The sequence below is a fragment of the Nocardioides sp. SLBN-35 genome (genome assembly GCF_006715725.1).
In the GTDB taxonomy this organism is placed as follows: domain Bacteria; phylum Actinomycetota; class Actinomycetes; order Propionibacteriales; family Nocardioidaceae; genus Nocardioides.
The window spans coordinates 669579-724973 of record NZ_VFNU01000001.1; the positions used below are offsets into that span (position 1 = coordinate 669579).

General features: G+C 72.5%; 56 protein-coding genes and 1 pseudogene (1 of these 57 cut by a window edge). 39 read left to right on the plus strand and 18 right to left on the minus strand.

The genetic code is table 11. From position 1 onward, the window contains the following. Nucleotides 1-63: 63 nt before the first annotated feature. The 4 genes from FBY23_RS03350 to kynA are packed head-to-tail and all read right to left on the minus strand — an operon-like array spanning nt 64 to nt 4417. Nucleotides 64-1419: an NAD(P)/FAD-dependent oxidoreductase gene (locus FBY23_RS03350; protein ID WP_141796849.1), complete on the minus strand. Its 1356-nt coding sequence runs from the start codon at nt 1417-1419 to the stop codon at nt 64-66. Beyond that, nucleotides 1412-2707 (minus strand): kynureninase, encoded by a 1296-nt coding sequence (kynU, locus tag FBY23_RS03355; RefSeq protein WP_141796850.1) that lies wholly within the window; start codon nt 2705-2707, stop codon nt 1412-1414. Before kynU ends, FBY23_RS03350 begins: the two co-directional genes overlap by 8 nt. After that, the gene (locus tag FBY23_RS03360) at nt 2704-3555 is read right to left on the minus strand and encodes a PaaX family transcriptional regulator C-terminal domain-containing protein (RefSeq protein WP_141796851.1); all 852 of its coding nucleotides are present in this window, start codon (nt 3553-3555) and stop codon (nt 2704-2706) included. The genes kynU and FBY23_RS03360 overlap by 4 nt, the downstream gene beginning before the upstream one ends. A 4-nt stretch (nt 3556-3559) precedes the next feature. Further along, nucleotides 3560-4417, minus strand: a complete 858-nt coding sequence (kynA, locus tag FBY23_RS03365) for a tryptophan 2,3-dioxygenase (protein ID WP_141796852.1) — start codon at nt 4415-4417, stop codon at nt 3560-3562. Between the two features lie 129 nt (nt 4418-4546). Between kynA and FBY23_RS03370 the strand changes: the two genes are divergently transcribed. From FBY23_RS03370 to FBY23_RS03395, 6 genes are read left to right on the plus strand one after another with little or no spacing between them, the layout of a single operon-like run. Beyond that, on the plus strand, nt 4547-5446 hold the full coding sequence (locus tag FBY23_RS03370; protein WP_160158141.1) for a S9 family peptidase: 900 nt from the start codon (nt 4547-4549) through the stop codon (nt 5444-5446). After that, nucleotides 5446-6924 (plus strand): 2-hydroxymuconic semialdehyde dehydrogenase, encoded by a 1479-nt coding sequence (locus FBY23_RS03375; protein WP_141796854.1) that lies wholly within the window; start codon nt 5446-5448, stop codon nt 6922-6924. Before FBY23_RS03370 ends, FBY23_RS03375 begins: the two co-directional genes overlap by 1 nt. 15 nt (nt 6925-6939) lie before the next feature. Next, nucleotides 6940-7731, plus strand: a complete 792-nt coding sequence (locus FBY23_RS03380; protein WP_141796855.1) for a 2-keto-4-pentenoate hydratase — start codon at nt 6940-6942, stop codon at nt 7729-7731. Next, nucleotides 7728-8183, plus strand: coding sequence for a RidA family protein (locus FBY23_RS03385; protein WP_141796856.1), 456 nt, complete (start codon nt 7728-7730; stop codon nt 8181-8183). The genes FBY23_RS03380 and FBY23_RS03385 overlap by 4 nt, the downstream gene beginning before the upstream one ends. Next, on the plus strand, nt 8180-8707 hold the full coding sequence (locus FBY23_RS03390) for a 3-hydroxyanthranilate 3,4-dioxygenase (RefSeq protein ID WP_141796857.1): 528 nt from the start codon (nt 8180-8182) through the stop codon (nt 8705-8707). The genes FBY23_RS03385 and FBY23_RS03390 overlap by 4 nt, the downstream gene beginning before the upstream one ends. 5 nt (nt 8708-8712) lie before the next feature. Further along, the gene (locus FBY23_RS03395) at nt 8713-9699 is read left to right on the plus strand and encodes an amidohydrolase family protein (protein ID WP_222117711.1); all 987 of its coding nucleotides are present in this window, start codon (nt 8713-8715) and stop codon (nt 9697-9699) included. Nucleotides 9700-9727: 28 nt separating this feature from the next. Here the strand turns inward: FBY23_RS03395 and FBY23_RS03400 are convergent, their stop codons facing one another. Genes FBY23_RS03400 through FBY23_RS03410 form a run of 3 tightly spaced genes read right to left on the minus strand, consistent with a single transcriptional unit; the run spans nt 9728 to nt 12038 of the window. Then, nucleotides 9728-10057, minus strand: coding sequence for a TIGR04076 family protein (locus FBY23_RS03400; RefSeq protein WP_141796858.1), 330 nt, complete (start codon nt 10055-10057; stop codon nt 9728-9730). After that, a complete protein-coding gene (locus tag FBY23_RS03405; protein ID WP_141796859.1) occupies nt 10054-11292 on the minus strand; it encodes an amidohydrolase family protein in 1239 nt (412 codons plus the stop codon). The genes FBY23_RS03400 and FBY23_RS03405 overlap by 4 nt, the downstream gene beginning before the upstream one ends. Nucleotides 11293-11339: 47 nt before the next feature. Further along, nucleotides 11340-12038 (minus strand): helix-turn-helix domain-containing protein, encoded by a 699-nt coding sequence (locus tag FBY23_RS03410; RefSeq protein ID WP_141796860.1) that lies wholly within the window; start codon nt 12036-12038, stop codon nt 11340-11342. 126 nt (nt 12039-12164) lie between these two features. Between FBY23_RS03410 and FBY23_RS03415 the strand changes: the two genes are divergently transcribed. The 10 genes and pseudogenes from FBY23_RS03415 to FBY23_RS03460 form a co-directional block, all read left to right on the plus strand. Beyond that, complete coding sequence (locus FBY23_RS03415) at nt 12165-13832, plus strand: DUF885 domain-containing protein (RefSeq protein WP_160158142.1); 1668 nt, start codon at nt 12165-12167, stop codon at nt 13830-13832. A gap of 97 nt (nt 13833-13929) precedes the next feature. Continuing rightward, nucleotides 13930-15525, plus strand: coding sequence for an ABC transporter substrate-binding protein (locus FBY23_RS03420; protein ID WP_141796862.1), 1596 nt, complete (start codon nt 13930-13932; stop codon nt 15523-15525). A 3-nt stretch (nt 15526-15528) separates the two neighbouring features. Then, nucleotides 15529-16629, plus strand: coding sequence for an ABC transporter permease (locus FBY23_RS03425; protein ID WP_260805718.1), 1101 nt, complete (start codon nt 15529-15531; stop codon nt 16627-16629). Beyond that, complete coding sequence (locus FBY23_RS03430; protein WP_141796863.1) at nt 16626-17573, plus strand: ABC transporter permease; 948 nt, start codon at nt 16626-16628, stop codon at nt 17571-17573. The genes FBY23_RS03425 and FBY23_RS03430 overlap by 4 nt, the downstream gene beginning before the upstream one ends. Continuing rightward, the gene (locus FBY23_RS03435) at nt 17570-18565 is read left to right on the plus strand and encodes an ABC transporter ATP-binding protein (protein WP_141796864.1); all 996 of its coding nucleotides are present in this window, start codon (nt 17570-17572) and stop codon (nt 18563-18565) included. The genes FBY23_RS03430 and FBY23_RS03435 overlap by 4 nt, the downstream gene beginning before the upstream one ends. Nucleotides 18566-18590: 25 nt before the next feature. Beyond that, on the plus strand, nt 18591-19547 hold the full coding sequence (locus FBY23_RS03440) for an ABC transporter ATP-binding protein (RefSeq protein WP_260805720.1): 957 nt from the start codon (nt 18591-18593) through the stop codon (nt 19545-19547). Continuing rightward, the gene (locus tag FBY23_RS03445) at nt 19544-20578 is read left to right on the plus strand and encodes an LLM class flavin-dependent oxidoreductase (RefSeq protein WP_141796866.1); all 1035 of its coding nucleotides are present in this window, start codon (nt 19544-19546) and stop codon (nt 20576-20578) included. The genes FBY23_RS03440 and FBY23_RS03445 overlap by 4 nt, the downstream gene beginning before the upstream one ends. After that, the gene (locus FBY23_RS03450) at nt 20575-22230 is read left to right on the plus strand and encodes a DUF885 domain-containing protein (RefSeq protein WP_141796867.1); all 1656 of its coding nucleotides are present in this window, start codon (nt 20575-20577) and stop codon (nt 22228-22230) included. The genes FBY23_RS03445 and FBY23_RS03450 overlap by 4 nt, the downstream gene beginning before the upstream one ends. Beyond that, complete coding sequence (locus FBY23_RS03455) at nt 22227-22637, plus strand: nuclear transport factor 2 family protein (protein ID WP_222117712.1); 411 nt, start codon at nt 22227-22229, stop codon at nt 22635-22637. Before FBY23_RS03450 ends, FBY23_RS03455 begins: the two co-directional genes overlap by 4 nt. Nucleotides 22638-22735: 98 nt before the next feature. Then, nucleotides 22736-23091, plus strand: a pseudogene (locus FBY23_RS03460) (glyceraldehyde 3-phosphate dehydrogenase NAD-binding domain-containing protein); the annotation flags it as partial. A gap of 190 nt (nt 23092-23281) precedes the next feature. On the opposite strand, the gene FBY23_RS03465 reads toward FBY23_RS03460, so the two are convergent. Next, entirely contained in the window at nt 23282-24223 is a 942-nt protein-coding gene (locus FBY23_RS03465) for a helix-turn-helix transcriptional regulator (RefSeq protein ID WP_160158143.1), read from the minus strand. Further along, a complete protein-coding gene (locus FBY23_RS03470; RefSeq protein ID WP_141796869.1) occupies nt 24213-24842 on the minus strand; it encodes an FGGY-family carbohydrate kinase in 630 nt (209 codons plus the stop codon). Before FBY23_RS03470 ends, FBY23_RS03465 begins: the two co-directional genes overlap by 11 nt. Between FBY23_RS03470 and FBY23_RS03475 the strand changes: the two genes are divergently transcribed. Next, complete coding sequence (locus FBY23_RS03475) at nt 24735-25157, plus strand: sugar phosphate isomerase/epimerase (protein WP_260805721.1); 423 nt, start codon at nt 24735-24737, stop codon at nt 25155-25157. The two genes, FBY23_RS03470 and FBY23_RS03475, sit on opposite strands and share 108 nt — an antisense overlap. A 90-nt stretch (nt 25158-25247) precedes the next feature. Here FBY23_RS03475 and FBY23_RS03480 read toward each other — a convergent pair whose 3' ends face one another. Beyond that, entirely contained in the window at nt 25248-26093 is an 846-nt protein-coding gene (locus tag FBY23_RS03480; protein WP_141796870.1) for a PaaX family transcriptional regulator C-terminal domain-containing protein, read from the minus strand. A 230-nt stretch (nt 26094-26323) separates the two neighbouring features. On the opposite strand from FBY23_RS03480, the gene FBY23_RS03485 reads away from it, so the two are divergent. The 13 genes from FBY23_RS03485 to FBY23_RS03545 all read left to right on the plus strand — a co-directional run bounded on the left by FBY23_RS03485 (nt 26324) and on the right by FBY23_RS03545 (nt 36112). Beyond that, nucleotides 26324-27187: a PaaX family transcriptional regulator C-terminal domain-containing protein gene (locus FBY23_RS03485; RefSeq protein ID WP_222117713.1), complete on the plus strand. Its 864-nt coding sequence runs from the start codon at nt 26324-26326 to the stop codon at nt 27185-27187. Next, nucleotides 27184-27693 carry a flavin reductase family protein gene (locus FBY23_RS03490; RefSeq protein ID WP_141796872.1) on the plus strand — a complete coding sequence of 170 codons (510 nt, stop codon included), beginning with the start codon at nt 27184-27186 and terminating at the stop codon, nt 27691-27693. The genes FBY23_RS03485 and FBY23_RS03490 overlap by 4 nt, the downstream gene beginning before the upstream one ends. After that, nucleotides 27693-28031: a hypothetical protein gene (locus FBY23_RS03495; RefSeq protein ID WP_141796873.1), complete on the plus strand. Its 339-nt coding sequence runs from the start codon at nt 27693-27695 to the stop codon at nt 28029-28031. Before FBY23_RS03490 ends, FBY23_RS03495 begins: the two co-directional genes overlap by 1 nt. A gap of 128 nt (nt 28032-28159) precedes the next feature. Then, complete coding sequence (locus FBY23_RS03500; RefSeq protein WP_141796874.1) at nt 28160-29089, plus strand: transporter substrate-binding domain-containing protein; 930 nt, start codon at nt 28160-28162, stop codon at nt 29087-29089. An 11-nt stretch (nt 29090-29100) separates the two neighbouring features. Beyond that, nucleotides 29101-29976 (plus strand): amino acid ABC transporter permease, encoded by an 876-nt coding sequence (locus FBY23_RS03505; protein WP_141796875.1) that lies wholly within the window; start codon nt 29101-29103, stop codon nt 29974-29976. Nucleotides 29977-30020: 44 nt separating this feature from the next. Further along, nucleotides 30021-30779, plus strand: a complete 759-nt coding sequence (locus tag FBY23_RS03510) for an amino acid ABC transporter ATP-binding protein (protein ID WP_141800837.1) — start codon at nt 30021-30023, stop codon at nt 30777-30779. After that, nucleotides 30776-31501: an SDR family NAD(P)-dependent oxidoreductase gene (locus tag FBY23_RS03515; protein WP_141796876.1), complete on the plus strand. Its 726-nt coding sequence runs from the start codon at nt 30776-30778 to the stop codon at nt 31499-31501. The genes FBY23_RS03510 and FBY23_RS03515 overlap by 4 nt, the downstream gene beginning before the upstream one ends. A 26-nt stretch (nt 31502-31527) precedes the next feature. After that, complete coding sequence (locus tag FBY23_RS03520; protein ID WP_141796877.1) at nt 31528-32787, plus strand: acyl-CoA dehydrogenase family protein; 1260 nt, start codon at nt 31528-31530, stop codon at nt 32785-32787. Further along, nucleotides 32784-33083, plus strand: a complete 300-nt coding sequence (locus FBY23_RS03525; RefSeq protein ID WP_141796878.1) for a TIGR04076 family protein — start codon at nt 32784-32786, stop codon at nt 33081-33083. Before FBY23_RS03520 ends, FBY23_RS03525 begins: the two co-directional genes overlap by 4 nt. After that, nucleotides 33080-33373, plus strand: coding sequence for a TIGR04076 family protein (locus tag FBY23_RS03530; protein WP_141796879.1), 294 nt, complete (start codon nt 33080-33082; stop codon nt 33371-33373). The genes FBY23_RS03525 and FBY23_RS03530 overlap by 4 nt, the downstream gene beginning before the upstream one ends. Then, on the plus strand, nt 33370-34389 hold the full coding sequence (locus FBY23_RS03535) for an LLM class flavin-dependent oxidoreductase (RefSeq protein ID WP_141796880.1): 1020 nt from the start codon (nt 33370-33372) through the stop codon (nt 34387-34389). The genes FBY23_RS03530 and FBY23_RS03535 overlap by 4 nt, the downstream gene beginning before the upstream one ends. Nucleotides 34390-34426: 37 nt before the next feature. Beyond that, nucleotides 34427-34714 (plus strand): putative quinol monooxygenase, encoded by a 288-nt coding sequence (locus tag FBY23_RS03540; protein ID WP_160158145.1) that lies wholly within the window; start codon nt 34427-34429, stop codon nt 34712-34714. Nucleotides 34715-35023: 309 nt separating this feature from the next. Further along, on the plus strand, nt 35024-36112 hold the full coding sequence (locus FBY23_RS03545; protein ID WP_141796882.1) for a DNA adenine methylase: 1089 nt from the start codon (nt 35024-35026) through the stop codon (nt 36110-36112). Here FBY23_RS03545 and FBY23_RS03550 read toward each other — a convergent pair. Both FBY23_RS03550 and FBY23_RS03555 read right to left on the minus strand, forming a co-directional pair. Next, entirely contained in the window at nt 36090-39623 is a 3534-nt protein-coding gene (locus tag FBY23_RS03550) for an indolepyruvate ferredoxin oxidoreductase family protein (protein ID WP_141796883.1), read from the minus strand. The genes FBY23_RS03545 and FBY23_RS03550 overlap by 23 nt on opposite strands. Further along, nucleotides 39620-40717 carry a Glu/Leu/Phe/Val dehydrogenase gene (locus FBY23_RS03555; RefSeq protein WP_141796884.1) on the minus strand — a complete coding sequence of 366 codons (1098 nt, stop codon included), beginning with the start codon at nt 40715-40717 and terminating at the stop codon, nt 39620-39622. Before FBY23_RS03555 ends, FBY23_RS03550 begins: the two co-directional genes overlap by 4 nt. Before the next feature lie 131 nt (nt 40718-40848). On the opposite strand from FBY23_RS03555, the gene FBY23_RS03560 reads away from it, so the two are divergent. Then, complete coding sequence (locus FBY23_RS03560; protein WP_141796885.1) at nt 40849-41298, plus strand: Lrp/AsnC family transcriptional regulator; 450 nt, start codon at nt 40849-40851, stop codon at nt 41296-41298. 209 nt (nt 41299-41507) lie between these two features. On the opposite strand, the gene FBY23_RS03565 is transcribed toward FBY23_RS03560, so the two are convergent. Both FBY23_RS03565 and FBY23_RS03570 read right to left on the minus strand, forming a co-directional pair. Then, the gene (locus FBY23_RS03565) at nt 41508-42329 is read right to left on the minus strand and encodes an SDR family NAD(P)-dependent oxidoreductase (protein WP_141796886.1); all 822 of its coding nucleotides are present in this window, start codon (nt 42327-42329) and stop codon (nt 41508-41510) included. Nucleotides 42330-42421: 92 nt separating this feature from the next. Then, entirely contained in the window at nt 42422-43006 is a 585-nt protein-coding gene (locus FBY23_RS03570) for a TetR/AcrR family transcriptional regulator (protein WP_141796887.1), read from the minus strand. Between the two features lie 290 nt (nt 43007-43296). Here FBY23_RS03570 and FBY23_RS03575 point away from each other — a divergent pair, with 290 nt between their 5' ends. Next, nucleotides 43297-44718 (plus strand): APC family permease, encoded by a 1422-nt coding sequence (locus FBY23_RS03575; RefSeq protein WP_141796888.1) that lies wholly within the window; start codon nt 43297-43299, stop codon nt 44716-44718. A gap of 1 nt (nt 44719) precedes the next feature. Next, nucleotides 44720-46075, plus strand: a complete 1356-nt coding sequence (locus FBY23_RS03580; protein ID WP_141796889.1) for an NAD(P)/FAD-dependent oxidoreductase — start codon at nt 44720-44722, stop codon at nt 46073-46075. A gap of 4 nt (nt 46076-46079) precedes the next feature. On the opposite strand, the gene FBY23_RS03585 is transcribed toward FBY23_RS03580, so the two are convergent. From FBY23_RS03585 to FBY23_RS03595, 3 genes are read right to left on the minus strand one after another with little or no spacing between them, the layout of a single operon-like run. Next, the gene (locus FBY23_RS03585) at nt 46080-46895 is read right to left on the minus strand and encodes an arylamine N-acetyltransferase (RefSeq protein WP_141796890.1); all 816 of its coding nucleotides are present in this window, start codon (nt 46893-46895) and stop codon (nt 46080-46082) included. 21 nt (nt 46896-46916) lie between these two features. Then, nucleotides 46917-47687: an SDR family oxidoreductase gene (locus FBY23_RS03590; RefSeq protein WP_141796891.1), complete on the minus strand. Its 771-nt coding sequence runs from the start codon at nt 47685-47687 to the stop codon at nt 46917-46919. Further along, nucleotides 47684-48250, minus strand: coding sequence for a nuclear transport factor 2 family protein (locus FBY23_RS03595; RefSeq protein ID WP_141796892.1), 567 nt, complete (start codon nt 48248-48250; stop codon nt 47684-47686). The genes FBY23_RS03590 and FBY23_RS03595 overlap by 4 nt, the downstream gene beginning before the upstream one ends. A gap of 87 nt (nt 48251-48337) precedes the next feature. Between FBY23_RS03595 and FBY23_RS03600 the strand changes: the two genes are divergently transcribed. The 4 genes from FBY23_RS03600 to FBY23_RS26590 all read left to right on the plus strand — a co-directional run bounded on the left by FBY23_RS03600 (nt 48338) and on the right by FBY23_RS26590 (nt 51960). Next, complete coding sequence (locus FBY23_RS03600; RefSeq protein WP_160158146.1) at nt 48338-49300, plus strand: SDR family NAD(P)-dependent oxidoreductase; 963 nt, start codon at nt 48338-48340, stop codon at nt 49298-49300. A 4-nt stretch (nt 49301-49304) separates the two neighbouring features. Next, nucleotides 49305-50873 carry a long-chain-fatty-acid--CoA ligase gene (locus FBY23_RS03605; protein WP_141796894.1) on the plus strand — a complete coding sequence of 523 codons (1569 nt, stop codon included), beginning with the start codon at nt 49305-49307 and terminating at the stop codon, nt 50871-50873. Beyond that, nucleotides 50870-51571, plus strand: a complete 702-nt coding sequence (locus FBY23_RS03610) for a VOC family protein (RefSeq protein ID WP_141796895.1) — start codon at nt 50870-50872, stop codon at nt 51569-51571. Before FBY23_RS03605 ends, FBY23_RS03610 begins: the two co-directional genes overlap by 4 nt. Nucleotides 51572-51738: 167 nt before the next feature. Further along, the gene (locus FBY23_RS26590; protein WP_260805723.1) at nt 51739-51960 is read left to right on the plus strand and encodes a hypothetical protein; all 222 of its coding nucleotides are present in this window, start codon (nt 51739-51741) and stop codon (nt 51958-51960) included. Nucleotides 51961-51967: 7 nt separating this feature from the next. Here FBY23_RS26590 and FBY23_RS03620 read toward each other — a convergent pair whose 3' ends face one another. Then, a complete protein-coding gene (locus FBY23_RS03620) occupies nt 51968-52945 on the minus strand; it encodes a helix-turn-helix domain-containing protein (RefSeq protein ID WP_222117714.1) in 978 nt (325 codons plus the stop codon). A 119-nt stretch (nt 52946-53064) separates the two neighbouring features. Between FBY23_RS03620 and FBY23_RS03625 the strand changes: the two genes are divergently transcribed. Together FBY23_RS03625 and FBY23_RS03630 are read left to right on the plus strand one after the other, a co-directional pair. Next, a complete protein-coding gene (locus tag FBY23_RS03625; protein WP_260805724.1) occupies nt 53065-54792 on the plus strand; it encodes a class I adenylate-forming enzyme family protein in 1728 nt (575 codons plus the stop codon). Beyond that, nucleotides 54789-55395: the 5' portion of an acetyl-CoA C-acyltransferase gene (locus FBY23_RS03630; RefSeq protein ID WP_141796896.1), read on the plus strand. The gene runs 581 nt beyond the window's last position; only the first 607 of its 1188 coding nucleotides appear in the window; it begins with the start codon at nt 54789-54791; the stop codon falls past the right edge of the window. Before FBY23_RS03625 ends, FBY23_RS03630 begins: the two co-directional genes overlap by 4 nt.

The window sequence follows — 55395 nt, forward strand, 5'->3', positions numbered from 1 at the left end:
GTCCTGACGGATCACACCTGCAGGTGCGCAAATGTGATCAGCGGTCGTCTCGGCCGCTGCCCCTCACTCCCGCCGGCGCAGCGCGCGTGCGGCGAGCGCGGCTCCACCGACCGCGGCGGCGGCGACCGCGCCGGCGATCATGTCCTGACGCCGGATCCGGCCATTGACCTGGGCGTACGGCGTCGTCGTGAACGACACCAGCTCGTAGCGCGAGACGTACCTCTCGGGCAGTCGCCGCTCGAGGAAGTGGCGGGTGCTGGTGATGGCTTGGAAGACCTTCGAGTTGACCTTGTCGCTCATCTCCACGAAGTTCTCCAGCGCCATCTCCGCGATCGCGTCGGCGTTGGGCTTGCGGCGATCCTGGTAGAGCCGGAGCGCGACGGCCCAGTCGCCAGCGCTGTCGCTCAGGCAGCGGTCCAGCTCGATGCAGTCCTCGAACGAGCAGTTCGCCCCCTGGCCGAAGAAGGGCACGATCGCGTGGGCGGCATCGCCGAGTAGCGCCACCCGGTCGCGCACCCAGGGGAACGCCCGAACGGTCACCAGGGAGCCGACGGGGTTGTGCTGGAAGTCCTCGACCAGGGTCGGCATCAGTGGGTGGGCGTCCGGGTAGTGGGTGCGGAAGTAGGCGTCGATCTCGTCGGCGCTCTCGAGCGCCGCGAAGCCGCCGGGACCGGTCTTCGGCCAGAACAGGGTGCACGTGAACGAGCGGTCCAGGTTCGGCAGCGCGATCATCATCGAGGACCCACGGGGCCAGATGTGCAGCGAGCGCTCGTCGAGGGCGAAGTCGCCGTCGGCGGTGGCGGGGATGGTGAGCTCCTTGTAGCCGTGCGACAGGAAGCTCTGGCTGAAGTCGAAGCCCTCGGTGAACTGGATCGCCCGGCGTACGGCGCTGTAGGCACCGTCGCTGCCGATCACGATGTCGGCGGTGGCGGTCACCTCGCCGTCGTCGGTGCCCAGGACGAGCTCACCGGTGCCTGCGTCGAGGGTGCGTAGCTGGTGGCCGAAGTGGAGGGTGACGCCGGGCGTCTGCTCCGCGCAGTCCAGTAGCGAGGCGTTCAGGCCGGAGCGGCTGATCGAGTTGATCGCGCGGGTGCCGTCGGCGCTGTAGGACTGGTAGCCCACCTTGCCGTCCGTGCCGTGCAGGGTGCGTCCGTGCATGGGGAGCGCCGCCGCGAGGGCCTGCTCGTCCAGCCCGACCCGGGACAGAGCGTCCAGGCCGCGGGCCGAGATGGCCAGGTTGATCGAGCGGCCGCGCTCGGCGCCGACGAGCCGGGGGTCGGAGCGGCGCTCGTACAGGTCGACCGCTAGTCCGCGCCGTGCGAGCAGCACGGCCATCAGACAGCCCGCGAGCCCGGCGCCGACCACCGCGACCCGTCGTACCGGCTCGCCGTCGATGCCGGTGAAGGTGTTCTCAGCCATGGTTGCGCACCACCTCGACCAGGGCCTGCGCGGCGCGCCAGGCATCGTGGAAGGTGCAGTACATCGGCACCGGTGCCAGTCGGATGACGTCAGGTTGACGCGCGTCCGCGATCACGCCGTGCTCGTGGCGCAGCCAGCGCGCGACGTCGTTGGCCGCGAGCCCGCCGCCGATCCGAACGGACAGCTGGGTGCCGCGCCGGTCGGGGTCACTCGGCGTGATGATCTGCAGCGGGAGCTCGCCGATCTGCGCGCCGAGCACCTCCGCGAGATAGCCCGTCAGCCGCCGGCTCTTGGCGCGCAGCGTGGCCATCCCGCTCTCGTCGAACATCCGCAGCGAGGCCAGCACCGGGGCCATCGCCAGGATCGGCGGATTGGAGAGCTGCCAGCTGTCCGCGCTGTCGACCGGCTCGACCACGGGATGCATCTGGAACCGGGTCTCGTAGCGGGTGCTCCACCAGCCCTGGAGCTTGGGCAGCGAGCGGTCGGCGAGGTGCCGCTCGTGGACGAAGCAGCCGGCCAGGGCGCCCGGCCCAGCGTTGAGGTACTTGTACGTGCACCACGCCGCCCAGTCGACGCCCCACTCGTGCAGCGCCAGCTCGACATTCCCGGCGGCATGGGCCAGGTCCCAGCCGACGACGATCCCCGCCTCGCGGGCGGCCGCCGTGATGGTCGGGATGTCCATCAGCTCACCGGTCAGGTAGTTGACGCCGCCGAGCATCACCATCGCGACCCGGTGCCCCTCCTCGCCCAGGAAGGACACGACGTCCTCGGTGCGCAGCACGTCCTCGCCGGCGCGCGGGCGCAGCCGGATCACCGCGGTGTCGGGGTCGTAGCCATGGAAGGCCGCCTGGCTGCGGGCGGCGTACGAGTCCGACGGGAACGCCGAGTCCTCGATCACGATGGCGTACCGCGCGGCGGTGGGCCGGTAGAAGCTGACCATCATCAGGTGCAGGTTGACCGTCAGCGAGTTCATCACCACGACCTCGCGGGGCTGCGCCCCGACCAGCCGGGCGGCCGGCTCGCGCAGGAACTCGTGGTACGGCGCCCACGGGCGCTCGGCCTCGAGGTGGCCCTCGACCCCCAGGCGGGCCCACTCGGCCAGCTCCTCGTCGAGGATGGTGCGGACCGAGCGCGGCTGCAGGCCCAGCGAGTTGCCCGCCATGTAGGCGACCTCGGGGTAGTCGCCGGCCTCGGCGGCCAGCAGGTGGAACTCGTCGCGGCGGCTGGGCACCGGGTCGGCGGCGTCGAGGTCGAGCGCTCGCTGCTCGGAGAGCGGGGGTGTGGTCACGGGGTGGTTCCTGTCCTTGAGGCAATGGTTGCGTCCACGTGCCGGGCGGCTGGCCCGGACAGCAGGGATTGGAGTCGGAGGAAGAGCTCGACGCCGCGATGGCCGTTCCAGTCGGGCGGGGTCAGCTCGGCCGGCAGGCCGGGGTCGAGATAGGGGAGGGCACGCCAGTCGTCGACCAGGCGGAGGTGCTCGTCGAACGCCATCTTGTCCGTGCCGTCCCAGCCGCGCTCGGTGTCGCCGTGGGCCTCGAGGAAGGTGGCATAGCGCTCGGTCAGGTCCGCGACGTCCCACCACTCGGCGACGGCGGCGGCGAGACCGCCGGGCGGCTGGAGCTCGACGCCGCGGATCAAGGTGACGTAGTCGCGCAGGCCGCGCTGCTCGAGCAGGTCGGCGGCCTCCTCGAAGAGGTGGCCGGGGCCGATCCAGGTGCCGGGCGTGATCGTCCCGCAGCCGAGCCAGGTGAGCACCTGGCGCAGCTGGTGGCGCAGGTGACGCTCGGGGTCGGGGATCGAGAACACCGCGAGTAGCCAGCCCTCCTGCTGCGGGCGCATCTGGTGGTGCGAGAAGATCCGGCGGTCGCCGCGTTCGAGCATCGGGACCGCGGCGGCCGCCAGCCGGTAGCCCGCACGGCCGTCCTGCACCTGCGGCTCGACCAGGCCCTTCGACTTGAGCCGGGAGAGCGCGGACCGCGTCCCCCCGGGGTTGCCGCCGATGGTGCACAGGTCGATCAGGTCGGCGACCGAGATCCAGCCTCCGAGCCGGCGCAGGTGCAGGCCGATGAAGGTGCGGAGCACCGAGCTGGCGCTGTGCGGCCGGACGGAGAGGTCGTCCAGCTCCTCGCTCGCCATCGCCTCAGCTCCCGATCTCGGTGCGCACGGCGTACAGCTCGGGGAAGAAGGTGAGGTCGAGCGCCCGGCGCAGGAAGGCGCCGCCGCTCGAGCCGCCGGTGCCCCGCTTGAAGCCGATGGTGCGCTCGACGGTCTTGAGGTGCCGGAACCGCCACAGCTGGAAGTTCTCCTCCACGTCGACCAGCTCCTCGCACGCCTCGTACGCCGACCAGTAGCGGGTGGCGTCCTCGTAGATGTGCTTGAAGACCTCGACCAGGGCGGGGGTGAAGGTGTGTGCCCGGGTCACGTCGCGGTGCAGGATCTCGTCGGGGACGGCGTGGCCGTGGCGCGCGAGGAAGCGCAGGAACTCGTCGTAGATGCTCGGCGCCTCCAGGATCTCCGCCAGCATGCGCCGGACCTCGGGATCGTGGTCGAAGACAGCCAGCATCGCGGCGTTCTTGTTGCCGAGGCAGAACTCCACGGCGCGGTACTGCCACGACTGGAAGCCCGACGAGCTGCCGAGGAAGCCGCGGAACTCGGCGTACTCCGTGGGGGTGAGGGTGGCCAGGACCGACCACTGCTCGGTCAGCTGCTTCTGGACGTGCTTGACCCGCGCGAGCTGCTTGAGCGCCGGGGGCAGCTCGTCGGCGGCCAGGTGCCGCTGGGCCGAGCGGAGCTCGTGGAGCATCAGCTTCAGCCACAGCTCGGAGGTCTGGTGCTGCACGATGAACAGCAGCTCGTCGTGGTGCTCGGGCACGCTGACCGGGACCTGGGCCGAGAGCAGCTGGTCGAGCTTGAGATAGCTGCCGTAGCTCATCGCGTCGCGGAAGTCGGTGACGATGCCCTGCTCGACCTCGCGGGTGTTGTCGTTGCTCTCGGTCATCGGCGCTCCTGGGGCGAGGGGAGTGGTCGGGCTGCTCGGCGCGGGTCCGCTTGGCCGCTGAGGGTATTGCATTTTTCCAACCGGGGTCACGATACTAGGACATGTGATCGCCGAACTGAAGGACGAATGATGACCACCTCAGCCGACCCGACCACTGGCGCGACCCACCTGAACCCCACCGCCCAGGACATGGTGGAGTGGCTGCCGACGACGGTCGCCGACCACCGGATCCGGTACGGCGACGACGCCCAGCAGTTCGGTGACCTGCGGCTCCCGGCGACCCCCGCGCCCGCGGCCGGTCACCCGGTGATCGTGGTGATCCACGGCGGTGGCTACTCCCCGAACTGGCCCCACGACCACTGCGCGCCGCTCGCCGAGGACCTCACCGCCGCGGGAGCGGCGACCTGGACCATCGAGTACCGCAAGCCGGGACAGAGCGGTGGGGGTTGGCCCGGCACCTGGCTCGACATCGCGGCCGCCTTCGACCACCTGCGCGTGATCGCCGAGCAGCACCCGATCGACCTCGCCCGGGTGGTCGTCGTCGGCCACTCGGCGGGCGGCACCTTCGGCAGCTGGGCGGCCGGCCGGGCGACGATTCCCGCCGGCAGCGAGGTCCACGTCGCCGACCCGCTCCCGCTGAGCGGCGTGGTGACCCTGGCCGGCATGCTCGACCTCCAGGCCTTCCTGGAGGAGGAGCCGGAGCCGTCGAGCCACGTCCACCGGCTCGTCGGCGCCGACGGAGCGAGCGACGACGCGGCCTGGACGGCTCGCCTGGCGGAGATCTCGCCCAGCGTCCGGGGTGGTGCGGTGTCGGTGCCGCAGGCGCTGGTCATCGGCAGCCTCGACGACCCGGGCATGATCGAGCAGTCCCGCGCCTACGTCGCTGAGGCCGAGGCCGCGGGCCGCCCGGTCAGCTTCGACCTCCTGGAGGGGGCCAACCACTTCGACATGGTCGACACCCGTGGCGGCGCCTGGCCGCTCATCGCGGCCCATGCCCTGAGCCTGGCCGGGATCGAGGTGTCCGCGTGATGACCGGCGAGCGGAGCCGAGACGTGGTGCGGCTGCCCTGCTGGGTCGGCGGACGCGAGGTCACCGACGGCCCGAGCTTCGACAAGATCAGCCCGGTCGACGGGTCACTGGTGGCCACCGTGACAGAGGCCGGCCAGGAGACGGTCGACACCGCGGTCGACGCCGCTCGGCGGGCGCTCGACGCGGGCTGGGCGACCAGCCCGGTCGGGCAGCGCGCCGCGCTGCTGCGGCGGATCGCCGACCGCATCGACGAGCGCTTCGACGACCTGGTGGCCGCCGAGATGCGCGACACGGGCAAGCCACTGTCGCTCGTCCGCGAGCTCGACGTCGCCCGGGCCGCGATGAACTTCCGGTCCTTCGCCGACACGATCGCAGCGGAGGGGATGGACTCCTATCTCACCGATCTTGCGGACGGCCGCAAGGCGCTCAACTACGCCGTCAACAAGCCCGTGGGCGTGGTCGCGGTGATCGTGCCGTGGAACCTCCCGCTGCTGCTGCTGACCTGGAAGGTCGCGCCGGCGCTGGCGTGCGGCAACGCGGTCGTGGTCAAGCCGTCGGAGGAGACGCCGTCCTCGGCGACCCTGCTCGCCGAGATCATGGCCGAGGCGGGCGTGCCCGACGGCGTCTACAACGTGGTGCACGGCTTCGGGCCGGGCTCGGCCGGCGAGCTGATCACCACCCATCGCGGTATCGACGCGGTGACCTTCACCGGCGAGACCTCGACCGGCTCGGCGATCATGCGCGCGGTCGCGCCCCGCGTGCGTCCGGTGTCCTTCGAGCTCGGCGGCAAGAACCCGGCGCTCGTCTTCGCCGACACCGACCTCGAGCGCACCCTCGACGGACTGGCCCGCTCGACCTTCCTCAACACCGGCCAGGTCTGCCTCGCCACCGAGCGGATCTACGTCGAGCGCCCGATCTTCGACGACGTCGCGGCCGGCCTCGCCGAGCGCGCGCGGAACCTGCGGCTGGGGCGTCCGGAGGACCCGGCGACCACCACCGGTCCGCTGATCTCGGTCGGGCACCGGACCAAGGTGCAGTCCTACCTCGACCTCGCCGTCTCCGAGGGCGCCGAGGTACTCACCGGTGGCGGCGTGCCCGCCCTGGGCGCCGAGCTCGCCGGCGGGGCGTGGATCGAGCCGACACTGTGGACCGGCCTCGACAACACCCACCGCACCGTGCGCGAGGAGATCTTCGGGCCGGTCGCCGCGCTCATCCCCTTCGACGACGAGGAGGAGGCTGTGCGGCTCGCCAACGACACCGACTACGGCCTGGCGGCAGCGGTGTGGACCCAGAACCTCGAGCGCGGTCACCGGGTCGCGCAGCGGATGCGGGTCGGGATGGCGTGGGTCAACACCTGGTACCTGCGCGACCTGCGCTCGCCCTTCGGCGGCACCGGCCTGTCCGGGATCGGCCGCGAGGGCGGGCGGCACTCGCTGCACTTCTACTCCGAGCCCACCAACGTCTGCATCCAGCTGTGATCCGGGAGGAAACCCTTGCCTGACATCGAAGCGCTCGCGCGCGAGCTCGACGAGGCAGTGCGCACCGCCACCGCCGTGCGCCAGCTCAGCGCCGAGGTCGAGCTCACCCTGGACCAGGCGTACGCCGTCCAGGCGGCCGGCGTTCGGCTCAGAGAGGCCCGCGGCGACGCGGTCGTCGGAGCCAAGCTCGGGTTCACCTCGCGCGCCAAGGCCGAGCAGATGGGCGTGTCCGACGTGATCATCGGCGTGCTCCACGCCAGCATGCAGACCCCCGACGGCGGTCGCGTCGACCTCGCCGCGGGTGTCCACCCCCGGGTCGAGCCCGAGGTGGCCTTCCGGCTCGGCGCCGCCATCGACCCGCTCGACGACGACGCCGACATCCTCGCCGCCACCGTCGCCGTGGCGCCGGCGCTGGAGATCATTGACAGCCGCTACCGCGACTTCCGGTTCAGCCTCACCGACGTCGTCGCCGACAACACCTCGGCCTCGAGCTTCGTGGTCGGACCGTGGCGCTCCTTCGCCGATGCGCGGGCCGAGCTGGACCTCGCGGCGCTCGACGTCACCTTGACCGTCGGCGGCGAGCAGGTCGCGCGGGGCAGCAGCGCCGACATCCTCGGCGACCCGGTGCTCGCGCTGGCCGCGGTCAAGCGGATGGCGCGCGAGCACGGTGTCGCGCTGCCCGCGGGCTCGATCATCCTGGCCGGTGCGGCCACGGCCGCCGTCGCGCTCACCCCCGGCGCCAGCGTCGAGGCCGTCGTCGGCGGGCTCGGACCGGTCCGGGTCACGACCTCGGGAGGCGAGCAGTGACGGCTCCCGACCGACGCGACGCCCGGGTGGTCGCCGGCAAGGCGACGCCCCGCGGTCGTTTTCCGCACGTCAAGGTGGTGGGCGACACGGCGTACGTGTCGGGCACCAGCAGCCGGCGCCCCGACAACACCTTCGCGGGGGTCGCGGTCGACGCGATGGGCGTCACCGACCTCGACATCCGGGCCCAGACCCGCGCGGTCATCGACAACATCGGCGACATCCTCGCCGAGGTCGGCGGCAGCCTCGCCGACCTGGTCCAGGTCACGACGTACCTCGTCAACATGAACGACTTCGGCGGCTACAACGAGGTCTGGGCCGAGTACTTCGACGAGGAGGGGCCTACCCGCACCACCGTCGCGGTCCACCAGCTCCCCCATCCCCACCTACTCATCGAGATCCAGGCGCTCGCCCGGTTGGCGGCGCGCCCCGCACCCCAGGAGGAAAGCCGATGACCACCATTCCGCCCGTCGTGAACTTCGAGGCCTGGATCGCCGAGCACGAGCACCTGCTCAAGCCCCCGGTCAACAACAAGCAGATGTGGGAGCCGATGGGCGACTTCATCGTCCAGGTCGTCGGCGGTCCCAACCAGCGCACCGACTTCCACCTCGACCCCTACGAGGAGTGGTTCTACCAGTACCGGGGCGCGATGCACGTCGACCTGATGACCGACGACGGACCGCAGCGGATCGACATCCGCGAGGGCGAGATGTGGATGCTGCCGCGCGACACGTACCACTCCCCGCAGCGTCCCGAGGCCGGCTCGATCGGCATCGTGATCGAGCGGATCCGCGAGGAGGGAACGCTCGAGAACTTCGCGTGGTTCTGCCTGGAGTGCCACACCAAGGTGCACGAGGTCCAGCTCCAGGTCCGCGACATCGTCGAGGACCTGCCGCCGGTCTTCTCCCAGTTCTACGCCTCGTCCGACGCGGAGCGGACCTGCCCCGACTGCGGGGCCGTCCACCCCGGCAAGGGCTGAGCGGCGTGGGCGCGATCGACGTTCACACCCACTCGGTGCCACGAGGGTGGCCCGACCTCGGGGAGGGGTTCCCGTGGCTGCGTGTCGAGTCCGAGCGGGAGGCCGTGATCATGGTCGGCTCCCGGGAGTTCCGCCGTATCCAGTCGGACTGTTGGGACGCCGAGGTCCGGCTGCGGGACATGGACGCCGACGGCGTGGACGTCCAGGTCGTCTCGCCGACCCCGGTCTTCTTCGGGTACGACGCCGCGGCCGCCGAGGCCGAGCGGATCTCCCGGGTCTTCAACGACCTCGCGCTCGAGGTGTGCGCCCCGGCCGGTGACCGCCTGATCCCGTTCTGCCAGGTGCCGCTGCAGCACACCGACGCGGCCTGCCGCGAGCTCGAACGAGCGGTCGCCGCCGGCCACCGAGGCGTCGAGATCGGCAACCACGTGGGGGATCGCGACCTCGACGACGAGGGCGTCGTGACCTTCCTGCAGCATGCCGCCTCGCTCGACGTGCCCGTCTTCGTGCACCCGTGGGACATGGCCGGCTCGCCGCGGCTGAACCGGTGGATGGCGCAGTGGCTGACCGGCATGCCGGCCGAGACCCACCTCTCCATCCTCGCGATGATCCTCGGTGGCACCTTCGACAAGGTGCCGGACTCGCTGCGGATCTGCTTCGCCCACGGCGGCGGCTCCTTCGCCTTCTGGTTGGGGCGCGTCGAGAACGCCTGGCACCGACGCTCCGACGTCATCGCCACCTCGCAGCTGCCGCCCTCGGCGTACGTCGGGCGGTTCAGCGTGGACTCCGTGGTCTTCGAGCCGGCCGCGCTGCGGCTCCTGGTCGACACCCTCGGCGCCGAGCAGGTGATGGTCGGCAGCGACTACCCGTACCCGCTGGGCGAGCGGCCGGTGGCCGACGTCGTACGACGGGCCGACTTCCTCGACGACGCCGCCCGCGAGCTGATCCTGCGCGGCAACGCGCTGCGCTTCCTCGGGAAGGATCGGTCGTGATGGCCCGGTGACCGGGCGTCGCTACAGGTCAGGTCAGGTCCGACGAGCTGAGCTGCTGCAGCCCGATCCGCTCGATGCGCAGCACCAGACCCTCCTCGGGGTCGGGGCAGCACACGTGGGAGTCCCGCTCGAGCCAGTCGTTGGCGGGCAGCTGCCGCATCTTGGCGGGCAGCAGCGGCAGCACCGACTGGAGGGCGAACAGGCACATGTGCCCGCCCTCGGGGATGCGGATCTGTGAGCTGTTGACCACCTCGAAGTAGTCGCCGACGGACAGTCCGCACACCGAGCGACCCTCGATCCGCTCGACGACCACGCGAAGGTCGTAGAGCTCCATGTCCGGCTGGTCTGCTGTCGTCATGCCGTCACTCCTGCCCGGTCGTCGCGGACGACCTCGCCGCCCTTCATCACCCACCGCAGCGACCGGAACGCGCTGGTCGCCCGAGTCGGGTCGTCGTCCATCGCGATCAGGTCGGCCCACTTACCGGCCTCGACGGTGCCGATGTCGGCCTCCGCGCCCAGCCAGCGGGCCGGCACGATGGTGGCCGCCCGCAGCGCCGCCAGGGGCGCAAGGCCGTGCTCGGCCATGTACTCGAGCTCGCGGACGGTGCCGGTGGTGCCCTCCGTGGGCCAGAACGGCGGCATGTCGCTGCCGAGCATGATCTCGACGCCCGCGGCCAGCGCCATCCGATAGCTCTCGACGTGCCGTGGACCGGCCGAGAGCGAGCGCTCCTGCATCCATGCCGGTACGCCGAGCTGGTCGAAGAAGTCGCCGCAGCGGGTGACGATCAGGGTGGGCACCAGCGCGGTCCCGGCTTCGGCCATCGCCGCCGCGACCTCCTCGGTGAGCTGGTAGCCGTGCTCCACGCAGTCCAGGCCGCGCTCGACCGCGGCCTGGATGACGGGCGCCGGGCCGGCGTGCGCGGTGACCTTGCGGCCCCAGGCGTGGGCCGTCTCGATCGCGGCGTCGATCTCGTCGAGGGTCAGCTGGGGCGTGTCGATCTGCTCGTGCTCGCCGGCGATGCCGCCCGAGATCATGATCTTGATCAGGTCCGCCCCGGCCGACACCTGGGACCGGACGCCGCGCCGGAAGCCGTCCGCGCCGTCGCACTCGAGGGTGTCGGTGCCCTCGTGGCCGTGGCCACCGGTGCAGACCAGAGCGCGTCCGGCGGTGAAGATCCGCGGCCCGGCCACCTGCCCCGCCTCGATGGCTCGCCGCAGCGCGAAGTCGGCGTGGGACTTCTCGGCCACGCAGCGCACGGTGGTGACGCCGGCGAGCAGGGTGCGCCGGGCTCCCGACGCCATGTGCAGCGCGAGGGCGTGCGGGTTGAGGTCCTTGAGCGCGTCACCCGCGGGCCCGGGCAGGGACAGCGAGAAGTGGGTGTGCATGTTCAGCAGGCCCGCGGTGACGTACGCGCCGCCGAGGTCCACCCGCCGGGCGTCGGCCGGCGCCTGCGCGGTGACGGCGTCCTCGGGTCCGACGGCCCGGATCCGCCCGTCGCTCACCCACACGGCATGGTCGCGCAGGGGCTGGTCGGCGACGCCGTCGACCACGTGGCAGTGGTGCAGGACGACGTCCTCGGTCGGCTCGGTCACGTTCGTTGTCTCGCTTTCGTGGGGGCGATGCGATGGCGGAGGGCCGGTCAGAACAGCCGCGGGGTCACCACGGAGACGACGACGGCGAGCTCCTCGGCCTCGTTGTTGAGCTCGTGGGGGATGTTGGAGCGCAGGTGCAGGCTGTCGCCCTGGCGGAGCACGTGGCTGGTCCCGTCGACGATGAAGGTCAGCTCGCCGGAGATCACGTAGGCGAACTCCTCACCCTCGTGCACCTCGGCGCCCGCGCGCCGCCCACCCGGCTCGATGGTCACCAGCATCGGCTCCAGGGTGAGCCCGGGGGCACGCTGCGACAGCAGCCGGTAGGTGCGCAGCCCGCTGACGAACTGGGAGGAGTGCTCGCCGCTGCCCCGGGTGAGCGTGAAGTAGGGGCCGGGGGAGGCCGCGGGCGAGGTGGCGTCGGGGGGGACCGCGGCGAGCGGGGCGGCCGGGGCCGGGGCAGCGGGGGCGGCGACCGGCGGCTCGACGGCCGGGCCGTCCTCGAAGAACGCGGTGATCGGGTGCCCGAGGTCGTCGGCGAGGTCGCGCAGGGTGGTCAGGCTGATCGAGGTGAGCCCCCGCTCCAGCTGGGACAGGAAGCCGACCGACAGGCCGCTGCGGGCAGCCAGGGCGCGCAGGGTGAGCCCCTGCTGGGTGCGGAAGGCACGCACGTGCCGACCGATCACGACCGACAGGTCGGCCGGCGACGCCGGATCCGGCGCGCTGTCGATGCGGGTGCGCTCCACCATCGGGTGCTCCGTTCGCCCTCGTTGTCTCAGGCCTTCTTGGGACCATCAAACTCTTGTTTGATGGTACTGTACTTGTTACCTGGATCACAGTACTGGATGTGACCCGTCGAGCCGCTGGGAGGTGTCGTGCCGATCAGCGAGGCCGACGAGCTGCACCCGGTCGCGGAGCTCGCCTACGCTGCCGACCCGATCGCGGCGAGCGAGGCGGGTGACCGGCGCCGCGAGGGGGAGCTGGGCGAGGTCGACCGCGATGCGCTCGCCGACCAGCAGGCCGCGCGGCGGCGGCTGCTCGCCGAGGCCGAGCGGGCGGCGCCGCCCGACCCCGGCACCCGGGCCTGGCTGGAGCACCAGGTGCTGCTGGCCGAGCTGCGCCGGGGAGTCGCGACTGACGAGCGGATCCGGGTGGCGTCCCGGGTGCCTTACTGGTACGCCGAGCGGCTCGGCTCGGCGCTGTCGGCGGTGATGGTCCCCGGCGACGCGCCCGCCGCGGACGCCCTGCTCTCCCGGCTGCGCCGGATCCCGGGCCACCTCGACGCGGCGCGCGCCAACCTGGGTGAGGACGTGCCGCGGGTGTGGGCCGAGATGGGGGAGACCGCCGCCCGGGGGCTGGCGGGCTTCCTCGCGACCGCGGTCCCCGAGTACGTCACGGGCCTGCCGCCGGCGCTGGCCGGCGACGTCGCCGCGGCCGCCGTGGCCGCGGGGTCCGCGGTCGAGGAGTTCGCCGACTTCTCCGGCGCCCTGGCTGAGCGCGCCACCGGCCGGTGGCAGGCCGGGACGGCGTACGTCGATCTGCTGCTGCGCGAGGTCCACCACCTCGACCTCGACGCCGCGGAGCTGACGGCCCTGGGCCGCGAGCGGGTGGACTCCGACGAGGCGGCCCTGGTCGCGTTCGCCGCGGCCCGGGACCCGCGCCGCGACTGGCGCGAGCAGATCGAGGCGATCAAGGACGACCACCCCGAGCCGGCCGCGCTCCTCGACGCCTACGGCGCCGCGACGCGCGCGGTGCGGCGGCACACCGCCGAGGCGGGCCTGCTCAGCCTCCCGGAGGGCGAGGAGTGCGTGCTGGACTGGGTCCCGGCGTACCGCCGCGAGAGCCTGCCGCTCGGCGAGATGGCGCCGAGCGCGCCATACGCCGCCGGCCTGCGCAGCGAGTTCCGGATCACGCCGACCGACCCGCGCCTCGCGGCGGAGCGACGCCGCGGGCACGCGCGCGAGAACAGCCACGTCTTCATCGCCTCGATCGCCGGGCACGAGACCTATCCGGGCCACCACCTCCAGGCGGTGCACCACAAGCTCGGCACCGAGCGTGGCTCGGTGCTGCGCTTCGTGCAGTCGCCGCAGTTCGTCGAGGGCTGGGGCCTGTATGTCGAGGACCTGCTCGAGGAGTCGGGCTTCATGGCCGACGACGGGGTGCGGCTGTTCAAGCGGCGCAACGCACTGTGGCGGGCGCTGCGGATCGTCATCGACGTCGGGCTGCACACCGGGACCCTGAGCGAGGCCGAGGCCGTGGCGCTGCTGGTCGAGCGGGCCGGCATGGAGCAGCACCTGGCCGCCGGGGAGGTGCGCCGCTACCTGCGCCACGACAACCCGACCTACCCCTCGAGCTATGTCCTGGGTCGTGACGCGCTGCACGCCGTCCGGGCCGAGGCGCGGGCGCGGGCCGGGAGCGGGTTCCGGCTGCGGGCCTTCCACGACGAGCTGCTCTCCCACGGCTCGCCGCCGGTCGCGCTGGTGGCCGCCGTGCTGCGCGGTCGAGCCTCCGGGGCCGGTCCGCACGGAGAACCATTGACGTGAGACGAATCACGGTGTTTAGTGACGCAAAAGTCTGTTCACTGCACCACAACCCGGGCCACGGTGGGCCATGCCCCTCTGCCCAGCTGGGAGGAAGACCATGAAGCGCACGTTCACCCCTCGGCGGCTCATCGGAGCCGTCATCGGGGTCGTCGTGGTCTCGGGCCTGGCGGCCTGTGGAGGCGGCGAGTCCGAGGCGGGCAGCGGTTCGGCACTGACCGTCAACACCTCGTTCGTCGTGAAGAGCCTGGATCCCGGTGCGGTCTACGAGCCCACGGGCAATGTCGTCGTGCACGCGCTCTACGACACCCTGGTCACCTTCGAGGGCGACGACGTCACCACGCCGGTCCCCGACCTGGCCGAGTCCTACGAGGCCTCGCCGGACGCCACGACGTTCACCTTCGTGCTCGACCCCGACGCCGTGTTCTCCGACGGCAGCCCGGTCACCTCCGCCGACGTCGTCTTCAGCCTCAACCGGCTCAAGAACCTCAAGGGCAGCGCCGCGGCGATCGTCACCAACCTCAGCTTCGAGGCGCCCGACGAGCACACCGTGGTCGTCACCAGCTCCGTCCCGGACCCGAGCGTGCCCTCGATGCTCACCATGCCCGCGGCCGGGATCTTGAACTCCAAGGTGGCCAAGGAGCACGGCGGCGACGACAGCGCCGACGCCGCGAGCACCGACAAGCTCACCAGCTACCTCAACACCACGGCCGCCGGCAGCGGCCCCTACGTCATCGAGTCCTTCGACGCCGCCTCCCGGATCGTGTTGTCGGCGAACCCGAAGTACTGGGGCGACAAGCCCGCCTTCCCGCGGGTGGTCTTCCAGAACATGGACGTGCAGAACCAGAAGCTGACCATGTCGAAGAAGCCGGACGCCTCGGTCGCGATGGACCTGTCGGGCAGCTCGCTCGACGGACTGCCCAGTGAGCTGCAGCAGACCAGCAGCCCCAACATCTACTACCAGCTGCGCCTGAGCCAGGACCCGTCGGTCAGCAAGGTCACCTCCAACAGCGACTTCGTCCAGGCGCTGCGCGCGGCCATCGACTACGACGGGATCGCGGCGATCTTCGGCGAGGGCGGCCAACCCGCGGCGGGCGACGTGCCGACGGCGTTCGCCGGCTCGCTGCCCAGCTCCGAGGCGCAGAAGCAGGACCTGGACCAGGCCAAGGCGCTGCTGGCGTCGTCCGGCGTGGGCGACACCCCGGTCAAGCTGCTCTATCCGGCGCTGACCTTCGGTGGCGTCGACCTCGGCACCATCGCGACCAAGGTCCAGGCCGACGCAGCCAGGGCCGGCATCAAGATCGAGCTCGACCCGGCGCCGATCGCGTCCTTCCTCGAGCAGCGCAAGGGCGGCAAGGTCGCCCTCAGCTTCAGCCCGCAGCAGCTCGACTACCCGGTGGCGACCGTCGAGGTCTCCGACCTGATGCCGGGCGGTGGCGCGGCCGAGGCCGCCGGCTGGACCGAGCAGAACGCCGACCCCGAGACGGTCGCGGCGGCGCAGAAGGCGCTGTCGACCTTCGACCCGGCCGAGCAGGCGACGGCGATCCAGGACTGGCAGCGGCTGATGCTGCAGCACTCGCCGTACATCACGATGGCCTACAACTCCGGCGTCGTGGTCGCGAGTCCCGACCTGTCCGACGCGACCTTCACCGCGGCGGGCTGGACCCTGGACGTCGCGGACATCGGGCGCAAGTAGGTGGTGGCAGGCGGACGGGCGGCGCCTCCGAGCACGGGGGAGAGCGCCGCCACGACGGCCCGGACCGTGGTCGTCCACCGGCACCGCGGCCGGCTGGCCCGGTTCGTCGTACGCAAGCTGCTGATCACGCTCGGCCTGCTGCTCGGCGTCACCGTGGTGACCTTCCTGCTGGTGCAGCTGGTCCCAGGTGACCCGACGACGACGAACCTCTCGGAGTCGGCGCAGAACGACCCTGCGGTGGTCGCCGCCTACCGGGCGAAGTGGGGGCTCGACCAGCCGATGGTCGTGCAGTACCTCACCTATCTCGGCAACCTGCTCAAGGGCGACCTGGGGATCTCGCAGAGCACCGGCAACACCGTCGCCGGTGATCTGGGCCGCTACGTGCCGGCGACCCTGGAGATCGCGCTGCCGGCCATGACCCTGTCGCTGGTGATCAGCGTCGTCGTCGGCATGTGGGCGGCCGTCCGCAAGGACCGCGCCGCCGACCACACCGTGCGCGGGGTCGCCCTGGTGGGGCTCTCCACGCCGTCATTCTGGCTCGCGATCCTGGCGCTGTACGTCTTCTTCTACATCCTCGGGATCGCGCCGAACGGCGGCCGGCTCAGCGTCCAGTACGTCCCCCCGGACAAGATCACCGGGATGTACACCGTGGACGCGCTGCTGACCGGCCGGCCCGAGGTCTTCTGGGACGCGGTCGCCCACCTGGCGCTCCCCGTGCTGGTGCTGACCTGCCTGACGGTGTCGGCCCTGATCCGCTTCGTGCGCTCCGCGATGCTCGAGGTGCTCGACCAGGACTACGTCAAGGCGGCGACGGCCAAGGGCCTGTCCCGCTGGACCGTGCTGCGCCGCCACGTGCTGCGCGCCGGCCTGGTGCAGGTGGTGACCGTCGGCGGTCTCGCCTTCGCCTCGCTGCTGTCGGGCACCGTGCTCATCGAGCAGATCTACAGCTGGCCCGGAGTCGGCCAGTACGCCTATCGCGCCGCGGTCAACCTCGACCTCCCGGCGATCATGGGCGTGAGCCTGTTCGTGGCGCTCGTCTACACCCTGGTCAACCTGCTCGTCGACCTGCTCTACGGCGTGATCGACCCGAGGATCCGGCTATGACCCTCCCCGACCCGACGCCGGACGCCGTGAGCCCCAGCCCCGCCGCCCTGGCGGACCCGGCGAGCGACGCGGCGCTGGCGCCCCGGCGCTGGCTCGGGCTGCGGCGGGGCGCGGCCGGAGCGAGGGCCAGGCGAACCCGGTGGCGCGGCCTGACCCTTCTCGCCGCGGTGATCCTCGCAGGCTGGACTCTGGCCGCCCTCCTGGCGCCGGTGATCGCGCCGTACGACCCCCTGGAGCAGGTCGGGACGTACTACTCGCCGCCGTCCGGCGCACACTGGTTCGGCACCGACCAGCTGGGACGCGACGTGCTCAGCCGGGTGATCTACGGCGCGCGGCTGTCCCTGCCGCTCGCCGTGGTGATCGTGGCCCTCGCGCTCGCCCTCGGTGGCACCCTCGGCCTGGTCGCGGGCTACGTCGGCCGCGGGGTCGACGAGGCGCTGATGAGGCTGACCGACCTGGTCTTCGCGTTCCCCCAGATCATCTTGGCGATGGCGGTCTCCGCGGCCTTCGGGCCGAGCACCCGCAATGCCGTGCTGGCGCTGGTGATCGTGTCGTGGCCGATCTACGCCCGGGTGGTGCGCAGCGCGGTGCTCTCCATCAGGGGCTCGGACTTCCTCCAGGCCTCGCGGATGCTCGGCGTGGGGCCGTGGACGGCGCTGCGCCGCGACGTCGTACCCAACAGCGTGGGTCCGTCGGTCGTCCTGGGCAGCCTCGAGCTGGGCAATGCAGTGCTGCTCCTGGCCTCGCTGTCGTTCCTCGGCCTCGGGCCGCGCCCACCGGCCCCCGAGTGGGGAGCGATGATCGCGGCCGGGTCCACCGACCTGTCGAAGTGGTGGGTCAGCATCATCCCCGGCATCGCGATCCTGACCACGGTGCTCGCGTTCAACATGCTCGGCGACGCGATCCGCGACTGGCTGGATCCGAGAAACCGGAGTGCCCGATGACCGGATCCACGGGAGAGCCGCTGCTTCGCATCTCCGGCCTGCGCGTGACCCTGCCCGGCCCGGCCGGGCCGGTCGACGTGATCCGGGGCGTCGACCTGCGCGTCGACGCCGGCGAGATCGTCGGCGTCGCGGGCGAGAGCGGGTCCGGCAAGAGCCTGACCGCGTCGACGCTGCTCAACCTGCTGCCGCCGGGTGCGGTCGTGGAGGGCTCGATCCGGTTCGGTGAGCGCGAGCTGGTGGGCCTCGACGACAGGTCGTGGCGGCAGGTGCGCGGCTCGGAGATCGCCATGGTCTTCCAGGACTCCAGCGCCGCCCTGCATCCGATGCTGAGCATCGGCACCCAACTCACCGAGCACATGCGGCAGGGTCTCGGCCTCGACCGGGCAGCGGCGCGCAAGCGCGCCGTCGAGCTGCTGGACCGGGTCCGGATCCCCCAGGCGGAGCGGGTGCTCAAGGCCTATCCGCACCAGTTCTCCGGTGGCATGCGGCAGCGGATCGCGATCGCGGTGGCACTGGCCTGCCGGCCCCGGCTGCTGATCGCCGACGAGCCCACGACCGCGCTGGACGTGACGGTGCAGGCCGGCATCCTCACCCTGCTCGACGAGCTGCGCGCCGACGGCGATCTCTCGGTGCTGTTCATCACCCACGACCTCGGCGTCCTCGCCTCGCTGACCCGACGCTCCTACCTGTTCTACGCCGGCCGCGTGATGGAGAGCGGCCCGACCGCCGAGATGCTGACAGCGCCGAAGCACCCCTACACCGCCGCCCTGCTCGCGGCGCGCCCGCACGGCCTGGCCGGAGGCCGCACGCTGAAGGCCATCCCCGGCTCGCCCGTCGTCCCCGGCCAGTTCCCGCCCGGCTGTCCGTTTGCTCCGCGCTGTGGCTTCAGCACCCCGGAGTGCGACAGCGCGCTGCCTCCCGTGGTGGCGACCTCGGCCACCCGGGAGCTGGCCTGTCCCGTGGCGCCGAGCCTGGTCGAGTCGGGGGCCTGAGATGGGACGTGAGGAAGGAAGCGCCGTGAGCCTGCTCGACGTGGCCGACCTGTCGGTCGAGTTCCGCTCGCCGTCACGGGGCACCGTGCGCGCGGTGGAGGGCGTGGACCTGCAGGTCGCCGCCGGCGAGGTGCTCGGTCTGGTCGGCGAGTCGGGATGCGGCAAGTCGTCGCTGGCCCGGGCCGCAGCCGGCCTGGCCGTGCCGAGCGGCGGCACGGTGCGCTTCGACGGCGAGCCGGTGCAGCCGGTGCGCTGGCGCCGCCGCGCGGAGAGCCAGACCCGCCTGCAGATGGTCTTCCAGGATCCGTACGGCTCGCTGAACCCGCGGCGTACGGTCGGCTCGCAGATCCTCGACGGGATCCCGGCCTCGGTGACGGGAGCGCAACGTGCGGAGCGCGTTGCGGACCTGCTGTCCCGGGTCGGCATGTCGCCGGACGCGGCCCGGCGCTTCCCCCACCAGTTCTCCGGCGGACAGCGCCAGCGGTTGGCGATCGCCCGTGCGCTGGCAGCGGAGCCGCGACTGATCATCGCCGACGAGCCCGTCACCGCGCTCGACGCCTCGGCCCAGGCCCAGGTGGTCTCCCTGCTGCTGTCGCTGGTGCGGGACCTCGACGTCGGCCTGCTGTTCATCTCCCACGACCTGGCCCTGGTCCACGAGATCGCCGACCGTACGGCGGTCATGTACCTCGGCCGGATCGTGGAGACCGGGCCCACCCGGCAGCTGATGGCGCAGCCGCGCCATCCGTACACGCAGGCGCTGGTCCGCGCCATCCCGCAGATCTCGGCCGAGCCGAGCCTGCCGTTCGCGCTGATGGGCGAGGTGCCGGACGGCGCGAACATCCCCGCCGGCTGCCGGTTCAGCCCGCGCTGCGCGTACAGCACCGACCAGTGCCGCACCGAGCCGGCGCTGCGGCCGGCCGTGGACAGCGTCGTGGCCTGCTGGCGGGCCGAGGAGATCGCATCGATGGGAGCACCGACATGACGACCGGCTCGCCGGGGGCCCGGTTCAGCCTGGGCATCCAGACCGACAAGTCGACGGAGCAGTACGAGGAGATCGCCCGGGTCGCGGAGGATCTCGGCTTCGACGGCGTGAGCGTCTTCGCCGACCTCGGCTTCCAGCCGCCGCTGCCGTCGCTGCTCGCCGCGGCACGGGTCACTGACCGGCTCAACCTCGGCACAGCCTGCCTGAACAGCACCCTGCTGCACCCGGTGGAGATCGCCGGACAGATCGCGGTGCTCGACGAGGCGTCGGCCGGCCGCGCGTACTGGGGCCTGACCCGCGGCGCGTGGCTGGGCCAGATCGGCCTGGCGGCGCCGTCCTCGATGGCGGCGATGGCCGAGGCGGTCGAGGTGGTCCGACTGCTGCTCGACGGCGACGACCGAGGCTTCGCGGGCGAGCACTTCCGGATCGAGCCGGGCTTCCGGCTGCGCTACCGGCTTCCCGAGCGTCCGCCGCCGCTGCTGCTCGGCGTCTGGGGTCCGCGCGGCGCCACCATCGCGGGCCGGTACGCCGACGAGGTCAAGCTCGGCGGCTGCGCCAACCCGGCGATGGTGAGCCTGATGGCATCCTGGCTGGCTCCGGCGGCCACCGCCGCCGGGCGTCCCGCCGACGCCGTCGGCGTCGTGGCCGGCGCCGTGACCGTGGTCGACCACGACCGCGAGCTCGCCCGCAGGCTGGGGCGTGCGGAGGTCGCGATGTACCTCGACGTGGTCGCGGGCTTCGACCGCACCGTGGCCGTCGACCCCGAGCTGCTCGACCGGCTGCGCGGCCATCTCGCCGAGGGCGACCACGACGCGGCCGGTCGGCTGATCCCCGACGACGTCCTCGACCTGTTCAGTCTCTGCGGGACGCCCGGCGAGATCGCCGAGCACGCCGCCGCGCTGGTGGCGGCCGGGGCGACCCGGGTCGAGTTCGGCACGCCGCACGGACTGACCGGGCTGGGCGGCATCCGGCTGCTCGGTCGCGAGGTGCTCCCGGCGCTGCGCGCGTTGACTGCGGGCGCCGCCGGATGAGCGGGTCCCCGTCCTGGGCCGCGGCCGACGCCTACCTGGACGCGCGCGCCGCGGTCGATCCCGCCGCGGCGCAGGCGCGCGGCGACGACGTCGACCTGCTGCTCCCCGACCTGACCTGGGACGGCTTCACCGCCCGGGACGCGGCCGACCGCTCGGCACGTGCCGCCCTGCCCCCGCGGCCGGACGACGCGCTGGGCCGGGCCCTCGCCGAGCGTCTCGACTCCGAGATCGCGCTGTACGACGCCGGGTTCACCACCACCCTGCTGGCGCCCCTCGCGACGCCTGTGCACCGGCTGCGCGAGGTCTTCGACGACCTGCCCGACCACTCCGAGCAGGACTGGGCCCGCATCTCCACCCACCTGGCGGCGGCCGCGCAGGGGTACGCCGACTACGGCCGGACCCTGCTCCGTTCCGCCCGGGCCGGTGGGCGGGCCGCCGTACGACAGGTGGGCACGGTCGCCGACCAGGTGGCCTCGTGGATCGACCCCGCGGGCACCGACTTCTACCGGGCGCTGGTCGCCCGGCACGACGGCGACCCGACCCTGCACGGCGAGCTGGTGGCGCGGGCGGACCAGGTCTCGGCCGCGGCCGACGGGCTGGTCGGCCTGCTGCGGACCGAGCTGGCGCCGCTGGCCACCCCCACCGACGCCGTCGGCGCCGAGCTGTACCGGGTGACCGCGGGTGCCTTCCTCGGCGCCGAGATCGATCCCGCGGAGCTCTACGACTACGGCTGGTCGGAGCTCGCCCGGCTGCATGCCGCCGCCGCGGCGCTCGGGCACCGCCTGACGGGGGAGCGCGAGCCGGCTGCCGCCCGGCTGGCCCTGGACGCGCGTCCCGGCGCCTCGGTGCGCCCCGGCCCCGAGCTCGTGGCCTGGCTGCAGGGACGCCTCGACGAGCTCGGCGAGCGACTGGACGGAGCGTTCTTCGACATCCCCGACGCGACCCGGCGGGTGGAGGCTCGGATGGTGACGGCCGGCTCCGGCGTCATGTACTACTCGCCCCCGGACCCGGGGCTGACCCGGCCCGGCCGGGTCTGGTGGTCGGTGCCCCCGGGCACGGAGCGCGTCCCCACCTGGCGCGAGGTGAGCACGGTGCACCACGAGGGCCTGCCCGGCCACCACCTGCAGTTCGCGGTCACCATGGGCCTGCGCGACCTGCACCCCTGGCAGCGCTACCTGTGCCACGTGCACGGCTACGCCGAGGGCTGGGCGCACTATGCCGAGCAGCTCGCGCTGGACTGGGGCATGGTGCACGAGGAGGCCGAGATCCTCGGCATCTACCAGGCCCAGCTGTGGCGCGCGGCCCGGATCGTGATCGACATCGGGCTGCACCTCGGCTTCCCGGTCCCCGCCGGCAACCCGCTGCTCACCGCTGAGCGCTGGGACCCCGAGGTCGCCACCGAGTTCCTGGCCCGGGTGGCCGGGATCGACCCGGTGACCGCGCACTGGGAGGTGGTCCGCTACCTCGGGTGGCCCGGCCAGGCGCTGGCGTTCAAGGCCGGCGCCCGGCTGTGGACCGCCGCCCGCGACGCCCGGGCTGCGGCGTCCGGAGCGGCCTTCGACCTCAAGCAGTTCCACATGACGGCGCTGGGGCTCGGTCCGATGGGGCTGGGGCCGCTGCGCGAGACGTTGGCGAAGGAGAACCACGCGTGACCACGGCTATCAGGGAGACCGACGGCGAGATCGTCCGGGCGACCCGGGAGATGTACGCACGACTCGGCGACCGCGCCGGCTTCGACGCGCATCTCCACCCCGACGTCACGATCTGGGAGTCCGACCAGCCCGGCGGGCTGATCGGGCTCGCGGACCTCGACGCCCTGCGCGACCGTCGTACGTCCGAGCCGGCACCGCCCTCGGGGCCGTTGCCCGTGGTCGAGGTCCGCGACCCGGTGGTCGACCGCTGGGAGGAGAGCGCCGTCGTCAGGTACGTGCTGCACGCCGTGGCCGTCGACGGCGAGTCGTCCTTCCGGGTGACCGACGTCCTGCAGAGGAACGGGCAGGAGTGGCTGATCGTGCACCACCACGCCGAGCAGGTCGGGGTGCCGGCGAACGCGGGATAGCCGCTCCCTACTCGGCGTCCAGGTCCGTGGCCGGCGCCGAGGTCATGATCAGCCGCGGCCACGCAGTCGCGTGACCGGTCCCCGACCATCCGCCTGCCGGTGACGGCGTGATCGTGGTGGGCGATGCGCAGATCCAGGTCTCGGCCGAGCGGGACCCGGCCGCGTTGGGGTGGGGCGAGCTGGGGGTCGACGTCGTGGTCGAGTCGACGGGCTTCTTCACCGACGGTGCGAAGGCGCGCGCGCATGCCGATGGCGGGGGAGCGAGGAAGGTGATCATCTCGGCGCCGGCCTCGAACCAGGACGTGACGATCGTGATGGGCGTCAACCACGACTCCTACGACCCGGGTGAGCACATCGTGATCTCGAACGCGTCGTGCACCACCAACTGCCTGGGTCCGATGGCCAAGGCGCTCAACGAGGGCTCGGGATCGTCGAGGGTCTGATGACCACGGTCACAAGGACCTGCGCCGGCGGCTGCCGACGGCCGCTACCTGGTCTACTCGACCGACCCGATCGTGTCCTCCGAGGTCGTGACCAACCCGGCCTCGTGCATCTTCGACGCGCCGTTGGCCAAGGTGATCGGCAACCAGGTCAAGACCCCTCTGGGCGCGCTGACTCCTGGCCCACGCCGGTGAGCGTGCCGGTCAGCGGATCGCGTCGAGCGCGCCGGCGCGGAGGCCGAAGGTCTGCTCCAGGCGCTGCATGAGCCGGGCGCTCGGGGTGGTCCGGCCGGACTCCCAGGTGCGCACCGCGGCGGTGCTGCAGCCGCACCGCCGGGCCACCTGGGCCTGGGTGAGCCCGGTCCACGCGCGCAGCGTGCGCAGCACCCGGGGCAGGTCGCCCTGGCGCCACCGGCGGTGGTCGAGCAGGGGTGGTGGGTCGATCCCGGCCGCCCGCGCGACCGTGGCGACCGGTAAGCCGTAGGCCCGGGCCAGCCGGCGTACCGCCGCGAGCGAGGGGCGTGCCTCCCCGCGCTCCCAGGCGCCCAGCGAGCGACGGTCCACACCCGCCAGCCGGGCGGCGTGCGACTGGCTGAGCCGGCTGCCGTGCCGCAACCGGCGCAGAGGACCGGCGGGTGCGGCAGGCCGGAGGACGATCGGTGTCGGGGTCGCCAGCGCCGAGACGAGGTCGTCGTGGGGTACGCCGAGCAGCTCCGCGATGGGCGCGATCCGGTGCGCCGGGATCCGGGCCCGGCCGCCTTCCCAGTTGTAGACCGTCGCCACCGGGACGCCGGCCCGGCGGGCGACGACGGCCGCCGAGACGCCCGCCGACCAGCGCAGTGGTCGCAGCGCGCAGCCGCGGTACCCCGGGGCCGGGGACACCGGCGGAGCGGCCCGCGCGTCGTCGAAGAAGTCCGCGACCCTGGTCGGGTCGAGGTCCAGCACCCGCGCGAGCGCATGGATGTGGGCCGGGCCGGGGAGCCGCTCGCGACGCTCCCAGCGCAGGACCGACATCGGGTGGACGCCGATCTCCGCGGCCAGGTCGGCCGCGCGGAGCCCACGGCCGGTGCGCACCGAGCGCAGCAGGGTGGGCGCGGCGGTCCGCCCTGCTGGGCGGGGTGCGTCGGCGCCCGGGTCAGTCCGCACGGCCGTGCGCGCCGGGCTCCCAGCCCTGGGTCCGTTCGCGGAGCAGGGCGTACCGCTCGAGCACCTCGGCCGTCGCCGGGGCGACCACCTCGTCGCCCCGCGGGGCCGGCCACGGCGGCGGATCGGCGGCGCCGGTGAGGGTCCAGGCCGCCTGGCGGGCGGCGCCGATCGCGACGTACTCGGCCGGCTCCGCGACGAGCACGGGGCGGCCGAGGACGCCGGCCAGGATGACCCGCAGCGCCTCGCTGCGGGCCGCGCCACCGACGAGCAGCACCCGGGCAGGCTCAGCGTCCAGGCGGCGGGTGAGCTGACCGACCGCCTCGGTCAGCGAGCAGGCCAGGCTCTCGAACGCGGCGCGGGCGAGGTCGGCCCGGGTGGTGCGGGTGCGCAGGCCGGTCCAGGTGCCGACCGCCTCCGGCCGGTTGGGGGTCCGCTCGCCGCCGTAGTAGGGCAGCAGGCTCACCCCCTGGGCGCCGCTCGGCGACTCCAGGGCGAGCGCCGAGATGGTGTCATGGTCGACGCCGAGGCGTTCGGTCTGAACTGGGATCCCAGCCACTTCGTGTGGCAGGACCTCGACCCGGTCGGCTTCCTGTGGGACTTCAAGGACCGGATCTACCACGTGGACTGCAAGGACGCGAAGCGGCAGACCGGCAACGGCCGCAACGGCCGCAACGGACGCCTCGGCTCGCACCTCCCGTGGGCCGACCCGCGTCGGGGCTGGGACTTCGTCTCGACCGGCCACGGCGACGTCCCGTGGGAGCAGTCCTTCCGGATGCTCAACACGATCGGGTACGACGGCCCGATCTCCGTCGAGTGGGAGGACGCCGGCATGGACCCCCTCGTCGGCGCTCCCGAGGCACTCGAGTTCGTCCGGCGGCTCGCCTTCGACGCCCCGGCTGCCGCCTTCGACGCGGCGTTCAGCACCAACGACTGAGGGCCCGTCTCGGGGTCGCGCATCTGACGGATGGGCTGTGAATCCGGCGAATTCACGACCCATTCGTCAGATGCGTGCGGACTCGAGGACCTACGCCGGGCCCTGCCCCACGACCGCGGCGACATAGGCCGCGGCGGGCTCGCGGACCAGGTCCTGCAGCTCGAGGAACTGGGGCAGCGTCTCGTTGCCCGGCCAGTCGCTCGGCAGGAACTCGGCGGGCAGCGCCGGGTCGACGTACGTGATCGGCCGCCAGGTGTCCAGCGCCCGGATCCAGGTGCGGAACGCCGCGCGCGGCTCACGGCCGGCCCGGAACGCCTCGACGTCGGGACCGACGGTCGCGCGGAACACGTCGTGCAGCGCCCAGACCGACTCCAGGTCCCACCAGCGCTGGACGGCGACCGACGGCTCGGTCGCGCCCCGGATCGAGTCGACGATGAAGAGGGTCACCCGGTCCGCTACACCGAGGTCGGCGACGATCTGCTCGATCTCGTCGACCATGAAGCCGGGGGCGATGAGGAGCGCGGCCGCCACGGAGCCGCATCCCACCCAGGTGAGCCGCCGGCGCAGCTGGTGGCGCAGGTCGCGCTGCTCCTCGGGGATCGAGAACGAGATCACGCACCAGGGCGAGTCCACGCTCATGAAGCGGGGGGCCACGATTCGCTGGATGTCGCGCTGGATCGTCGCCTCGGCGCGCGGGGTGAGCACGTAGCCCGAGGCCCCGTCGCGGACCTCGGTGGTGACGATGCCCTTCGCCTTCAGCCGGGTCAGGGCGGTCCGGGTTCGCGCCCCGCTGACGTCGACCGCCTCCATCAACGACACCAGCGAGCCCGAGGTCAGCCAGGGCTCCCCGGCCGCGACGGAGACGCCGAGGACGGTGCGCAGCAACGATGTCGCGCTCCCAGGCCGGGCGCCGAACTCGTCGACGAGCTCATCCACGAGTCGATCCTTCTCAGCTGTGCTGCCGGCGGCGTTGACGTCCGGATTCTAGTGGCCCGGGTCGGCGGTCGGCGTAACACGCCTGTCATCAGCGTTAACAGACTCGACGCTTCATTTCGTTGACGAACGTGACGAAGCCGGATTACATTCACGAGTGTGACGTACGGAACAGTTATGAAATATCTGTTCCGCCAGCGATGCAGGTCGACGGAGGGCACATGAGTGGTGTCATGGACGACCTCGACGCGCGGGTCGGCAGTACCACCTCGCTGCTGCGCACCGTGATCGGGGTCAGTGTCCGCGCCGAGGGCGGCTGGCTGTCCTCCTCGGCGTTCGTCACGCTGCTCGACGAGCTCGGCGTCCCGGCCGGACGCACCCGCACCGCACTGACCCGGGTCAAGGCCAAGGGGATCCTGGTCCTCGAGGCGCGGGCGGGCAGTGCCGGCTACTCGCTGACCGACGCCGCCCGCCGCATGCTCGAGCGTGGCGACCGGCGCATCCGCCAGCCGCGGTTCATGGAGGACGACCACGACTGGTTCGTCATCTCCTTCACCGTCCCCGAGGACGACCGGCAGCTGCGCCACCAGCTCAAGCGCCGCCTGAGCTGGATCGGCTGCGGCTCGGTCGCGGGCGCGCTGTGGATCGGGCCCGGCTTCCTGATCGACGAGGCGGAGCAGATCGTGGCCGACCTCGGGCTCACCGGGCAGGTCACGCTCTTCGTGGTCCAGGAGATCCGCGGCGCGACCGCGCCCGCCGACGCCATCGCGCAGTGGTGGGACCTGTCGGCCATCGCGGCCCGCCACGAGACCTTCCTCTCGGCCCACGGCGCGTCGCTCGCCGCCTACCGAGCCGACCCGGGGCCGCGCAACGCCTTCCGCAGGTGGATCCTCGCCCTCGACGCCTGGCGCCCCATCCCGTACGTCGACCCCGGGCTGCCGCTGTCGCTCCTCCCCGACGACTGGCCCGGCAGGAGGAGCATTCCTGCCTTCCTCGAGCTGCGCGACGCGCTCAGCGTCCCTGCGGCCGAGTACGTCCACACGGTCGTGGCAGCCCCCGCCCGCGCCGCCCAGCACCGACGACAGGAGCCGGCGTGACCGGGACCGCACTCGACCAAGGCCGTCTCCGCGAGGCCTTCGCCCGCTTCCCCTCCGGTGTCGCGGTGCTCGCTGCCGTCGTCGACGGGGCGCCCCAGGTGCTGGTGGTGTCGTCCTTCACGGTCGGGGTCTCGCTCGAGCCGCCCTTGGTGGCGTTCGCCGTACAGAACGGGTCGGGGACCTGGCCGCTGCTGAAGCGCGCCGGCTCGCTGGGCGTCAGCGTGCTGGGGGCCGAGCACGGCGAGCTCTGTCGCCAGCTGGCCTCGCGCGAGAAGGAGGCCCGGCTGGTCAACGACCCGTTGCGGCGGATGGACTCCGGCGCCCTGATCGTCCCCGACACCCCGTTGCGGCTGTGGTGTCGCATCCACGACGAGTTCCCCGCGGGCGACCACACGATGGTCCTGCTCGAGGTGCTCGACGTCGACGGCGACACCGTCGGTGACCTCGCGGGGGAGCCGCTGGTCTTCCACGGCTCCGCCTTCCGTCGGCTGAAGGAGCCGAGCTGATGGCCGCGACGAGCGCCGACGCCTGGGAGCTCCGGCTGCGCGCGCTCCACCGGCCCACCGGGTGGCGGCGGGGGATCTGCGTGCTGCCGGAGGTACCCGCCGACGTCGCCGACGCGGCCGCCCGGGTGCTGGCCGAGCACGGCGAGGAGCGGGTACGCCGGCTCGCCACGATCATGCCTCGCCCCGGAGCCGCGCTCACCACCGACGACGAGGTCGTCTACTTCCTCGACCGCTTCGGCCACGAGTACACCGTCGTGCTCTGCGGAGCAGATCGTGCCGACAAGACCGCCCTGAGGCTGGCCGCCGACCGAGCAGGGTGCGCCCTGGTCCTGGTCTGACCCTGTCCGCTCCGACCATCCCGCCCGTCCACCGACCCCGCCTACCGATCCCGTCCACCGAAGCCTCGCCCTTCTCGGGACCTCCCCTCCCGCGCGTCCCTGTCCGCGCCCCAGAGAAAGAACCCGCCATGACTCCTCTCACGAACCGCTTCCGGGCGATCGGCCTGGTCGCCGCCCTCGCCGCCACCGCCTCGCTCACCGCCTGCGGCTCCTCCTCCGACGACGGCGACAAGCAGACCGCCACCGGCGGCACGGCGCTGTTCAAGACCCTGCCGAAGGCGAACCAGGACTCCGGCAAGGTCAGCTTCGGGGCGCTCTGGGAGACACCACCGATCATCAGCGTCACCGCCTCGGACACGACGAAGCCGGTCGGCCTGGCCCCGGATCTCGCCGTTGCGCTCGGCGAGGAGCTGGGGGTGAAGTCGACCTGGCAGAACATGCAGTGGCCGGCGCAGCTCCCGGGCGTGCAGTCCGGGGTGGTCGACGCGCTCTTCGGTCAGGTCAACGTCACCGAGGAGCGGGAGCAGAGCATCGTCGACATGGTGCCGTTCTACAAGACGACCATGGCCCTGCTCCTGCCCGCCGCCGACGCCGACGGCGTGACCAGGATCGCGGACATGTGCGGTACGACGATCGGCGCCCCCGTCGGCTCGGAGACGGTCGCGGAGCTGAAGAGCGTGAGCGCGGCGGAGTGCGCCTCCGAGCCGGTCAAGATCAAGGAGTTCCAAGGCGCCACGCTGGCGATCAGCGCGGTGAAGTCGGGCTCGATCGACGCCTGGCTGGACACGACGGCCAGCCAGGTCGCCGCCGCTGACGCCGACGCCGATCTCGCCTCGGTCGAGGTCCCCGAGGACGAGATCGCCCCCGTCTACAACGGCATCGCCGTCGGCAAGGACAAGCCCGAGCTCACCAAGGCGCTCGTGGAGGCGCTGCGTGCGCTGATCGAGAGTGGGCGCTACGACGAGATCTTCGCCGCGAACGACTCCTCGGCCGCCGCCATCACCGTCGACGAGGTCGTCGCGAACCCGATCACCTCGACGCCGGTCGGCGAGAAGTAGCGGCCACGCTCATGACCAAGCCAGCTGTGGCCGGCCCGCCCGTGGCCGCACCACCCGTCGACCCCACCCCGGTCCCGAAGCTCGTTCCCGTCCGGCGCTGGGGGCGGGGGATCGGCGCGGGCATCGTCCTGCTGCTCGTCGCCGGAGCGATCAAGGGTGTCGCCACCAACGACAACCTCGAGTGGAGCGTCGTCGGGGACTACCTCTTCGACGCCAACGTGCTGCGCGGACTTCGCCTGACCCTGGCCATGACCGCACTCGGCATGGTCGCCGGACTGGTCCTGGCCGTCGTCGTCGGCGTGATGCGGACCTCGGCCAGCCGGATCGTCGCCGGCGCCGCCGCGGTCTGGGTCTTCGTCTTCCGCGGCATCCCGCTCGTCGTGCTGCTGATCTTCGTGGGCAACCTCGGGCTGTTCTTCGACAACCTCACGATCGCGATCCCCCTGACCGGTGTGGAGCTCTGGTCCGCGCCCGTCAGCGAGGTGGTCACGCCGTTCTGGGCATCGGTGACGGCACTGGCGCTGGCCGGGTCCGGCTACATGGCCGAGGTGGTCCGTGCGGGCCTGCTCTCGGTCGGCCGCGGACAGCACGAGGCCGCGATGGCGCTCGGCCTCCCGCAGGTCGGCACCCTCCGGTTCATCGTGCTGCCGCAGGCGCTGCGGGTGATCATCCCGCCGCTCGGCAACGAGCTGATCGGGATGCTCAAGGCCTCGGCCATCGTCTCGGTGATCGCGGGCGGCGACCTGATGACCGCGGTGCTCGGCATCTCCGGCGTCACCTTCCGCACGATCGAGATGCTCATCGTGGGCACGATCTGGTACCTCACGGTCATCGCGGTGCTCTCGGTCGGCCAGTACTTCCTCGAGCGAAAGGCGGCCGAGAAGTGAGGCGCGCGACCGACACCCTGGCCCCGTCGACGTACGACGGCCCGATGATCGCCATCCGCGGCGTACGCAAGTCCTACGGCTCCGTCGAGGTCCTGCACGGCATCGACCTCGACGTCGGCCGGGGCGAGAACGTGTGCATCATCGGTCCCTCCGGGTCCGGCAAGAGCACCCTGCTCCGCACCCTGAACCACCTGGAGGGCATCTCGGCCGGCACCATCCGCGTCGACGGCCGCCTGATCGGCTACGAGGAGCGGGCCGGCCGGCTGCACGAGCTGCGCGAGTCCGCGGCCTGCCAGCAGCGGCTGCAGGTGGGCATGGTCTTCCAGCACTTCAACCTGTTCCCGCACATGACGGCCCTGGAGAACGTCGCCTTCGCGCCGATCCGGGTCAAGCGGGACAAGCCGGCGCAGGCCCGGGCGCACGCGGCCGAGCTCCTCGGCCGGGTCGGCCTCGCCGGCAAGGAGGACTCCTACCCGTCGAAGCTGTCCGGGGGCCAGCAGCAGCGGGTCGCCATCGCGCGGGCGATGGCGCTGCGCCCGGATGTGATGCTCTTCGACGAGCCGACCTCGGCCCTCGACCCCGAGCTGGTCGGCGAGGTGCTCGCCGTGATGCAGGATCTGGCCAGGACCGGCGGCATCACGATGGTCGTGGTGACCCACGAGATCGGGTTCGCCCGCGAGGTGGCCGACCGCGTCGTGTTCATGGACCAGGGCGTCATCGTCGAGATGGGCTCGCCCGGGCAGGTGCTCGACGACCCCCAGCACGAGCGCACCCGCGGCTTCCTCTCGGCGGTGCTGCGATGACGGCGGCCGGCCCGGTCGCCCTCGTGGCGGGCGCGACCGGACCGATCGGCCGGTCGGTCGTGCGGGCGCTCGCGGCCGAAGGCGCGCGCGTGGTCGCCCTGTCCCGATCGGGCGAGCAGGTCCCCGGCTGCGTCCAGGCCCTGGACTGCGACCTGGGCGACCCCTCGGCCCTGGACGCCGCGATGAGCACGCTCGAGGCGAGCTGGGGCCCGGTCGAGATCCTGGTCAACGCGGCGCACCCGTCCGCCGACTTCGGTACGCCGGTGGCCGAGCTGGACCCCGGCGTGCTCGCCGGCCAGCTGGCGGGTGTCACAGCCCATGCCGCGCTGTGTGCCCGGGTCGTGCCCGGGATGCGCCGGCTCGGCCGCGGCCGGGTGGTCTACGTGGCCGGAGCGTCGATGGCGCGCCCCCTCCCAGGCGCCGGCGGGTACGCCGCCGCCAAGGCCGCCGGTGCCGTGCTCACCCGCCATCTCGCCCTCGAGGAGGGCGGCGCCGGCATCACCGCCAACGTGGTCGCGCCCGGCCGCGTCCTCGACCCGGTAGCGCCGGACGAGCCGTCCGGCCCTGCCGCCGCCTTGGGCCAGGAGCTCGGCCGGCGCCTCGCCCTGCCCACCTTCCCGTCCCCCGACGACGTGGCCGCCGCGGTGTGCCTGCTCGTCGCCTCCCCGGCTCTCACCGGCCAGACCATCTGGGTCACCGGTGGCGAGCCGATCGCGGCCTGAGCCGCGCCTTCGAAAGGACCTTCCTCGTGACCACCACAACCACCCCCTCCTCCACCGCCGACGACCTCGGGGTCGACCTCCGGGCGCCCGACTCGGCCGGGGCGGTGCTGGCCAACGCCCGGGCGCTGCTGCCGCTGGTCGCCGCCGAGGCCGACGCGGTCGAGGAGGCGGCCCGGCTCACCCCCCGGCTCGAGGCCGCCTTCCGAGCCTCGGGCGTCTTCCAGATGGCCTTCCCCGCCTTCCGGGGCGGTTTGGAGATGACCCTGGCCCAGCAGACCGAGGTGGTCGCCGAGATCGCCGCCGTCGACGCCTCCGCGGCCTGGAACGTCGCCGTCCTCAACGCCGGCGGCTATTACGCGGCCCGGCTCGGCGACCAGGCTTACGCCGAGCTGTACCCGACCCGCGACCGGCCCACGAGCGGCTCCTTCCATCCCCGGGGCCGGGCCCAGCGCGTCGACGGCGGCTTCCTCGTGACCGGCCACTGGGACTGGGGCAGCGGGAGCTACACCGCGGACCACGTCGTCGGCAGCGCTGAGGTCTTCGACGGCGACACGCCGGTGATCGGCTCGGGCGGCAAGCAGATGCACCTCGGGCTGTGGCTGCCCAAGGACCGGCTCACGGTCCTGCACAACTGGCAGACCCTCGGTGTCCGCGGGTCCGGCAGCACGTCGTACGAGATCGTCGAGCCGGTCTTCGTCCCGGAGCACCACTCCTTCGACCGCGAGGCCGAGTACGACCAGTCCCGCGACCCGCTGAACCGCAGCGTCCGGCTGGCGCACTACGCCCTGACAGGCGTCGCCCTGGGCGTCGCGCGGCACCTGGTGCACGAGGCGGCCGCCGTCGTCGGCCGTCGGGTGCCCCCGGGCAGCGCCGTCAACCCCGACTCCGCCGCGCTGCAGACGCTGGGCCTGGCCATGGCCGAGGTCGACTTCGCCTACGCCGGCGTGCGGGCGGTCGCCGACCTCGTCGACGAGGTGATCTTCGGCGGTGACGAGCTGGCGCCGGTGCACGAGGCGCGGATGACGGCGGCGAACGCGGCGGCCGCCGTGGCGCTGCGCCGGGTCGTTGACCTGACCACCGAGCTCCTCGGCGGACAGCTGATCCTGGACCGCAGCCCGGTGCAGCGGGTGCTCCGCGATGCCTACGGCGCCCTGGCGCACGCCGGCACGCGACGGATGCTGATGGCCCCGCTGGCCGCCTCCGCACTGGCCGACGAGCAGCAGCGGCTCACCCTGCCCGACGACCCGACGTACGGCGCCGGGCCGCTGCGGGGCGCGGGGTCATGACCGAGCCACAGCTCACCGCCCCGGCCCCGCGGCTGCGGGTCGTGGTGGACCGTGCCGAGAGCCCGCGCTGCGGACTGCGCGTCGGGGACGGCGTCGTCATCGACGGATCCACCATCGCGACGGACGGTCGCGAGTTCTGCTCGGCCGCGCTCGCCGCCGTGGCGCCGGTGCTCGCCGCCCGCCAGTACCCGCTGCCGGTCGATGACTGGCTGGTGCGCAAGCCCTACCTGTCCTGCCCGCACGCCGAGGACCGGGTCGTGCTGCGGATCGACGAGCTCGGGGAGGATCCGCGATGACCCTGCGGGTGCGCTGCACCGTCGAGGCCTTCAACTACTCCGCTTGTGGTCTGGCGGTCGGCGACAGCTTCGAGCTGACCGCCACCGGCGTGACCGTGCCCGAGGGCCGCACCTTCTGCTACTTCGCCATCACCAACGCGATCGCGGCCGTCCAGCCCAGCCTCGGCGCCGCCTTGCCGGACGCCTATCTCGCCGCCCGCCCCCTCGTGATGTGTCCCGACACACCGGAGGAGCTGCGCATGCGGGTCGAGGTCGTCGACCCGACGCCACCGACAGGAGAGCCCTCATGACCCCGATCTTCAGCGCCCGCGTCGGCGGACAGACCGGAGCGCCCGGCGTGCTCGGGGTCGTCGAGAAGGCCATCGCCGCCGAGGAGGCGGGCTTCGACCAGGTCTGGACGGGCAACGACTTCCTGGGCGAGCCCGGCATCGTCTCCCTCGCCGCCATCGCGATGCGGACGACGCGGATCAAGTTCGGCAGCGGGGTCCTGGACCCGGTCAGCCTGCATCCGGGGCAGATCGCGCAGATCGCCACGGGCCTGCAGGAGCTCTCCGGCGGGCGGTTCCTGCTCGGCATCGGCGCCGGCTCCGACGTCTACTTCGCGCGGGCCGGGATCACTCCCGCCCTCAAGGCGGCGCCCCGCACCCGGCAGGCGGTGGTGACCATCCGCGAGCTGCTCGCCGGCCGCAGCCCGCTCGGCACGCCGTACGCCGCCGAGGGCTGGTCCGAGCAGGCCGTGCTGCGAGACGCCCATCCCACCCCGATCTACGTCGGCGGCCTGGGCCCCCGGATGCTGGCGGTCGCGGGCGGCTTCGCCGACGGCGCCCTGTCCCTGTGCCTGCCGCCGCGCCACGTGCGCGCCGTCACCCGGCAGATCGCCGAGGCGAACGCCGCGGCGGGGCGCACGATGGCGGACTTCGACCTCGCCGCCTGCGTGTGGGCCTCGATCTCCGACGACCGTGCCGCCGCCCGCAGGATCCTGGCCGCGCACATCGCCGAGTACAGCGGCTCGCTGGCACCCGCCGCGCTCAGGGCCAACGGCCTCGACGTCGCCGAGTTCGAGCACACCCAGTCGCTGATGAACCAGGGCCGGGTCGCCGACGCGATCGACTCGGTCACCGACGCGATGCTCGGCCTTGGCATCGTCGGCGGCGTCGACGACGTGATCGAGCAGTGCGGCCAGCTGATCGACTCCGGCGTCCGCCACATCTCCTTCGGCCCACCGATGGGCACCGACCCGATCGGCGCCCTGCGCCTGATCGGGGAGAAGGTCCTACCCGCGATCCGAGCCCAGTTCACCGCCTGACAGCGGCGCCCGCCGCTCCTACGAAATGAGAGAGAACATGATCGTCATCCACGGTGGAGTCCTCATCGACCCGGACCACGTCGACGAGGTCGCCCGCGCCGCCGTCGGCTTCGAGGCCGCCTCGCGCGCGGAGGCCGGCTGCGTCGAGTACCAGCTCTCCTGGCGGGTCGGCCCGTCAGCGAGCCTGCGCCTGCTCGAGATCTGGGAGGACGAGGCGAGCTACCTCGCCCACACCGAGGCCGCCCACACCAAGGAGTGGTCGAGCTACGTCTCCGGGGCGGCGGCCGGCCCGCCCGCCTTCACCAGGTACGACGTCGAGGGGTGAGGCGCCGAACTGGCGCTCGCGTCCGCTCCTTGCGAGCGGGATCGATCTTGTTCGGCATGCTGTTCATCCTTCCGGACTCGAACAGCAGCGGCATCACGAACACGGGGGTCGGCCTTCTGTGTTGTGAGGCTACGTCCGACCTTTCACACTCACGCCGATCGCGTGTCAAGGCCGGCTCCTAGGGTTCTGGCTGCCCGGGTACGGCGACGATCATCCCCCCGAGACTCGCCGTACCCGTGCCCGCCGCGGGGTGTGGGGCCGCGCGGCCCGGGTCCCGCGGTGCGACGGAAGGCGAAGTAGCCTCGGTCCGTGCTCAAGTACCTGGGTTCCAAGCGGACCCTGGTCCCCGTGCTCGGCGACATCGCGGAGGCGGTGGGCGCGAGGACCGCGGTCGACCTGTTCACCGGTACGACGCGGGTCGCGCAGGAGTTCAAGCGGCGCGGGCTGGTGGTCACCGCGACCGACCTGGCGACGTACAGCCAGGTCCTCAGCGACTGCTTCATCGCGACCGACGCGCGCGAGGTCGACGAGCAGGAGCTGGACAACGAGCTGAAGCGGCTGGCGGCGCTGCCGGGGGAGCCGGGGTACTTCACGGAGACGTTCTGCGTGCGGTCGCGGTTCTTCCAGCCCAAGAACGGCGCCCGGGTCGACGCGATCCGCAACGTGCTGGAGAGCGACCACCGGGGCTCGCCGCTGTACCCGATCCTGCTGACCGCCCTGCTGCTGGCGGCCGACCGGGTCGACTCGACGACGGGCGTGCAGATGGCCTACCTCAAGCAGTGGGCGCCGCGGTCCCACAACGACCTGGCGCTGCGGCGCCCCGAGCTCCTCCCGGGCACCGGTACGACGATCCGCGGCGATGCGATGCGCACGATCGACGACCTGCCGCCGGTCGACCTGATGTACCTGGACCCGCCGTACAACCAGCACCGCTACTTCACGAACTACCACATCTGGGAGACCCTCGTCCGCTGGGACGCACCCGAGCACTACGGGGTCGCGTGCAAGCGGATCGACAGCCGGGACGCGGGGACCAGGAGCATCTTCAACACCCAGCGCGCGATGCCGGCCGCGTTCGCCGACCTGGTCGGACGGGCCCGGTCGGAGGTCGTCGTGGTGTCCTACAACGACGAGTCGTGGATCACCGCCGAGCAGATGATGGACTCGCTGCGCGACGCCGGGCACGAGGACGTGCGGATGCTCGCGTTCGACCGCAAGCGGTACGTCGGCGCCCAGATCGGGATCCACGGTCCCTCGGGGAAGAAGGTCGGGACCGTCTCGCGACTGCGCAACGTCGAGTACGTGTTCGTCGCCGGGCCGACGGCGAGGGTCGGGGCCGCGATGGCAGCGGCCCACGACCCCTCGCGTCCGCCCGTCAGTCGACCGCCGGAGGCGTGACGCCGAGCTCGCGGAGCGCGGCGACGTACTCCTCGACGTTGCGCAGCTTGACCGTCTCGTAGCCCCGGACCAGGTCGGGCAGCTCCGCGATCCGCACCGCGCGGTCGTACGACGCCGCGTCGCCCAGCTCGGAGGTCAGGCCGGTGACCAGCGTCCGGTAGTGGTCGCGCAGCTCGCGCTCGACCTTGCGCAGGTGGGCGTAGCCGAAGACGTCCGCGCGGGTGCCCCGCAGCGACTTCATCCGGGCCAGCGCGCGCAGCGAGCCGTGCGACTTCGGGCCGAACGAGATCTTCTTCTTCCGGCCCATCGCCCGCAGCACCGGCGGGTGCAGCTTGAACGCAACCGTGCCGCCGGGGAAGGCGTCGCCCGTCGAGGCGAGGAAGGCCGGGTCGGTGAGGAGCCGAGCGACCTCGTACTCGTCCTTGTACGCCGTCAGCTTGAACAGGTTGCGCGCGACGGCCTCGCTGAACCGGGTCTCCGCGGTCGCGGCCCGCTCGGCGGCGGCGACCTGGGCGACCAGGGCGACATAGGAGTCGGCGAGCTTCTCGTCCTGGTAGCCGACCAGGTCGGTGGCCCGTTGGGAGACCAGGCGGAGCAGCTCGCCCTCGAGGCCGGCGGCCGCCACGGAGGCGGGTACGGCGACCTCGCGGGCAGGAGCGGTCGGCGCGGCGACGGCGCCGGCGGCCCTGAAGGCAGCCGGGTCGGTGACCGCGACGCGGCCCCAGCGGAACGCGGCGATGTTGGCGGCGACCGCGGTGCCGTTGATCTCGATGGCCTCCTCGATCGCGGCCGCGGGCAGCCGCAGCGCACCCGTCTGGTGGGCGGCGCCGACGAGCAGGAAGTTCGCCGCGACGGTGTTGCCGAAGATCCGGTCGGCGGCCCCGAGCGCGTCGAAGTCGAACAGCTCGACGCTGGCGGTGCGGACCCGGTCGAGCAGGCCCGCCTCGTCGGGGTGGGACACCTTCGGGTCGTGGACCATCGCGCCGGTGGCCGTGCGGCTGGTGGAGACGACAGTGCGGGTCTTCTCCGGGTCGCCGTAGGTGAGGTTGCGGTCCTCGGCCAGGGTGAGCAGGTCGAAGCCGAGGAAGCAGTCGGCCGACCCGGGGGTGAGGCGGTTGGCCGGCTCGAGGTCGCCGGCGGCAAAGCGCAGGTGACCGGTGACCGGTCCGGCCTTCTGGCTCAGGCCGGTCTGGTCGAGCGACTCGACGGCGTACCCGGCACGCAGCGCGGCCGTGGCCAGCACCTGGTTGACGGTCACGATGCCGGTGCCGCCGATGCCCGCCATGAAGACGTTCTGGGTCGTGGTGACCGTCTGGTCGGCGGTGCTCGCCGCGACGCTCGGCGGCGCCGGGTACGAACGCTTGGACTTGGCGGTCCTGGGGGTCTCGAGACGGTTGCTGCGCAACCTCATCGACCACCGGGCCGTCTTCGGTGCCGTCTCGACGGTGACGAACGACGGGCAGTCGCCGTCGAGGCAGCTGTAGTCGGTGTTGCAGGAGGTCTGCTCGATGCGGGTCTTGCGGCCGTACTCGGTCTCGACCGGCTGCACCGACAGGCAGTTGCTCTTCACGCCACAGTCGCCGCAGCCCTCGCAGACCGCCTCGTTGATGACGACGCGCTGGGTGCGGGCGGGCAGGGCGCCGCGCTTGCGCTGGCGGCGGGCGTCGGCGGCACAGTGCTGGTCGTAGATCAGCACGGTCACGCCGGGGACCTCGCGCAGCAGCCGCTGGGCCTCGTCGAGGCGGTCGCGGTCCCAAAGCAGGGTGCCGGCGGCGAGGTCGCGGCGGCGGTGCCGGCCGGGGTCGTCGGCGCAGACGATGATCTTGGCGACGCCCTCGGTGGTGAGCTTGTGGGTCAGCTGCGCGACGGAGAGCGCGCCCTCGGCGTCCTGGGCGCCGGTCATCGCGACGACCTCGTTGAAGAGCAGCTTGTAGGTGATGTTGACGCCGGCCGCGATGCAGGCCTGCACGGCGAGCTGGGCGGAGTGGAAGAAGGTGCCGTCACCGACGTTCTGGAAGATGTGGCCGGCATCGGTGAACCACGCCTGACCGATCCACTGCGCACCCTCCCCGCCCATCTGGGTGACACCGGTGACGGTGTCCTCCGGGCGGTCGGAGATGGTGACCATGGCGTGGCAGCCGATGCCGCCGCCACCCATCGAGCCCTCGGGCAGCACGGTGGAGCGGTTGTGGGGGCAGCCCGAGCAGAAGTACGCCGACCGGTTGACCGGGAGCAGCGGCAGGCTCGTGCGGGGTCGCTGGGGCGGGGCGACGGTCAGCCAGCCCTCGAGCGCGTGGCGCAGGGGAGCGAGCAGCCGGCCCGCGGTGAGCTCGCCGTCGGCGGGGATCAGCCGCTGGCCCGAGGCGTCCAGCTTGCCGAGGATCCGCGGCGCGTTCGCGCTGCCGTAGAGCAGGTCGCGGACCTGCATCTCCATGAAGGACGTCTTGTCCTCGACGACCACGATCTCCTCGAGGCCGTCGGCGAACCGGCGTACGGCCTCGGGCTCGACGGGGCTCATCATGCCCATCCGCATCACCCGGACGCCGGCCGCGACCAGCGCCTCGTCGGTGACGCCGAGGTCGGTCAGCGCCTGGCGCAGCGAGTCGTAGCAGCTGCCGGAGGCGACCAGGCCGATCCGGGCGGTCGGGGAGTCGACCTCGATGACGTTGAGGCCGTTGCGGGCGGAGTACTCGTGGACGAGCGCCGTCCGCGGGCCCACGAGCTCGGCCTCCGCGCCGACGATCATCGCCGGGCGGAGCACGATCGGGCTCTGGGTGTAGGCGTAGGGGTTGCCGTTCCAGTCGATCGTCGGCGTGACCGGGGTCAGGGCGACGTCGGAGCTGTCGACCACCCAGGCGCCGTCGGCGACGTCGGCGACGATCTTGAGCGCGACCACGCAACCGGTGGCGCGCGACATGTCGATCGCGTGCAGGCCGAGGGTGACGATCTCGGTGGAGTTGCGGGGGAAGAGCACCGGGATGCCGAGCGCGGCCAGGGACCGCTCGCTGACGGCCGGCACGGTCGAGGACTTCGACGCCGGGTCGTCGCCGACGAGGAGGACCGCGCCGCCGCGGCGGTTGACGCCGTACATGTTGGCGTGGCGCAGTGCGTCGGTCGCCCGGTCGACGCCAGGGCCCTTGCCGTACCAGAAGCCGGTCACGCCGTCGTACTTGCTGGTGCCGAGCGGCAGGTCGACCTGGCTGCCCCACACGGCGGTGGCGGCGAGCTCCTCGTTGAGGCCGGGCACGAAGCGGATGTCGTTGGCGTCGAGCACGTCCTGCATGCCGGCGAGCATCCGGTCCAGGCCGCCGAGCGGGCTGCCCTGGTAGCCGGACACGAAGGACGCGGTGTTGAGGCCGCGGCGACGGTCGAGGGCGCGGTGCTCGACGAGGAGGCGGGCGATCGCCTGCACGCCGGTGAGCAGCGTCGGCGGCGCGTCGACCCGGAACCGGTCGTCGAGGTCGTACGGCGCGGCGGGCTCGCCGGCAGGTCGTTCGAGCAGCTCGGTCATGCGGTGGCTCCCTCGGTCGGGCGGGTCGCGGCGGACAGGCGTTCGGCGACGATCTCGGCGGCGACCTCGCTGGGCAGCCGGCCGCTCTCGTCGGAGCGGGTGAGGATCGCGCGCACGGTGGTGGCGATCGCGGCGATCTCGACGCGCAGCTCCTCGGGCGTGCGCGCCCAGATCTCGCCGCCGACCTGGATCAGGCCGCCGGCGTTGGCGACGTAGTCGGGCACCCAGATGATGCCGCGCTGCTGCAGCAGCGGGGCGACCGACGAGTCGAGGAGCTGGTTGTTGGCGGCGCCGCAGACGATGCTCGCGCGGATCGCGTCGACCGAGCCCGGGGTCAGCGTCGCGCCGAGCGCGCACGGGGCGTAGACGTCGACAGGGGCGTCGAGCACGCTGGCGCGCGTGGTCACCCTCGGGTGCGCCTCGACGATGCGGGCCAGGGCCGCCTCGGACGCGTCGGACACGACGACGCTCGCGCCCTCCTCGAGGAGGAGCGCGACCAGGTGGGTGCCGACCTTGCCGATGCCCTCGACGCCGACCGTCCTGCCGCGCAGGCCGTCGGGTCCCCAGCGGTGCTCGGCGGTCGCCCGCATCGCGCTGAACACGCCGTACGCGGTGGAGAAGCCGCTGTCGCCCGAGCCGCCGTTGTGGCCGACGACGTACCGGGTGGCGGTGGCGACCTCGTCGAGGTCCTGTGCCGTCGTACCGACGTCGGCGGCGGTGAAGTAGCGCCCGGAGAGCGTGTCCACGAACCGACCGTACGCCGCCATCAGCTCCGGCGTCTTGATCGACTCGGGGTCGCCGATGATGACCGCCTTGCCGCCGCCGAGGGGGATGCCGGCCGCGGCCGCCTTGTGGGTCATGCCCTGCGAGAGGCGCAGCACGTCGGTGAGCGCCTCGGCCTCGCTGGCGTAGGGGTAGAAGCGGGTGCCGCCGAGCGCCGGGCCGAGCCGCGTGTCGTGGATCGCGATGATCGCGCGCAGTCCGGTGGCCTCGTCGCGGCAGAAGACCACCTGCTCGTGGCCGGCGGACCCGAGCTCGTCGGAGCGTTCGAAGACCAGGTCGACGGGGGCGGCGGGGGCGGCGGTCAGCGTCATGCGCACGAGCCTGGGGCTTGGTGGGCCGGGTCACAAGACTTGTCGCCCGGTTTGGCGTCGATCCGCAATCGTGGCGGTGCGCTGCCGCTTCGTTGCGCAACAGAAGACTCGTGAGGAGTAGATTCCGTTGCGTGAGTGATGCTGCTGTTCTCGACACCACCGACCGCGCGATCCTCGACCTCCTGCGGGAGAACGCGCGCCGCCCGCTGCGCGAGATCGCGACCGCCGTCGGGCTGACCGTCGCACCGGTCCAGCGGCGGATCGCGCGCCTGGAGAAGCTCGGTGTGATCGAGCGCTACACCGTCAAGATCAACCACGGCCGGATCGCGACCGGCATCGAGGCGATGACCGAGCTGCACTTCGGCGACGACCTCGACCTCGCCCAGATCATGGAGTTCGTCGCCCAGGTCCCCGAGGTCGAGGAGGTGCTCACCCTCGCCGGCGACCCGGACGCACTGGTGCGGATCCGGGTCGACGGGGTCGAGGACCTGCGCCGCGTCGTCGGCATCCTGCGCTCGGGACGTGCGGTCGCGAGCACGAAGACGCTGGTCGTGCTGGAGCAGTGGACCCGGTTCGGCTGACGTGCCCGTCGAGTCGCCCCGTCCTCGTGGTTGAGTTGCCGCTTTCTCCCTGTTGAGTTGCCCCGTCCTCGTGGTTGAGTTGCCGCTTTCTCGCCGTTGAGTTGCCGATCTCAACGGTGAGTTCCGGCAACTCGACGGTGAGTTCCCGGCAACTCAACGGTGAGGATGCGGCAACTCAACGGTGAGAATGCGGCAACTCAACGAGCTGGTCAGCCGAGGCTGACCGACGGGGCGGTCCGGGTCGTGATCATCTCGGCGCGGGCGGCGAGGCCGGCGTCGGTGAACTCGGGGTGGGTGATCACCCAGTACTCGCCGGCGGCGACGGCGTCGAGCACGATCCGGGCGTACTCGTCGCCGGGGATGCCCTCCTCGACGTTCTGCTGCGCGAGGTACTGGTGGAAGCCGAGCAGCGCCGGGTCCTCGGTGGCGGGGGCCTGGGCGAAGATCTCGCTGCGTACCGGGCCGGGAGTGACGACGGAGACCTTGACCGGCGACTGCGCCATCTGGAGCTCCATGGCCAGCGACTCGGTGAGGCCGAGGACCGCGAACTTGGTGGCGGTGTACGGCGCCATCATCGGGCTCGGCAGGAAGCCGCCGACCGAGGCGACGTTGACGACGTGGGCCGCCGTGCCCTGGGCGACCAGGCGCGGGACGAAGGCGCGGACGCCGTTGACGACGCCGCGCAGGTTGACGTCGATCGCGGTGTCCCAGTCCTGGGCGGAGATCGCCCAGGAGTAGCCGATCCGCATCACGCCGGCGTTGTTGACGACCAGCTCGACGCTGCCGAAGCGCTCGAACGCGGCCTCGGCGAGCCGGTCCACGGCGGCGGCGTCCGCGACGTCCGTGACGACGCTCAGCACCTCGCCGGGCAGCTCGGAGGCCACCGCCGAGAGGCGGTCCTCGTCGATGTCGGCGAGGACGAGCTTCATGCCGAGGGACGCGGCGTGCTGGGCCAGTCCCTTGCCGATGCCGCTGCCGGCGCCGGTGATCACCGCGGTGCGGCCGGAGAAGACGTCGTGGGCCGTGGTCATGGAGGAACCTCCCTGGTCGTTGGTGCCCTCACTGTGGTGAGGCACGCCGGGAGCGGACCCGCGGGTCCCGCTGGACGGGATCGCCGCGCGGGTCAGGGGGTGAGGGTCGCGCGGGTGTGGCCGATCGCGGCCTCGCGCTGGGCGGTGCCGCCGCCGTTGACGATCGCGATCGCGAAGCCGTCCCACATCGCCCGCAGCCGGGCAGAGAGCCCCTCCGGGTCGCCGATCCCGGGCAGGCAGGCGCGCAGTACGACGACCAGGTCGTCGTGCCAGTGGTCGTCGAGCTCGCGTTGCGCGGCGGCCAGCTCGGCGTCGTACGGCGCCCGCGCCCACAGCTCCAGCCACAGCATCCAGCGCGGGTCGCGCTCGTCGACGGGCAGGAAGACGCCGGCGAACTCGAGGACCGTGGCGAGGTCGCCGGTCCCCGCGGCGGCCTGCTCGAGAAGGGGCGCCCGCTGCTCGGCGTACTGGCTCTCGCTCCAGCGCAGCGTCTCCAGGAGCAGGCCGTTTCGGGTGCCGAAGTAGTAGAGGAGGTGCCCGCCGCTGGTCTCCAGGCGGGCGGCCAGCGAGGCGATGGTGACCTTGCCGAGGCCCTGCTCGGCGATCATCTCGAGGGTCGTGGCGAGCACCTGCTCGCGGGGCCGGTCCAGGCGCCGGTTCGATCGGGTGCGTGCCACGCCCACACCCTAGGCCGCGGCCCCCACGTCCCCGCCTGGTGCGCGACGTTTCCGACTCGATCTGGCTGCGTCGGCGTCGCTCGAAGGGCGATCCAGCACGACTTCGCTCCGCCGCCTTGCCATAGCGGCCGGAAACGCCGCTCGCGACGGCGGCGACGTGGGGGACGCAGCCTGGACAAATCGTGCCGGGGTCTTGACGGGGACCCGTGTCGTACGTCACTTTGAATGTCGTTCAAACTTTTGTACGACGTTCAAAGTGCGTCGAGAGGTACTGCCGAGGAGTCCGGGAAATGACCGAAACCATCACCGCGAGCGCGGCGGAGACCACGCCCGTCGAGTCGGGACACGGGGGAGGGCTGGCTCGCGTGCTGGGCCCGGCCGGAGCGGTCCTGCTCGTGCTGTCGTGCATCACGCCGGCGTCGAGCCTGTTCATCATCGTCCCCGAGATGATGGCCAGCCAGGGCAGCGGCGTGGTCCTCACGATCCTCGCCGGCATCCTGATCTCGGTCGCGGTCGGCGCCTGCTACGCCGAGCTCGGCACCCGGGTCGCGAGCGCTGGCGGCGAGTACGCCATGGTCACCCACACCCTCGGCCGCTGCGCCGGATGGCTGACCTTCGCCCTGTCCGGCGTGCTGCTCTGGGTGATCCCGCCGGTCATCGCGCTCGGCACCGCCGACTACCTCGCCGACCTGGTGAACCTCGACCGCGCGCTCACCGGCGCGGTCGTCATGCTCGTCGCCACCGGCATCGCGCTGCTCGACATCCGCGCCAACGCGCTGGTCACCGGCATCTTCCTGCTGCTCGAGATCGTCGCCGCGGCCGTCGTCGCACTGCTCGGCGCGGCACACGTCCAGCGCGGTCCCGGCGAGCTGCTGGGCGCACACGTCCTCGGCGACAGCGGCCTCGAGCCGTTCACCGCGGCCCTGCTGGTCTCCGGGCTGACCGTCGGCGTGTTCGTCGTCAGCGGATTCGGTACGGCGGCCTACCTGGCCGAGGAGGTCGTCGAGCCCCGCCGCAACGTGGCCCGCGTCGTGTTCTGGTCGCTCGGCCTCGGCGGCCTGGTCATCCTGGTCCCGACCGTCACCACCGTGCTGGCCGTCGACGACCTCGGCGCGCTCGCGACCGGCGACTTCTCCGAGTTCGTCCGGGCCTGGGGCGGCGACGCCACCGCCGTCGCGGTCAACCTCGGCATCGCGATCGCCATCCTCAACGCCGCCATCGTGATGGTGCTGCAGAACAGCCGCGTCGTCTACGCGTCGGGCCGTGACCGGGCCTGGCCGCCCGCCGTCAACCGCGCGCTGAGCCTCCTCGGTCCGCGGTACGGCGCCCCCTGGGTCGCCACCCTCGTGATCGGCATCCCCGGCGCGGTCCTCGCGTGGGGCGTCGACATCGAGGCCCTGCTCGGCATCACCTCGGTGATCATCTCCGCGATGTACGTCGTCCTCGCGCTCGCCGCGATCCGGGTGCGCCTGATGAGCACCGCCCCCGGCTGGCGGATGCCGCTGTGGCCCCTGCCGCCGCTGCTCGTCGTCGTCGCGGTCGGCTACGCCCTCGTCGGCGCCGACCCGCTCGACCTCGCCATCACCGGCGGCATCCTCGCCGTCGCCCTCGTCTACTACCTCACCTACCTCGCCCGCCGGCCCGACGAGCGCTTCGTCGTGATCGACCCGACCGACGAGCCCGCCCTCGAGCCCGCCTTCCAGGAGAACTGACATGACCCTCCACGACGTGATCGTGATCGGTGCCGGCGCGACCGGCCTGACCGCCGCCTGGCGCCTGGCCGAGGCCGGCCAGGACGTGCTGGTGCTCGAGGCCCGGGACCGCGTCGGCGGCCGGCTGCGCACCGACCTCACCGACGAGGCGGGCGCGCCCGCCGTGTTCGAGATGGGCGGCCAGTGGGTCTCGCCCGACCAGGACGCGCTCATCGCGCTGGTCGACGAGCTCGGGCTGGCGACGTACCCCCGCCACCGCGACGGCGAATCGCTGTACGTCGGCCGCGACCGCGTCGCGCGCCGCTTCACCGACGACCTGCCGGTATCGGAGGCCACCAACGCCGCGATCGCCGAGCTGGCCAAGAAGCTCGACGAGCTCGCCGCCGCGATGGACCCGGCCCGGCCGTGGGAGCTCGAGGACGCCCGCCACCTCGACAGCATCTCGCTGCGCGCCTGGCTCGAGGAGCAGTGCGACGACGCCGAGGCCCGCGACAACATCGCGCTCTACCTGGGCCCCGCGATGCTGACCAAGCCCGCCCACGCGTTCTCCGCGCTCCAGGCGGTGCAGATGGCGGCCAGCGCCGGCTCGTTCAGCAACCTGCTCGACGCCGACATCATCCTCGACCGCCGCGTCGTCGGCGGCCTGCAGTCGGTCCCGATCGAGCTGGCCAGCAGGCTCGGCGACCGGGTCCGTCTCGGCCAGGACGTGACCCACGTCGAGTGGAACGACGGCGGCGCGGTCGTCCACGTCGGCGACGAGCAGCACGCCGCGCGCCGGCTGGTGCTCGCCGTACCCCCGACCGTGGTGCGCCGGGTCCGGTTCACCCCCGAGCTGCCGGCCGAGCACCGGATCGCCCGCGAGCACCAGTCGTTCGGGCTCGTGATCAAGGTGCAGGCGATGTACGAGACGCCGTTCTGGCGCGAGGCGGGCCTCGACGGCACTGCGTTCGGGCCCTACGAGCTGGTGCACGAGGCCTACGACAACACCCCCGAGGGCGAGTCCCGCGGTGTCGTCGTCGGCTTCGTGTCCGACGTCAACGCAGACGCGGTCGGCCCGCTGTCCGAGGAGGAGCGCCGCGGGCGGGTCCTCGACTCGCTCGCGACCTACTACGGCGAGCAGGCCCGCCACCCGATCGCGTACGTCGAGAGCGACTGGCAGCACCAGGAGCTCACCGGCGGCGCCTACGGCACCAGCTTCGACCTCGGCGGCCTGACCCGCTGGGGCCACGTGCTGCGCCGCCCGGTCGGCCCGATCGAGTTCGGCAGCAGCGACGTCGCCGGCCACGGCTTCCAGCACGTCGACGGCGCCGTGCGGGTCGGCTCCGAGATCGCCGAGGGGATCCTCGCCGCCGGCTGACCGGTCAGAGCCCGGCGACCCGCTCCAGCAGTCGCCGCTCCTCGTCCGGGGTCAGCGGTACGGCGAGCGCGCGCAACCAGTCGGTGAGCTCACCGGGCGCCAAGGGACGGTGCTCGGTGGGCTCGCCCGGTCGTCGTACGGTCAGCGCGGTGGCGGTGACCGAGACGTGGCGACCCTCGTCGTGGCGCGTGATCATCAGGCCGTTGCGGAAGTGCGAGGTCGCGAACGTGCTCGTGTAGTGGTGCCCGATGACGACGTCGACCGGCAGCACAGGCAGCTCGTCCGTGGTGTGCGCGTGCTCCCAGCCGGCCTCCCGCAGCCGCTGCAGGCCCCACCCGCCGCCGGTGCGCACCACCCGGTAGGGCCAGCCGTCCTGGTCGCTCTCCGCGCCGTCGGCCAGGACCACAGGTCGCACCAGGCTCATCCCGAAGCCGGGGTCGCACAGCAGCCGCTCCCCGTCGAGGCGCACCTCGACCGTCATGTGGGTGCGGCCCTGCACGTCACCCGTCGCCGGGTCCCCGACCCTGCCGAGGTGCCGCTCGACGTCGTACCCCAGGCGGTCGAGGGCGGCCGCGAACACCGTGGCGTGCTCGAAGCAGTAGCCGCCCCGCCCCCGTCCCACGAACTTCTCGCTGAGCACGTCGAGCCCGACGCCGCGGTGCTGGCCGAGCAGCACGTCGACGTTGTCGAAGGTGAACGTCCGCACGTGCGCCCGGTGCAGCGCGTCGAGCGCGGCCCGCGACGGTGGCGCCGCCGTCAGGCCGAGGCGATCGAGGTAGCCCGCCAGGTCGAGCCGGTCGGTCTGCCAGGGGTCGCTCACGTCTCGATCGTACGGACCCGATCAGCCGCGGGTGCTCAATGACGCGGCGTGCAGGAGGCGACCCAGGCCGCGCTCGTAGCGCACCGGGTCGAGCGCCATCCGGGCGCGGGACTCGTAGGCCATCCGGTCGGTGTCGCACGTCCACTCGCCGCGCTCCATGGCGCGCAGGCCGGCGGCGGCGATGTCGCGGGGGCGTTCCTTGACGCCGTCGACATGGGCGGCCATCCGGGTGTCGACCGAGCCCACGATCAGCGAGGTGACCGTGATGCCGTGCGGTTCGAGCTCGGCGCGGGCGATGCCACCGAGGTAGAGCGCGGCCGCCTTCGACGGGGAGTAGCCGCCCATGAAGGCGGTCGGGGCGATCGCGGCGACCGAGAGGACGTTGACGATCGAGCCGCCGCCCTGGGCGGCGAGCACCGGGGCGAAGGCGCGCGTCATCGCCAGGGGAGCGAAGTAGTTGACCTCCATCTCGCGGCGGGCGACCTCGGGGTCGTCGGTCTCGACGAGGCGGTGGTTGCCGAAGTAGCCGGCGTTGTTGACGACGACGTTCGCGTCGGTGCAGGCCGCGGCCGCGGCAGCGATGTCGTCTGCCGAGGTCACCTCCAGGCGGACGATGCGTGCGCCGGTCGCCGCCAGCTCGGGAGTGATGTCGTCGGGATCCCGCACCCCGGCGTAGACGGCCGCGGCACCGCGGGCGACGGCCTCCTCCACGAAGGCGAGGCCGATCCCGCGGTTGGCGCCGGTGACGAGGATCCGGGCGCCGTCGACGCGGGCTCCCTTCAGGCTGCTCATGCGTGGACCTCCGGGGCGAGCGAGTCGGCGTACAGCACGTCGTCGGGGTGCTTGGCGCTGCGGCGCAGCGGGCTGTCGGGGCCGGCGATCAGGCCGAACGCCCACCCCTCGGCGCGATCCATGTCGTGGTTCCACTCCCAGCGCAGCACTCGGTGCCGGATCCCCCAGCGCCCTTCCTCGCGGGCGAACTCGTCGACGATCCGGGCCGCTGTGAGGGTGTCGCCGACGCCACCGTCGGGGCGACGTACGCGTGCGAAGGCGAGGACGTACGACTCGACTCGTGCGGTGTCGGCGTCGTCCGGGTCGAGCTCGACGAGGATGTTGGTGGTGAGGTGGGTCGTCACCGCACGGGGGTGCGTGAGGGCGTCGGCGACCGAGGCGAGGTAGTCGCTCGCCGGGCCGACGAACAGGCCGCCGTGGTCCTCGGTGGCTCCCGGCAGGTAGCAGTCGGCGACGGTCGCGAGGTCGCCGCGGTCGATGCCCCGCATGTAGCGGACGACCACCTCCTGGATCTCCTGCTTGTCCAGCAATGTCGCCATGCGGCGGGCGTCGGTGGGGCTCATCGGGCACCTCTCGGGGGTCGTTGACCACTAACTCTGTTTGCGATAGTAATGGCTACCACATCGCCACGCGAGACGGATGGAGCACCGATGGACAACCTGCAGCTCGACGCCGAGGTGGCGGCCGACGACACGATCGGATTCAGCCGGCTCGGGTACGAGCGGCGGCGCCCGACCTGGGACGACGCCGACATGACGAACGTCGCGGGCAGGACCGTGGTGGTCACCGGATCCACGGCCGGGCTGGGGCGTGCCGCCGCGGAGGAGCTGGCCCGGCTCGGCGCGCACGTGGTGGTGATGGGCCGGGACCGGGTGCGGACCGAGGCCGCCGCGCGCGAGATCCAGGCGGCCGCAGCCAACGGCGCGGTCGAGGCCGTCGCCTGCGACCTCGCGTCGCTCGCCTCCGTCCGCGCCGCCGCGGCCGAGCTGCTGGAGCGTCTCCCTCGCATCGACGTCCTGGTCAACAACGCGGGGGGCATGCAGGACGAGCGGCTCGAGTCGGTCGACGGGCACGAGCTGACCTGGGCGACCAACATGATCGGGCCCTACCTGCTCACCGAGCTGCTCCTCGACCGGATCATCGCCTCGGCGCCGGCCCGGATCATCGAGATGACCTCGGGCGGTGCGTACAGCCAGCGCATCGACCTCGGCGACCTCACCGGTGAGATCGAGGTCTTCGAGCCGAAGGCCGTCTACTCGCGCACCAAGCGCGCGCAGATCATCCTCACCGAGGAGCGTGCCGCCCAGCTGGCCGACGAGGGCGTGGTCTGCCACGTCGCCCACCCGGGTTGGGCGTCGACGCCCGGCCTGCTCGAGAGCGACTCGATGGCCAGCTTCGTACGTCGTTTCGGCGACGTGCTGCGGACGGCCGGCCAGGGTGCGGACACGGCGGTGTGGCTGGCCTCGGCGGACGAGCCGGCGCGCAGCTCGGGCCTGTTCTGGCACGACCGCCGTCCCCGCGAGACCCACCGCACCGAGGCCACCCGCGAGACGCCCGAGGAGCGGCAGGCGCTGATCGCCACGCTGCGCCGCGTCACGGGCCTGGCGGGCTGAGCGGATGACCGGGCAGACGGCGTCGATCGCGGACATGGTCCGCCGGGCCGCGGCCGCGCACCCGGACGCCCCCGCGGTCGTCGGTGAGGGCCGTTCGGTGACCTTCGGTGAGCTGGACACCCGATCCAGCCGGGTCGCCGCCGGCCTGGTCGAGCTCGGCCTGGTCGAGGGCGACCGCGTCGCGTACCTCGCCCGCAACGCCACGGAGTACTGGGAGCTGTTCTTCGGCGCGGCCAAGGCCGGCGTCGCGCTGGTTCCGCTCAACTTCCGGCTCTCCGCCGGCGAGATCGAGTGGATCCTCGGGGATGCCGCCCCTGCCGTCCTGGTCGCCGAGGAGCACCTCGCCGACCTCGTCCCCCCGACGTACGACGGCCACCGCCTCGTCTTCGCCCAGGGCGATGCCACGGCGACGGCCCGGCCCGGCTGGGACACGTTCGAGGCCTGGATCGCCCGCCACGGTGAGAGCGACCCGCACCGCGAGGTGACCGGTGACGGCCTGCTCACGCTGATCTACTCGTCGGGCACCACCGGGCGCCCGAAGGGTGTGATGACGACGGTGGCGAGCATGCTCTGGGCGGTCGAGGCGTTCAGTGCGCAGTTCGACGCCGGCCGCGACGCCGTCAGCCTCGTGCCGACGCCGTACTACCACGTCGCGGCGGGCGGGTGGTCGCTGCTCGCACTCAACGCCGGTGGCCGGATCGTGCAGTTCACCGAGGTGACGCCGCAGAACATCCTCGGCCAGCTGGTCGGGCACCGGGCCACCCACGTGATCATGGTGCCGACGCTGATGCAGCTGTTCATCAGCAGCCCGGAGGCTTCGGCAGCCGACTACTCCAGTGTCCGCTGCGTCGTCTACGGCGGGTCGCCGATCTCAGAGACCGTGATGGTCGGCGCGCAGAGGGTCTTCGGCGCGGACCTGGCACAGAGCTACGGCCTGACCGAGACCATCGGCGTGACGACCGTGCTCGCGCCGGCCGACCACGTCGTCGGTGCCGACAGCAAGCTCCGTTCGGCCGGGCGTGCGGTCCCGGGCATCGAGCTGCGGATCGTCGACCCGGACACCGGCGCGGACCTGCCGACCGGCTCGGTCGGGGAGATCTGCGCGCGCGGCCCGTCGGTGACGGCCGGATACTGGCGCAGACCCGACGAGACGGCCGCCGCGTTCTGGCCCGACGGCTGGTTCCGCACCGGTGACGCGGGCTACCTCGACGAGGACGGCTACGTCTTCATCATGGACCGGATCAAGGACCTGCTCATGTCGGGCGGCGAGAACATCTACCCGGCCGAGGTGGAGAACGCGATCATGGCGCACCCCGCGGTCCAGGAGGTCGCGGTGATCGGCATCCCCTCCGACACCTGGGGCGAGACGCCGCTCGCGGTCGTCGTGCCCCGGGCGGGGGCGAGCATCGACGACGCCGAGCTGATCGCGTTCACCCGCGAGCGGCTGGCCCACTACAAGTGTCCGACCGCGGTCGAGGTCGTCGACGCACTGCCCCGCAACCCGTCGGGGAAGGTGCTCAAGAGAGAGCTGCGGGCCCCGTGGTGGGCCGGGCGCGAGAGGAGTGTCGGATGACGCACTGGGCGATCCTGCGCCAAGTCGTGCTGGGCGTGGCGGACATCGAGGTGGCCGCGAAGGAGCTCCGCGAGGAGCTCGGCCTGGGCCAGGGCTTCGAGGACCCGATGCTCGCCGACATCGGACTGGCCGACCACACCGTCCGGGTCGGGCCGGTGGCCCACCTCGAGCTGGTCGCGCCGCTGCACGACGACGTCTCGATCGCGCACTGGCTGGCCAAGGGCGGGCCGGGCGGCTACTGCCTCTCGATCCAGGTCTCCGACGTCGACGAGCGGATCGCCGCGGCCGAGCGGCTCGGCATCCGGCTGGTCGCGGACCTGCCGGTCGACGGCCACCGGGTCGCCCAGCTGCACCCCGCCGACATGGGCCTGCTCGTCGAGCTCGACGGAATCGCCGACCCCGACGTCTGGTTCTGGGACGCGATCGAGGTGCCCGAGCCGGAGGCGCCCCAGGTTGTCGACGTGCTCGCCGTCGAGGTCTCCTCGCCCGACCCGCGCGCCCAGGCCGAGCGGTGGAGCGCGCTGTTCGACGTGCCTCTCGAGGTGGTCGACGGTACGACGCAGCTCCGGCTCGGCTCGCGGACCGTCCGCTTCGTCGCTGGCGAGCGCAAGACCTTCACCGCGGTCGACCTGGCTGCGGCGCCGGGCGTCGCGCCGCGCGCCGTACGGCTGAGCGGCGTCGAGGTGCGGGTCCGCTGAGCACGCGGGTCTTCAGGACCGTCGAGGAGCTCGCCGGTGCCGTCGGCGAGCACCTCGGCCACTCCGGTTGGGTCGTCGTCGACCAGGACCGGCTCGACCGCTTCGCCGCTGCCACCGGTACGACGGACCACCTGGCGCTCACCCTGGTCCCGCTGCTCAGCGCGCAGGTGCACGACTTCCGCGGCTTCTCGATGGGCGTCAACTACGGCTGCGACCGGGTCCGCTTCCCGGCGCCGCTGACGCCGGGCGCCCGGGTGCGGGCGGGCGTCGAGGTGACCGCGGTCGAGCCTCTCGGTGGTGGTGTGCAGGTGCGCACGACCGTCACCGTCGAGAGCGAGGCCGGGCAGGCGATGTGCGTGGCCGAGACGATCGCGTACCTGGTCCCCTAGAAGCGTCTCAGGCTCCCGGGCTCGCGGCCGGGTCGACCTGGCCCAGCTCGATCTGCGCGCCGGTCAGCGTCTCGCCGCACTGGTCGCAGGCGAGGATCCCGTGGAAGGCACTGCCGCACGCGGGATGCGTCATCTCGATCGCGGGGCCGTCGGGCGATCCCACCCACCGCTCGGACCACTCGATGGTGGTCGCGATGACCGGGAAGACGGCGAGACCCTTCTCGGTGAGCCGGTACTCCGCCCAGTCGGGACGGGTCGCCGTACGGACCTGCTCGAGGATGCCTCGCTCGCACAGTGCGCTGAGCCGGTCGGCGAGCAGCCCCGGCGGGACGCCGAGCAGTGTCTGGAAGTCGGTGAACCGGTGCACGCGCAGGAATGCCGCGCCGACGAGCGCCGAGGACCAGCGGTTGCCGAAGACCGCCATCGTGTCCGGGTAGAAGCTGTGGTCGACCGCCGTGCCGCGCGAGCCCGAGCGCCGCCGGGTCGTCGTCTCGGGCACGGACTCACGCCATCCGCCCGTCGGGCCCCAGGTCGCCCGCAGGTCCCGAGCCGTGACCGGCTGGTGGCAGTGGGCGCAGGTCAGCACCGGGGCGAAGTCCTTGCCGCAGGCCCGGTGGTGCATCGGCGGTGTCTCGTACGAGTGGTGGGAGACCCAGGCCAGCTCCCAGCCCCAGATCGCGGTCAGGATCGGCCAGGTCGAGCGGCCCTGCTCGGTGAGGACGTACTCGGACCGTGGCGGGTGTTCGGAGTACATCCGCTTCTCGATCAGCCCCTCGCGCACGAGGGTGTCGAGCCGGTTGGTGAGCACGGCGTGCGAGATGGGCAGCTGGGCGCGGAACTCGGAGTACTTGCTGCGCCCCAGCAGGGCGAGGCGGAGCAGGAACAGCGACCACTCGTCGCCGAGCAGGCCGAAGCCACGGGACAGTGAGTTCGAGCCGGGCCGGGAGGGTGGGACCGAGTGGTCCGCGGGAGGGGCGGCGGGCACCGGAGCAGGATACGGCCAGCGGTGCTCCGGGGAGTCGTTGAGTAACTCTGTTTGTTGCAGTAACGTGCCTCACACAGTTCCGCGGCCGCTCGTCGGCCCGACCGAGGAGAGCGACCAACGTGAGCGTGACCGTCGTCAAGGGCCTCCACCCGCAGGAGCGGGTCGAGGAGTTCGTCTCCCGGGGTTGGTGGACCGACGAGACCGGAGACGGCCTGTTCCGGACCCGGGTGGCGGCCAACCCGGACCACCTGGCGATCGTCGATCCCGCCAACCGCGAGGCGCTCGTCGGCTCGAGTCCGCGGCGGCTGACCTGGCGGGACCTGGACGGCGAGGTCACCCACCTGGCGGCGCGACTGCTCGAGCTCGGGGTCACGGCAGGGGACGTGGTGGGGGTGCAGCTGCCCAACACCGCGGAGCTGGCCGAGGTCTACCTCGCGGCCTGGACGCTCGGCGCGGCGGTGTCGCCGCTGGCGATGCAGTACCGCGAGCACGAGGTCGTCACCATGGCGACCGCGGCCGGCATGAAGGTGCTGATCACCGCCGAGCGCTTCGGCGAGCGGGGGATGGCTGCGGAGGCCGTCGAGGCGATGGGGCGGATCCCGAGCCTCACCGCCGTCATCGCGTACGGCGCCGAGCTCTCCGCCGCGAGCCGTGTCGAGGGCGCGTTGGTCGTCGTACCCCAGGAGGCGACGCAGGACGACCGTCAGGCCGTGGCAGTCCATCGGGAGCAGCACCCGAGCGACCCCAACCGGCTGGCGACGATCTGCTGGACCTCGGGCACGGAGAGTGCGCCGAAGGGCGTGATGCGGGCCCACTACGACTGGATGCTGTTCTCCTGGTGCACGGTCGACGCGCCGCGGATCGTCGAGGACGACGTCCTCCTCAACACCTTCCCGATCATCAACATGGCCGGCATCAACGGGATGCTGCTGCCCTGGCTGCGCACCGGCGCGACGATGATCCAGCACCACCCGTTCGACATGGCGACCTTCTTCGCGCAGATCGCGCAGGAGCGGGTCACCTACACGCTCGCTCCTCCCGCGCTGCTCTGGACGCTCCTCAACAACGAGGAGCTGCTGGCCAGGATCGACCTGTCCAGCGTGACCCGGATCGGCTCCGGCTCGGCGCCGCTGCAGCCGGCGATGGTGCGCGGCTGGCAGGAGCGGCACGGGATCGGGATCATCAACTTCTTCGGCTCCAACGAGGGCATCTGCCTGCTCTCGAGCCTCGAGGACTTCCCCGACCCCGACGACCGCGCGCAGTACTTCCCCCGCTACGGCCACCACGGCACGTCCTGGACCGGCAACGCGGCCGAGTGGACCCGGGTCAAGCTGGTCGACCAGGCCACCGGTGAGGAGGTCACCGAGCCCGGCCGCCCGGGCGAGCTGCTGATCGGGGGACCCCAGCTCTTCGCCGGGTACGTCGGCGGCGCCCGCCTCGGCGACCTGCTCGACGACGACGACCTGCTGAGGACCGGCGACATCTTCGAGATCGCCGGCGACGACGACCAGTTCCTCAAGTACGTCGACCGCTCCAAGGACATGGTGATCCGCGGCGGCATGAACATCGCGCCCGCCGAGCTCGAGGGCCTCATCGCGCAGCACCCCGCGGTCGCCGAGGTCGCGATCATCGGCGATCCCGACGAGATGCTGGGCGAGCGCGTCGCCGCGGTGGTGGCGCTGCGGCCCGGGACGACGCTCGAGCTCGACGAGCTCGTCGCGTTCCTGCGCGGCCACAAGATCGCCAGCTACAAGCTGCCCGAGCGGCTGGAGGTGCGCGACTCGCTACCGCGCAACCCGGTCGGCAAGCTGCTCAAGCGCGAGCTGCGGAAGGAGGGGGCTCGATGACCGAGGCCCTCGTGTACGACGCCGTCCGCACCCCGCGCGGCCGGGTCCGCAAGGACGGCGGCACCCTCGCCGGCGTGCCGGCGTACGAGCTGTTCGCCGGCCTGCTCACCGAGCTCGCCGACCGTGGCCTGCCGCCCGAGAGCGTCGACGACGTCGTCGCGGGCGTGAGCACGATCCACGGCGAGCAGGCGGCCGACGTGCCTCGCCTGGCGGTGATGAAGGCCGGCTGGCCCGACACCACGCCCGCCGGCATGGTCTCCCGGATGTGCACGTCGGGGCTCGACGCGCTCGCCACCGGCGCCGCGCAGGTCCGGGCCGGGATGGCCGAGCTGGTGGTGGCCGGGGGCGCGGAGTCGATGTCGCGGGTGCCGATGTTCAGCGACCGTCCGGCGTTCGCGCTCGACGACGACCTCGGCGAGCTCACCGGCTTCGTCACGATCGGCGTCTCCGCCGACCTGACCGCGGCCAAGCACGGCTTCACCCGCACCGAGCTCGATGCCTGGGCGGTGCGCTCCCACGAGCGCGCGGCCGTGGCCGGGCCGGGCCGCCACGTCGTCCCCGTCCGGCAGGACGGCGTGGCCCTGCTCGACCGCGACGAGGGGG

What these genes read in the sequence shown, in the direction of transcription:
- FBY23_RS03350 (WP_141796849.1), bottom strand. Translation starts at nt 1,419, where the DNA reads ATGGCTGAGAACACCTTCACCGGCATCGACGGCGAGCCGGTACGACGG.
- FBY23_RS03360 (WP_141796851.1), bottom strand. Translation starts at nt 3,555, where the DNA reads ATGGCGAGCGAGGAGCTGGACGACCTCTCCGTCCGGCCGCACAGCGCC.
- kynA (WP_141796852.1), bottom strand. Translation starts at nt 4,417, where the DNA reads ATGACCGAGAGCAACGACAACACCCGCGAGGTCGAGCAGGGCATCGTC.
- FBY23_RS03370 (WP_160158141.1), top strand. Translation starts at nt 4,547, where the DNA reads ATGACCACCTCAGCCGACCCGACCACTGGCGCGACCCACCTGAACCCC.
- FBY23_RS03375 (WP_141796854.1), top strand. Translation starts at nt 5,446, where the DNA reads ATGACCGGCGAGCGGAGCCGAGACGTGGTGCGGCTGCCCTGCTGGGTC.
- FBY23_RS03390 (WP_141796857.1), top strand. Translation starts at nt 8,180, where the DNA reads ATGACCACCATTCCGCCCGTCGTGAACTTCGAGGCCTGGATCGCCGAG.
- FBY23_RS03400 (WP_141796858.1), bottom strand. Translation starts at nt 10,057, where the DNA reads ATGACGACAGCAGACCAGCCGGACATGGAGCTCTACGACCTTCGCGTG.
- FBY23_RS03410 (WP_141796860.1), bottom strand. Translation starts at nt 12,038, where the DNA reads ATGGTGGAGCGCACCCGCATCGACAGCGCGCCGGATCCGGCGTCGCCG.
- FBY23_RS03420 (WP_141796862.1), top strand. Translation starts at nt 13,930, where the DNA reads ATGAAGCGCACGTTCACCCCTCGGCGGCTCATCGGAGCCGTCATCGGG.
- FBY23_RS03430 (WP_141796863.1), top strand. Translation starts at nt 16,626, where the DNA reads ATGACCCTCCCCGACCCGACGCCGGACGCCGTGAGCCCCAGCCCCGCC.
- FBY23_RS03435 (WP_141796864.1), top strand. Translation starts at nt 17,570, where the DNA reads ATGACCGGATCCACGGGAGAGCCGCTGCTTCGCATCTCCGGCCTGCGC.
- FBY23_RS03445 (WP_141796866.1), top strand. Translation starts at nt 19,544, where the DNA reads ATGACGACCGGCTCGCCGGGGGCCCGGTTCAGCCTGGGCATCCAGACC.
- FBY23_RS03450 (WP_141796867.1), top strand. Translation starts at nt 20,575, where the DNA reads ATGAGCGGGTCCCCGTCCTGGGCCGCGGCCGACGCCTACCTGGACGCG.
- FBY23_RS03475 (WP_260805721.1), top strand. Translation starts at nt 24,735, where the DNA reads ATGGTCGACGCCGAGGCGTTCGGTCTGAACTGGGATCCCAGCCACTTC.
- FBY23_RS03485 (WP_222117713.1), top strand. Translation starts at nt 26,324, where the DNA reads ATGGACGACCTCGACGCGCGGGTCGGCAGTACCACCTCGCTGCTGCGC.
- FBY23_RS03495 (WP_141796873.1), top strand. Translation starts at nt 27,693, where the DNA reads ATGGCCGCGACGAGCGCCGACGCCTGGGAGCTCCGGCTGCGCGCGCTC.
- FBY23_RS03500 (WP_141796874.1), top strand. Translation starts at nt 28,160, where the DNA reads ATGACTCCTCTCACGAACCGCTTCCGGGCGATCGGCCTGGTCGCCGCC.
- FBY23_RS03505 (WP_141796875.1), top strand. Translation starts at nt 29,101, where the DNA reads ATGACCAAGCCAGCTGTGGCCGGCCCGCCCGTGGCCGCACCACCCGTC.
- FBY23_RS03510 (WP_141800837.1), top strand. Translation starts at nt 30,021, where the DNA reads ATGATCGCCATCCGCGGCGTACGCAAGTCCTACGGCTCCGTCGAGGTC.
- FBY23_RS03515 (WP_141796876.1), top strand. Translation starts at nt 30,776, where the DNA reads ATGACGGCGGCCGGCCCGGTCGCCCTCGTGGCGGGCGCGACCGGACCG.
- FBY23_RS03525 (WP_141796878.1), top strand. Translation starts at nt 32,784, where the DNA reads ATGACCGAGCCACAGCTCACCGCCCCGGCCCCGCGGCTGCGGGTCGTG.
- FBY23_RS03530 (WP_141796879.1), top strand. Translation starts at nt 33,080, where the DNA reads ATGACCCTGCGGGTGCGCTGCACCGTCGAGGCCTTCAACTACTCCGCT.
- FBY23_RS03535 (WP_141796880.1), top strand. Translation starts at nt 33,370, where the DNA reads ATGACCCCGATCTTCAGCGCCCGCGTCGGCGGACAGACCGGAGCGCCC.
- FBY23_RS03540 (WP_160158145.1), top strand. Translation starts at nt 34,427, where the DNA reads ATGATCGTCATCCACGGTGGAGTCCTCATCGACCCGGACCACGTCGAC.
- FBY23_RS03550 (WP_141796883.1), bottom strand. Translation starts at nt 39,623, where the DNA reads ATGACCGAGCTGCTCGAACGACCTGCCGGCGAGCCCGCCGCGCCGTAC.
- FBY23_RS03555 (WP_141796884.1), bottom strand. Translation starts at nt 40,717, where the DNA reads ATGACGCTGACCGCCGCCCCCGCCGCCCCCGTCGACCTGGTCTTCGAA.
- FBY23_RS03565 (WP_141796886.1), bottom strand. Translation starts at nt 42,329, where the DNA reads ATGACCACGGCCCACGACGTCTTCTCCGGCCGCACCGCGGTGATCACC.
- FBY23_RS03575 (WP_141796888.1), top strand. Translation starts at nt 43,297, where the DNA reads ATGACCGAAACCATCACCGCGAGCGCGGCGGAGACCACGCCCGTCGAG.
- FBY23_RS03580 (WP_141796889.1), top strand. Translation starts at nt 44,720, where the DNA reads ATGACCCTCCACGACGTGATCGTGATCGGTGCCGGCGCGACCGGCCTG.
- FBY23_RS03590 (WP_141796891.1), bottom strand. Translation starts at nt 47,687, where the DNA reads ATGAGCAGCCTGAAGGGAGCCCGCGTCGACGGCGCCCGGATCCTCGTC.
- FBY23_RS03595 (WP_141796892.1), bottom strand. Translation starts at nt 48,250, where the DNA reads ATGAGCCCCACCGACGCCCGCCGCATGGCGACATTGCTGGACAAGCAG.
- FBY23_RS03600 (WP_160158146.1), top strand. Translation starts at nt 48,338, where the DNA reads ATGGACAACCTGCAGCTCGACGCCGAGGTGGCGGCCGACGACACGATC.
- FBY23_RS03605 (WP_141796894.1), top strand. Translation starts at nt 49,305, where the DNA reads ATGACCGGGCAGACGGCGTCGATCGCGGACATGGTCCGCCGGGCCGCG.
- FBY23_RS03610 (WP_141796895.1), top strand. Translation starts at nt 50,870, where the DNA reads ATGACGCACTGGGCGATCCTGCGCCAAGTCGTGCTGGGCGTGGCGGAC.